This is a genomic window from Lelliottia sp. JS-SCA-14 (assembly GCF_035593345.1).
GTDB lineage: Bacteria > Pseudomonadota > Gammaproteobacteria > Enterobacterales > Enterobacteriaceae > Enterobacter > Enterobacter wanjuensis.
Genome location: NZ_CP141606.1, coordinates 4,421,285 through 4,477,420 on the forward strand (window position 1 = coordinate 4,421,285; position 56,136 = coordinate 4,477,420).

At 57.0% G+C, this 56,136-nt stretch carries 59 protein-coding genes (2 of these 59 only partly in view); 19 read left to right on the plus strand and 40 right to left on the minus strand.

Features of this window, described 5'->3' with window-relative positions; genetic code table 11:
- From fusA to fkpA, 8 genes are all read right to left on the minus strand, one after another.
- A protein-coding gene (gene fusA, locus U9O48_RS20705) for an elongation factor G (protein WP_282493482.1) crosses the window boundary here: on the minus strand, window positions 1-1,344 show its 5' portion. Its footprint begins 771 nt before the window's first position; only the first 1,344 of its 2,115 coding nucleotides appear in the window; the start codon lies at window positions 1,342-1,344; its stop codon lies beyond the left edge, outside the window.
- Window positions 1,345-1,439: 95 nt separating this feature from the next.
- Window positions 1,440-1,910: a 30S ribosomal protein S7 gene (gene rpsG / locus U9O48_RS20710; protein WP_004106370.1), complete on the minus strand. Its 471-nt coding sequence runs from the start codon at window positions 1,908-1,910 to the stop codon at window positions 1,440-1,442.
- A 96-nt stretch (window positions 1,911-2,006) separates the two neighbouring features.
- A complete protein-coding gene (gene rpsL, locus U9O48_RS20715; RefSeq protein ID WP_000246815.1) occupies window positions 2,007-2,381 on the minus strand; it encodes a 30S ribosomal protein S12 in 375 nt (124 codons plus the stop codon).
- Window positions 2,382-2,504: 123 nt separating this feature from the next.
- On the minus strand, window positions 2,505-2,792 hold the full coding sequence (tusB, locus tag U9O48_RS20720; RefSeq protein WP_324723113.1) for a sulfurtransferase complex subunit TusB: 288 nt from the start codon (window positions 2,790-2,792) through the stop codon (window positions 2,505-2,507).
- Between the two features lie 7 nt (window positions 2,793-2,799).
- The gene (gene tusC / locus U9O48_RS20725; protein ID WP_324723114.1) at window positions 2,800-3,159 is read right to left on the minus strand and encodes a sulfurtransferase complex subunit TusC; all 360 of its coding nucleotides are present in this window, start codon (window positions 3,157-3,159) and stop codon (window positions 2,800-2,802) included.
- Window positions 3,159-3,545 carry a sulfurtransferase complex subunit TusD gene (tusD, locus tag U9O48_RS20730; RefSeq protein WP_285157850.1) on the minus strand — a complete coding sequence of 129 codons (387 nt, stop codon included), beginning with the start codon at window positions 3,543-3,545 and terminating at the stop codon, window positions 3,159-3,161. Before tusD ends, tusC begins: the two co-directional genes overlap by 1 nt.
- Window positions 3,545-4,267 (minus strand): helix-turn-helix transcriptional regulator, encoded by a 723-nt coding sequence (locus tag U9O48_RS20735; protein ID WP_095283676.1) that lies wholly within the window; start codon window positions 4,265-4,267, stop codon window positions 3,545-3,547. The genes tusD and U9O48_RS20735 overlap by 1 nt, the downstream gene beginning before the upstream one ends.
- A 164-nt stretch (window positions 4,268-4,431) precedes the next feature.
- Window positions 4,432-5,253, minus strand: a complete 822-nt coding sequence (fkpA, locus tag U9O48_RS20740; protein WP_282493486.1) for an FKBP-type peptidyl-prolyl cis-trans isomerase — start codon at window positions 5,251-5,253, stop codon at window positions 4,432-4,434.
- 236 nt (window positions 5,254-5,489) lie between these two features.
- Here fkpA and U9O48_RS20745 point away from each other — a divergent pair, with 236 nt between their 5' ends.
- On the plus strand, window positions 5,490-5,708 hold the full coding sequence (locus tag U9O48_RS20745) for a protein SlyX (RefSeq protein WP_095283678.1): 219 nt from the start codon (window positions 5,490-5,492) through the stop codon (window positions 5,706-5,708).
- 57 nt (window positions 5,709-5,765) lie between these two features.
- Here the strand turns inward: U9O48_RS20745 and slyD are convergent, their stop codons facing one another.
- The 4 genes from slyD to kefG form a co-directional block, all read right to left on the minus strand.
- Window positions 5,766-6,359: a peptidylprolyl isomerase gene (gene slyD, locus U9O48_RS20750; protein WP_285146181.1), complete on the minus strand. Its 594-nt coding sequence runs from the start codon at window positions 6,357-6,359 to the stop codon at window positions 5,766-5,768.
- A gap of 94 nt (window positions 6,360-6,453) precedes the next feature.
- Window positions 6,454-6,654: a YheV family putative zinc ribbon protein gene (locus U9O48_RS20755; protein ID WP_100778640.1), complete on the minus strand. Its 201-nt coding sequence runs from the start codon at window positions 6,652-6,654 to the stop codon at window positions 6,454-6,456.
- Between the two features lie 10 nt (window positions 6,655-6,664).
- Window positions 6,665-8,470 carry a glutathione-regulated potassium-efflux system protein KefB gene (kefB, locus tag U9O48_RS20760; protein ID WP_282493488.1) on the minus strand — a complete coding sequence of 602 codons (1,806 nt, stop codon included), beginning with the start codon at window positions 8,468-8,470 and terminating at the stop codon, window positions 6,665-6,667.
- The gene (kefG, locus tag U9O48_RS20765; RefSeq protein ID WP_282493489.1) at window positions 8,470-9,024 is read right to left on the minus strand and encodes a glutathione-regulated potassium-efflux system ancillary protein KefG; all 555 of its coding nucleotides are present in this window, start codon (window positions 9,022-9,024) and stop codon (window positions 8,470-8,472) included. The genes kefB and kefG overlap by 1 nt, the downstream gene beginning before the upstream one ends.
- Window positions 9,025-9,145: 121 nt before the next feature.
- Here kefG and U9O48_RS20770 point away from each other — a divergent pair, with 121 nt between their 5' ends.
- Window positions 9,146-11,050 (plus strand): ABC transporter ATP-binding protein, encoded by a 1,905-nt coding sequence (locus tag U9O48_RS20770; RefSeq protein WP_285157848.1) that lies wholly within the window; start codon window positions 9,146-9,148, stop codon window positions 11,048-11,050.
- A gap of 14 nt (window positions 11,051-11,064) precedes the next feature.
- Window positions 11,065-11,997 (plus strand): LysR family transcriptional regulator, encoded by a 933-nt coding sequence (locus U9O48_RS20775; RefSeq protein ID WP_282493491.1) that lies wholly within the window; start codon window positions 11,065-11,067, stop codon window positions 11,995-11,997.
- 238 nt (window positions 11,998-12,235) lie between these two features.
- Here U9O48_RS20775 and mdcH read toward each other — a convergent pair whose 3' ends face one another.
- The 8 genes from mdcH to mdcA all read right to left on the minus strand — a co-directional run bounded on the left by mdcH (window position 12,236) and on the right by mdcA (window position 19,291).
- On the minus strand, window positions 12,236-13,132 hold the full coding sequence (mdcH, locus tag U9O48_RS20780; protein WP_324723115.1) for a malonate decarboxylase subunit epsilon: 897 nt from the start codon (window positions 13,130-13,132) through the stop codon (window positions 12,236-12,238).
- Window positions 13,132-13,749: a malonate decarboxylase holo-ACP synthase gene (locus tag U9O48_RS20785; RefSeq protein ID WP_324723116.1), complete on the minus strand. Its 618-nt coding sequence runs from the start codon at window positions 13,747-13,749 to the stop codon at window positions 13,132-13,134. Before U9O48_RS20785 ends, mdcH begins: the two co-directional genes overlap by 1 nt.
- Before the next feature lie 2 nt (window positions 13,750-13,751).
- Window positions 13,752-14,711: an AEC family transporter gene (locus U9O48_RS20790; protein ID WP_282493494.1), complete on the minus strand. Its 960-nt coding sequence runs from the start codon at window positions 14,709-14,711 to the stop codon at window positions 13,752-13,754.
- A 132-nt stretch (window positions 14,712-14,843) separates the two neighbouring features.
- On the minus strand, window positions 14,844-15,644 hold the full coding sequence (gene mdcE / locus U9O48_RS20795; protein ID WP_285148697.1) for a biotin-independent malonate decarboxylase subunit gamma: 801 nt from the start codon (window positions 15,642-15,644) through the stop codon (window positions 14,844-14,846).
- Window positions 15,644-16,477, minus strand: a complete 834-nt coding sequence (locus U9O48_RS20800; RefSeq protein ID WP_324723118.1) for a biotin-independent malonate decarboxylase subunit beta — start codon at window positions 16,475-16,477, stop codon at window positions 15,644-15,646. Before U9O48_RS20800 ends, mdcE begins: the two co-directional genes overlap by 1 nt.
- Window positions 16,470-16,769 carry a malonate decarboxylase acyl carrier protein gene (mdcC, locus tag U9O48_RS20805; protein WP_282493496.1) on the minus strand — a complete coding sequence of 100 codons (300 nt, stop codon included), beginning with the start codon at window positions 16,767-16,769 and terminating at the stop codon, window positions 16,470-16,472. Before mdcC ends, U9O48_RS20800 begins: the two co-directional genes overlap by 8 nt.
- Window positions 16,770-16,778: 9 nt before the next feature.
- Window positions 16,779-17,636, minus strand: coding sequence for a triphosphoribosyl-dephospho-CoA synthase (locus tag U9O48_RS20810; protein ID WP_324723119.1), 858 nt, complete (start codon window positions 17,634-17,636; stop codon window positions 16,779-16,781).
- Entirely contained in the window at window positions 17,636-19,291 is a 1,656-nt protein-coding gene (mdcA, locus tag U9O48_RS20815) for a malonate decarboxylase subunit alpha (RefSeq protein WP_282493498.1), read from the minus strand. Before mdcA ends, U9O48_RS20810 begins: the two co-directional genes overlap by 1 nt.
- A 278-nt stretch (window positions 19,292-19,569) precedes the next feature.
- On the opposite strand from mdcA, the gene U9O48_RS20820 reads away from it, so the two are divergent.
- Genes U9O48_RS20820 through U9O48_RS20830 form a run of 3 tightly spaced genes read left to right on the plus strand, consistent with a single transcriptional unit; the run spans window position 19,570 to window position 21,707 of the window.
- A complete protein-coding gene (locus U9O48_RS20820) occupies window positions 19,570-20,592 on the plus strand; it encodes a hydrolase (protein ID WP_282493499.1) in 1,023 nt (340 codons plus the stop codon).
- On the plus strand, window positions 20,589-20,807 hold the full coding sequence (locus tag U9O48_RS20825; RefSeq protein ID WP_095283693.1) for a YheU family protein: 219 nt from the start codon (window positions 20,589-20,591) through the stop codon (window positions 20,805-20,807). Before U9O48_RS20820 ends, U9O48_RS20825 begins: the two co-directional genes overlap by 4 nt.
- 30 nt (window positions 20,808-20,837) lie before the next feature.
- Window positions 20,838-21,707: a phosphoribulokinase gene (locus tag U9O48_RS20830; protein WP_282493500.1), complete on the plus strand. Its 870-nt coding sequence runs from the start codon at window positions 20,838-20,840 to the stop codon at window positions 21,705-21,707.
- Window positions 21,708-21,793: 86 nt separating this feature from the next.
- Here the strand turns inward: U9O48_RS20830 and U9O48_RS20835 are convergent, their stop codons facing one another.
- Window positions 21,794-22,198, minus strand: a complete 405-nt coding sequence (locus U9O48_RS20835; RefSeq protein ID WP_202674966.1) for an OsmC family protein — start codon at window positions 22,196-22,198, stop codon at window positions 21,794-21,796.
- 306 nt (window positions 22,199-22,504) lie between these two features.
- On the opposite strand from U9O48_RS20835, the gene crp reads away from it, so the two are divergent.
- On the plus strand, window positions 22,505-23,137 hold the full coding sequence (gene crp, locus U9O48_RS20840; RefSeq protein WP_000242758.1) for a cAMP-activated global transcriptional regulator CRP: 633 nt from the start codon (window positions 22,505-22,507) through the stop codon (window positions 23,135-23,137).
- Between the two features lie 58 nt (window positions 23,138-23,195).
- On the plus strand, window positions 23,196-25,283 hold the full coding sequence (locus U9O48_RS20845) for a YccS/YhfK family putative transporter (protein WP_282493616.1): 2,088 nt from the start codon (window positions 23,196-23,198) through the stop codon (window positions 25,281-25,283).
- A 33-nt stretch (window positions 25,284-25,316) separates the two neighbouring features.
- Here U9O48_RS20845 and argD read toward each other — a convergent pair whose 3' ends face one another.
- From argD to ppiA, 5 genes are all read right to left on the minus strand, one after another.
- A complete protein-coding gene (gene argD / locus U9O48_RS20850; protein WP_285154737.1) occupies window positions 25,317-26,540 on the minus strand; it encodes a bifunctional acetylornithine/succinyldiaminopimelate transaminase in 1,224 nt (407 codons plus the stop codon).
- An 86-nt stretch (window positions 26,541-26,626) separates the two neighbouring features.
- Entirely contained in the window at window positions 26,627-27,190 is a 564-nt protein-coding gene (pabA, locus tag U9O48_RS20855; protein ID WP_324723122.1) for an aminodeoxychorismate synthase component 2, read from the minus strand.
- A gap of 32 nt (window positions 27,191-27,222) precedes the next feature.
- Window positions 27,223-27,825 carry a putative adenosine monophosphate-protein transferase Fic gene (locus tag U9O48_RS20860; RefSeq protein ID WP_324723123.1) on the minus strand — a complete coding sequence of 201 codons (603 nt, stop codon included), beginning with the start codon at window positions 27,823-27,825 and terminating at the stop codon, window positions 27,223-27,225.
- Window positions 27,815-27,982 carry a YhfG family protein gene (locus U9O48_RS20865; RefSeq protein ID WP_095283698.1) on the minus strand — a complete coding sequence of 56 codons (168 nt, stop codon included), beginning with the start codon at window positions 27,980-27,982 and terminating at the stop codon, window positions 27,815-27,817. The genes U9O48_RS20860 and U9O48_RS20865 overlap by 11 nt, the downstream gene beginning before the upstream one ends.
- A 106-nt stretch (window positions 27,983-28,088) precedes the next feature.
- The gene (ppiA, locus tag U9O48_RS20870) at window positions 28,089-28,661 is read right to left on the minus strand and encodes a peptidylprolyl isomerase A (RefSeq protein WP_095283699.1); all 573 of its coding nucleotides are present in this window, start codon (window positions 28,659-28,661) and stop codon (window positions 28,089-28,091) included.
- Window positions 28,662-28,938: 277 nt separating this feature from the next.
- Here ppiA and tsgA point away from each other — a divergent pair, with 277 nt between their 5' ends.
- A complete protein-coding gene (gene tsgA, locus U9O48_RS20875; protein WP_324723124.1) occupies window positions 28,939-30,123 on the plus strand; it encodes an MFS transporter TsgA in 1,185 nt (394 codons plus the stop codon).
- 4 nt (window positions 30,124-30,127) lie between these two features.
- Here tsgA and U9O48_RS20880 read toward each other — a convergent pair whose 3' ends face one another.
- Window positions 30,128-31,444, minus strand: coding sequence for a cytosine deaminase (locus U9O48_RS20880; RefSeq protein WP_285146168.1), 1,317 nt, complete (start codon window positions 31,442-31,444; stop codon window positions 30,128-30,130).
- 240 nt (window positions 31,445-31,684) lie between these two features.
- Here U9O48_RS20880 and nirB point away from each other — a divergent pair, with 240 nt between their 5' ends.
- The 4 genes from nirB to U9O48_RS20900 all read left to right on the plus strand — a co-directional run bounded on the left by nirB (window position 31,685) and on the right by U9O48_RS20900 (window position 36,387).
- Complete coding sequence (gene nirB / locus U9O48_RS20885; protein ID WP_324723125.1) at window positions 31,685-34,228, plus strand: nitrite reductase large subunit NirB; 2,544 nt, start codon at window positions 31,685-31,687, stop codon at window positions 34,226-34,228.
- Window positions 34,225-34,551 (plus strand): nitrite reductase small subunit NirD, encoded by a 327-nt coding sequence (nirD, locus tag U9O48_RS20890; RefSeq protein WP_282493507.1) that lies wholly within the window; start codon window positions 34,225-34,227, stop codon window positions 34,549-34,551. The genes nirB and nirD overlap by 4 nt, the downstream gene beginning before the upstream one ends.
- Window positions 34,552-34,690: 139 nt before the next feature.
- Window positions 34,691-36,064 (plus strand): siroheme synthase CysG, encoded by a 1,374-nt coding sequence (cysG, locus tag U9O48_RS20895; protein ID WP_324723126.1) that lies wholly within the window; start codon window positions 34,691-34,693, stop codon window positions 36,062-36,064.
- Between the two features lie 149 nt (window positions 36,065-36,213).
- Window positions 36,214-36,387, plus strand: coding sequence for a YhfL family protein (locus tag U9O48_RS20900; protein WP_282493509.1), 174 nt, complete (start codon window positions 36,214-36,216; stop codon window positions 36,385-36,387).
- A gap of 148 nt (window positions 36,388-36,535) precedes the next feature.
- On the opposite strand, the gene trpS is transcribed toward U9O48_RS20900, so the two are convergent.
- From trpS to U9O48_RS20960, 12 genes are all read right to left on the minus strand, one after another.
- On the minus strand, window positions 36,536-37,540 hold the full coding sequence (gene trpS / locus U9O48_RS20905) for a tryptophan--tRNA ligase (RefSeq protein WP_282493510.1): 1,005 nt from the start codon (window positions 37,538-37,540) through the stop codon (window positions 36,536-36,538).
- The gene (gene gph, locus U9O48_RS20910) at window positions 37,533-38,294 is read right to left on the minus strand and encodes a phosphoglycolate phosphatase (RefSeq protein WP_324723127.1); all 762 of its coding nucleotides are present in this window, start codon (window positions 38,292-38,294) and stop codon (window positions 37,533-37,535) included. The genes trpS and gph overlap by 8 nt, the downstream gene beginning before the upstream one ends.
- A complete protein-coding gene (gene rpe, locus U9O48_RS20915) occupies window positions 38,287-38,964 on the minus strand; it encodes a ribulose-phosphate 3-epimerase (protein WP_324723128.1) in 678 nt (225 codons plus the stop codon). The genes gph and rpe overlap by 8 nt, the downstream gene beginning before the upstream one ends.
- Window positions 38,965-39,005: 41 nt before the next feature.
- Window positions 39,006-39,821 carry an adenine-specific DNA-methyltransferase gene (gene dam, locus U9O48_RS20920; RefSeq protein ID WP_285146163.1) on the minus strand — a complete coding sequence of 272 codons (816 nt, stop codon included), beginning with the start codon at window positions 39,819-39,821 and terminating at the stop codon, window positions 39,006-39,008.
- Between the two features lie 67 nt (window positions 39,822-39,888).
- The gene (gene damX, locus U9O48_RS20925) at window positions 39,889-41,181 is read right to left on the minus strand and encodes a cell division protein DamX (protein ID WP_285146162.1); all 1,293 of its coding nucleotides are present in this window, start codon (window positions 41,179-41,181) and stop codon (window positions 39,889-39,891) included.
- Window positions 41,182-41,273: 92 nt separating this feature from the next.
- Window positions 41,274-42,362: a 3-dehydroquinate synthase gene (aroB, locus tag U9O48_RS20930; protein WP_324723129.1), complete on the minus strand. Its 1,089-nt coding sequence runs from the start codon at window positions 42,360-42,362 to the stop codon at window positions 41,274-41,276.
- A gap of 57 nt (window positions 42,363-42,419) precedes the next feature.
- Complete coding sequence (gene aroK / locus U9O48_RS20935; protein ID WP_010436374.1) at window positions 42,420-42,941, minus strand: shikimate kinase AroK; 522 nt, start codon at window positions 42,939-42,941, stop codon at window positions 42,420-42,422.
- Between the two features lie 297 nt (window positions 42,942-43,238).
- Window positions 43,239-44,438 (minus strand): DNA uptake porin HofQ, encoded by a 1,200-nt coding sequence (gene hofQ, locus U9O48_RS20940; protein WP_416382111.1) that lies wholly within the window; start codon window positions 44,436-44,438, stop codon window positions 43,239-43,241.
- Complete coding sequence (locus U9O48_RS20945; RefSeq protein ID WP_324723132.1) at window positions 44,389-44,793, minus strand: HofP DNA utilization family protein; 405 nt, start codon at window positions 44,791-44,793, stop codon at window positions 44,389-44,391. The genes hofQ and U9O48_RS20945 overlap by 50 nt, the downstream gene beginning before the upstream one ends.
- Window positions 44,783-45,244: a HofO gene (locus U9O48_RS20950; protein WP_324723133.1), complete on the minus strand. Its 462-nt coding sequence runs from the start codon at window positions 45,242-45,244 to the stop codon at window positions 44,783-44,785. Before U9O48_RS20950 ends, U9O48_RS20945 begins: the two co-directional genes overlap by 11 nt.
- A 3-nt stretch (window positions 45,245-45,247) precedes the next feature.
- Window positions 45,248-45,745, minus strand: a complete 498-nt coding sequence (locus U9O48_RS20955; RefSeq protein WP_324723134.1) for a PilN domain-containing protein — start codon at window positions 45,743-45,745, stop codon at window positions 45,248-45,250.
- 2 nt (window positions 45,746-45,747) lie between these two features.
- Window positions 45,748-46,530 (minus strand): DNA utilization protein HofM, encoded by a 783-nt coding sequence (locus tag U9O48_RS20960; protein ID WP_324723135.1) that lies wholly within the window; start codon window positions 46,528-46,530, stop codon window positions 45,748-45,750.
- A gap of 119 nt (window positions 46,531-46,649) precedes the next feature.
- Here U9O48_RS20960 and mrcA point away from each other — a divergent pair, with 119 nt between their 5' ends.
- Entirely contained in the window at window positions 46,650-49,202 is a 2,553-nt protein-coding gene (gene mrcA / locus U9O48_RS20965; RefSeq protein ID WP_324723137.1) for a peptidoglycan glycosyltransferase/peptidoglycan DD-transpeptidase MrcA, read from the plus strand.
- A 95-nt stretch (window positions 49,203-49,297) separates the two neighbouring features.
- On the opposite strand, the gene nudE is transcribed toward mrcA, so the two are convergent.
- Window positions 49,298-49,858 carry an ADP compounds hydrolase NudE gene (nudE, locus tag U9O48_RS20970; protein ID WP_285146155.1) on the minus strand — a complete coding sequence of 187 codons (561 nt, stop codon included), beginning with the start codon at window positions 49,856-49,858 and terminating at the stop codon, window positions 49,298-49,300.
- A 321-nt stretch (window positions 49,859-50,179) separates the two neighbouring features.
- On the opposite strand from nudE, the gene U9O48_RS20975 reads away from it, so the two are divergent.
- The 5 genes from U9O48_RS20975 to pckA all read left to right on the plus strand — a co-directional run.
- Window positions 50,180-52,318, plus strand: a complete 2,139-nt coding sequence (locus U9O48_RS20975) for an intracellular growth attenuator family protein (protein WP_285146154.1) — start codon at window positions 50,180-50,182, stop codon at window positions 52,316-52,318.
- Between the two features lie 62 nt (window positions 52,319-52,380).
- The gene (gene yrfG / locus U9O48_RS20980) at window positions 52,381-53,064 is read left to right on the plus strand and encodes a GMP/IMP nucleotidase (RefSeq protein ID WP_324723138.1); all 684 of its coding nucleotides are present in this window, start codon (window positions 52,381-52,383) and stop codon (window positions 53,062-53,064) included.
- Window positions 53,061-53,462, plus strand: coding sequence for a ribosome-associated heat shock protein Hsp15 (gene hslR, locus U9O48_RS20985; RefSeq protein WP_324723139.1), 402 nt, complete (start codon window positions 53,061-53,063; stop codon window positions 53,460-53,462). The genes yrfG and hslR overlap by 4 nt, the downstream gene beginning before the upstream one ends.
- A gap of 23 nt (window positions 53,463-53,485) precedes the next feature.
- Entirely contained in the window at window positions 53,486-54,364 is an 879-nt protein-coding gene (gene hslO / locus U9O48_RS20990; RefSeq protein WP_324723140.1) for an Hsp33 family molecular chaperone HslO, read from the plus strand.
- A 330-nt stretch (window positions 54,365-54,694) separates the two neighbouring features.
- Window positions 54,695-56,136 carry the 5' portion of a phosphoenolpyruvate carboxykinase (ATP) gene (gene pckA / locus U9O48_RS20995; RefSeq protein WP_324723141.1) on the plus strand. The gene runs 178 nt beyond the window's last position, so 1,442 of the gene's 1,620 nt are visible here — the first part of the coding sequence; its start codon is at window positions 54,695-54,697; its stop codon lies off the right edge, out of view.

Genomic DNA, 56,136 nt, shown 5'->3' on the forward strand with positions numbered 1-56,136 from the left:
CCATACGCGGAATGATGGGTCTTCTTTAGCCAGACGGCCCAGAGCCAGACCCATTTTTTCCTGGTCAGCTTTGGTTTTCGGTTCAACGGCGATAGAGATTACCGGCTCTGGGAACTCCATACGCTCCAGAATGATCGGGTGATCTGGGTTACACAGGGTGTCACCAGTAGTCACGTCTTTCAGACCGATTGCAGCAGCGATGTCGCCCGCACGAACTTCTTTGATCTCTTCACGTTTGTTTGCGTGCATCTGTACGATACGACCGAAACGCTCACGTGCCGCTTTCACGGAGTTCAGGATGGTGTCACCGGAGTTAACCACGCCAGAGTACACGCGGAAGAACGTCAGGTTACCCACGAACGGGTCGGTAGCGATTTTGAACGCCAGTGCAGCAAACGGCTCTTCATCACTTGCGTGACGTTCAGCCGGAGTGTCTTTACCGTCGTCCAGGATACCGTTGATCGCAGGAACATCTACTGGGGATGGCAGGTAATCAATTACCGCATCCAGCATTGCCTGAACACCTTTGTTCTTGAACGCAGAACCACAGGTTACCAGGATGATTTCGTTGTTCAGAACGCGCTGACGCAGAGCTTTCTTGATCTCTTCTTCAGTCAGTTCTTCACCACCCAGGTATTTCTCCATCAGCTCTTCTGAAGCTTCTGCAGCGGACTCGATCAGGTTCTGGTGCCATTCTTCGGCCAGTGCCTGCATGTCTGCTGGGATATCTTCATAAACGAAGGTGACGCCTGCATCTTCTTCGTTCCAGTTGATGGCTTTCATTTTCACCAGGTCAACAACACCGGTGAAACCTTCTTCAGCACCAATTGCCAGCTGCAGCGGAACCGGAGTCGCGCCCAGACGGGTTTTGATCTGACCAACAACTTTCAGGAAGTTAGCACCCATACGGTCCATTTTGTTAACGAACGCGATGCGTGGAACTTTGTATTTATTAGCCTGACGCCATACGGTTTCAGACTGTGGCTGAACACCACCAACTGCGCAGTAAACCATTACTGCACCATCAAGAACACGCATGGAACGTTCAACTTCGATAGTGAAGTCAACGTGGCCCGGGGTGTCGATGATGTTTACGCGATGCGGTTCATACTGCTTAGCCATACCTGACCAGAATGCAGTAGTCGCTGCGGAGGTGATGGTAATACCACGCTCCTGCTCCTGTTCCATCCAGTCCATGGTGGCTGCGCCGTCATGAACTTCACCGATTTTATGGTTTACACCGGTGTAGAACAGAATACGTTCGGTAGTAGTGGTTTTACCGGCGTCGATGTGCGCACTGATACCGATGTTACGGTAGCGTGCGATGGGTGTTGTACGAGCCATTTGATTCCTCGTTTGATTCTTTGGCGTTCAGTTAAGTAACCCAGAGCGGGCGGCTTCTCTGAAGCGCCCGCCTGGTGACTATGACTCCGAAGGGATTACCAACGGTAGTGTGCGAACGCCTTGTTGGCTTCTGCCATACGGTGAACGTCTTCACGTTTCTTAACTGCAGTACCTTTGTTGTCTGCAGCATCAGAAAGTTCGTTCGCCAGACGCAGAGCCATGGATTTATCACCGCGTTTACGAGCAGCTTCAACGATCCAACGCATTGCCAGAGCATTACGACGAACCGGACGAACTTCAACTGGAACCTGATAAGTAGAACCACCAACGCGGCGGGACTTAACTTCTACAGTTGGGCGAACGTTGTCGAGAGCGACTTCGAAAGCTTCCAGTTCATTTTTACCAGAACGCTGAGCCAGGGTCTCCAGCGCGCTGTATACGATTGCTTCTGCAGTAGATTTTTTACCATCTACCATCAGGATATTTACAAATTTTGCCAGCAGTTCTGATCCGAACTTAGGATCTGGAAGGATTTTACGCTGACCAATGACGCGACGACGTGGCATGGGAATACTCCGTTGTTAATTCAGGATTGTCCAAAACTCAAAGAGTTTAGTTTGACATTAAGATAAATCAGTTTGGCCTTACTTAACGGAGAACCATTAAGCCTTAGGACGCTTCACGCCATACTTGGAGCGAGCTTGCTTACGGTCTTTAACGCCGGAGCAGTCGAGCGCACCACGAACGGTGTGATAACGAACACCCGGAAGGTCTTTTACACGACCGCCACGGATCAGGATCACGGAGTGTTCCTGCAGGTTGTGACCTTCACCACCGATGTAGGAAGTCACTTCAAAACCGTTGGTCAAACGCACACGACATACTTTACGCAGTGCGGAGTTTGGTTTCTTAGGAGTGGTGGTATATACACGAGTACATACGCCACGTTTCTGCGGGCAGGCTTCCAGCGCAGGCACGTTGCTTTTTGCAACTTTGCGAGCGCGTGGTTTGCGTACCAGCTGGTTAACTGTTGCCATTAAATAGCTCCTGGTTTTAGCTTTTGCTTCGTAAACACGTAATAAATCGCCTCATACAATATGAGGACGCGAAATTTTAGGGCCACGCCGAAAAGGTGTCAAGAAATATACAGCGATCTCGCCTCACCAACTCATTTGAGTGGCGTGTTTCACCGTCAGATTGACGAAATCAGTATAGCTAACCGCGCCGATTTTGGCTGAAATTTGACCAACAAGGCCACGGGCAGCAATGTCTTCCTTTAGCGCAGAGACAGTAATGGGGGCATTGTTGAGAATTTCAACAAAGCGGCTGCCCTCAATTGCGGCCAGAACACCGTCCTGGATCAGCAACAGATCGTCGCCTTCACCCAGCATTCTCAGCAACCCTTCGATGTCGCACTGCCACGGGGAGTGGCGCAAGGTATGGAGCATGACGGCCTCAGAAAGTCAGAACAGTTTGATAATGGGAGAGTTGTTCGCGTAACGCTTGTGGGGAAATGACGGTGGCGTCCAGCACCATGGCGCTGTTTTCATCCAGCCCGCGCTCTTTTAAAGAGGCCGCACAAACCCAGAATGTCTCGATGTCGTAAAGCGGTAAAACTTTAAAGGTCGCAATATAGTCTCGTGCCAGAATCTGCTGCGGGTGTTGCCCGGCCAGAATCTGGAAGACGCCATCACCGATAAAGAACACGCCGATATCTTCCGTCAGCGACGAGGTTGCCAAAAGCGCATCCAGCCCTTCCCTGCCCGCCGCGCTGCCGTGAGGGGCGGAGGTAAATACAAATGCAATGCGGTTCATCAGAATTGCACCATCCGATCGCAGGTCAGTGCCGCTTGCGCCAGCGCGCCTAACCCACTCAGAGAAAATCCAGGCTGGAGGTTCGCCGCCGCAAGACCGAGACGCTCAGCTTCAGCGTTATCCGTCACGCCGCGACGCAAGGCCGCCGCTACGCAGATGTGCAGTTCGACGCCCTGCTGCTCGTTAAGATTCTGCCAAGCGCGCACCAGATCAAACTCATCCGATGCCGGTGAAGTCAACTGATTCGCGTTGTAGACCCCTTCGCGATAGAAAAAAACGCTCTCCAGCTGATGCCCGGCAGCCAACAACGCCTCAGCGAATTGCAAAGCGCTACTGGCCTGCTGAGTACCGTAAGCCGGCCCCGTCACCATGATGGCAAAACGCATTACTTCTCTTGTCCCAGAAAATCACCGCTTTTGAACTGGCGGATGTAGAGATAAACCGTGTGCTTGGAGATGTTCAGGCGATCGGCTACCTGGTTAATCGCATCCTTAATATCGAAAATACCTTTCTCATAGAGGTTCAGCACGATCTGGCGGTTCTTGGCGTTGTTCGATACGTTGCGATCGGCATTCACCTCTTCGATGGTGAACTCCAGCGTCTGAGTGACGAGGTCTTCCACCGAGGAAGCAAAGTTCACCGACGAGTTCACTTCCGGCGTTTCAGGCGGAACAAAGGTGCTCATGATTTGAGAGAAGGGCACATCAAGGTTGATGTTGATACACAGCAGCCCGATGACGCGGTGATCGCGGTTACGGATGGCGATCGTTTCTGACTTCATCAGAACGCCGCTTTTGGCACGAGTAAAATAGCATTTGGAGACGCTGCTGTCCGCGCCGGTCATGTCGTGCAGCATACGCAGTGCAAGGTCGGTAATTGGCGATCCAATTTTACGGCCAGTGTGCTCACCATTAGCAATGCGGATGGCGGAACATTTCAGATCTTGCAGGGAGTGCAATACGATTTCGCAGTGGGAGCCAATGAGCATCGCTAACCCGTCCACCACCGCTTCGTAGGATTTGAGAATATCGAAGTCGGTCTGGTCGAAAGGACGTTGATCCAGCAAATCGAGTTCACTGGTTTCGTTGGTTAAAAGCGACCTGGACATGAAAAAAACACTCCTTTTCAGGAGCCTGTCATTAGGTTGTCAGGGCAGGCTCATATTTACACGGACAACTAAATTAATACAGCGTAGGTAACGCTTTCCAGTGTTAATTATATCTGCCCCACAATAAAAAAACCGCCGCCTTAAAGGCGGCGGTTTTCAGCGTTTTACTTCTTCGCTGCGTCTGCAGCTTTATCATCTGCTGCAGCATCCGGTTTGGCATCTGCCTTCGGAGCCGGTTTGATGTCCAGCAGTTCAACGTTGAAGACCAGCGTGGAGTTAGCCGGAATACCCGGAACGCCCGTTTTGCCGTAAGCCAGATCCGGTGGGATCACCAGCTGAATTTTGCCGCCTTTCTTGATGTTTTTCAGGCCTTCGGTCCAGCCTGGGATAACACCGTCGAGACGGAAGGAGAGCGGCTCACCGCGGGTGTAAGAGTTATCGAACTCTTTACCGTCGATCAGAGTACCTTTGTAGTTCACCACTACGGTATCGCTGTCTTTCGGTGCATCGCCCGTACCGGCTTTCTCTACTTTATACAGCAGACCGGTAGACGAGGTTTTCACACCCTTCTCTTTAGCAAAAGTATCGCGGTAGGCTTTGCCCTTCGCTTCGTTGTCTTTTGCGTCTTGTTCCATCTTGCCCTGAGCAGCACCCTTCACGCGCGCTTCAAAAGCCTGCAGGGTCTGTTCGATTTCCTGGTCAGACAGTTTGCTCTTGTCTGCAAACGCATCCTGAACCCCGGCGATCAACTGGTCTTTATCCAGTTTGATGCCCAGTTTCTCTTGCTCTTTGAGAGAGTTTTCCATGTAACGACCCAGAGACGCGCCCAGCGCATAGGCTGATTTCTGGTCGTCATTTTTGAACGCAGCTTTGCTGTCTGCGCTTGCAGCAGGTTTCGCAGCGGTATCAGCAGCGAAAGAGAGCGGCGCATTCAGTGCGACGGCCATCGTGGTCGCCAGCAGCGTTACTTTAAACAGTGATTTCATCCATTTCTCCAGGTCCGGGGCCTCTCACCCCAGCATTAAACGTATATGAGAAGCGTACTATAGAACGTTGCAGAAGAAATCTACAGACAGACTCTCCCTAAACTCGCCTCTTTTCAGACTATTTTTGTTTAAATAAGTTTCTTGCCTTAAGGCGGGATGCTGTACACAGGAGTAAACTCGGGTAAAATTCGCCGCCGCCAACGCCTGAGGCGTGCGAAACTTAAGAGAGGTCAATCATGCAAGAAACTACGATGGAAGCGCGGCTGGCCGAGCTGGAAAGCCGTCTGGCTTTTCAGGAAGTTACCATAGATGAGCTGAACCAGACCGTGACGGCTCACGAACTGGAAATGGCCAAACTGCGCGATCTTCTGCGTCTGCTGACGGAAAAAGTGAAAGCGAGTCAATCGTCACACATCGCCTCACAGGCCGAAGAGACGCCACCACCTCATTATTGAGGCGTAAAAAAAGCGGGATTTAATCCCGCTTTTTTGTGCACGCTGCTTAGCCAAAAATCAATGGCAGCCGCAACCGCCGTTACCGCCACAACCACCTTTGCCGTGCTCATGACCGTGGTCATGGTCGTGGCCGTGACCACCGCAGCAACCATCGTGGCCGTGGTCGTGATCGTGGTCGTGACCGTTCGCGCCATGAACGTGGCCGTGAGCCAGTTCTTCAGCGGTCGCTTCACGAATCGCGATAACTTCTACGTTGAATTTCAGGTTCTGACCAGCCAGCATGTGGTTACCGTCAACCACAACGTGCTCGTCTTCCACTTCAGTGATTTCAACCGGTACTGGACCCTGGTCGGTTTCAGCCAGGAAGCGCATGCCAACCTGCAGCTCATCAACGCCCATGAACACGTCTTTAGGAACGCGCTGAACCAGATTATCGTCGTACTGACCGTAAGCGTCGTTCGCGCCTACAGCAACATCAAATTTGTCGCCAACTACGTGACCTTCCAGCGCGTTTTCCAGGCCGGAAATCAGGGAACCGTGACCATGCAGGTAGTCCAGCGGCGCACTCACCGGAGACTCATCAACCAACACACCGTCTTCTGTACGTACCTGATAGGCCAGGCTGACCACCAGGTCTTTTGCTACTTTCATGATATCTCCTGAGCGTGGGAAAATTGCTGGCGCAGATTGTAGCGGAAATCTGCACCCGTGTACCCTTTAGCTTAAAAAATCTGAGGGCATATCGCTAGTCCGGATGAAAAATCCCGATCACTTGCTCTTCTTTGCGAACGTGCTCGCGAACCTCTTTGTCCGCCTCGCGCATCTGATGTCCGCACTTAACACACTCAACAATATCAATATTATTCTCACGCCACATGGCTAGCGTATCTTGCGCCTGGCAGGACGGGCATTTTGCACCTGCAATAAAACGTTTACGAACTGCCATACTTTTTCCTCTATTCGAATTCATCCCAGCCGTCCAGCTGACGTCGTTCCTTCTGCATTTCCCGCTGGAAGATCTCTTCCAGCTCGCGACGCGCTTCCCGCACGCGGGAGATCTGCGCCGTATCGCTATGGACCGGCATCAGCTCGCGCAGCATGCGCATATCGAGGCGACGGAAATGCAGCTGGGCGCGCTGCGCCTGATGCGGATGCATCCCCAGCGACACCAGGGTTTTACGGCCCAGTTCCAGCGCGCTGGAGAAGGTCTCGCGCGAGAAGTTTTTCACCCCAGCCTGCAGCAGCTCGTGCGCCTCAACGCGTCCCCGCGCTCGCGCCAGAATATGCAGATGCGGGAAATGCTGCTGGCATAGTTCCACCAGCTTCATCGTATCTTCCGGCTCGTTACAGGTGATAACGATCGACTCCGCCGCCTGTGCGCCCGCCGAGCGCAGGAGTTCAAGCTGTGTGGCATCGCCGTAATAGACTTTGTAGCCATATTTACGCATCAGGTTGACCGCGCTGATATCGCGCTCCAGCACCGTAATACGCATTTTGTTCGCCATCAACAAGCGGCCTATCACCTGCCCAAAGCGGCCAAAGCCCACCACAATCACCTGCGGCTTATCGTCCTCCACCCACGGCGTTTCGCCCTCTTCTTCCGGCGGATTAAAGCGTCGCGAGAGGGATTTATCAATCAGCTTCATCAGTAGCGGCGTGGTCATCATGGAGAGCGTCACCGTCACCAGCAGGAGCGCCATCTGATCATCCTGGAACAAACGCTGTGAAGATGCTGTGGAGAAGAGCACAAAGGCGAACTCTCCGCCCTGGCTTAGCACGCCCGCAAACTGCATGCGCTCTGAGCTCCTGAGACGATAAATGCGCGCCAGCACGTACAGTACGCCGGTTTTCACCGCCACCAGCACCGCCACACTCAGCACCACCCACAGCAAATGGGTGTACAGCACCCCAAGGTTGAGCGCCATTCCCACGGAGATAAAGAACAGCCCTAACAGCAGCCCTTTAAACGGGTCGATGGCCGTTTCCAGTTCGTGGCGGTATTCACTTTCCGCCAGAAGCACACCGGCGATAAAAGTCCCGAGCGCCATCGACAGCCCCAGCGCATCCATAAACAGCGCCGAACCCAGCACCAGCAGCAAGGTCGCCGCGGTAAATACTTCGCGCACGCCCGACGCCGCAATAAAGCGAAACACCGGGCGGAGCAGATAGCGCCCGCCAATCAGCATCCCCGCGAACGCCAGCACTTTCATGCCGACCTTCATCCAGTCAAAATGATCGTCCCCGGAACCGGCGAGCAGCGGCACCAGCGCTAACGCCGGAATCACCGCTAAATCCTGAAACAGCAAAACCGAAAACCCGAGCTGGCCCGATTCGTTGCGATTCATCCCCTTATCGCGCATCAGCTGCAGCGCCATCGCCGTCGAAGACATCGCAAGCCCTATCCCGCCGATCACCGCCGCCTGCCACTTAAACTCGGTCAACATCAGCAACCCGCCGAGGATCACCGCGCTAAACAGCACCTGCGCGGCACCCACGCCAAATATCGATCGCCGCAGCTGCCAGAGTTTCGCCGGGTTCAGCTCCAGCCCGATGATAAACATCAGGAAGACGACGCCCAGCTCGGAGAAGTGAAGGATTTCATCGACGTCGCTGATAAACCCCAGCCCCCACGGGCCAATCGCGATGCCCGCCAGCAGATAGCCCAGCACCGCGCCGATTCCCAGCCGGGATGCCAGCGGCACGGCGACTACCGCCGCGAAGAGGAACAACACGCCTGCCAGTAACAGATCGGAACCTTCCATCAGCGGCCTCCTGTCAAAATCGGTGAGGCCAGCCAGTCGCCGTAGGCTTTAGCGTGACTTGCCAGCTCCTGTGCAGGCTGGCGGCGCGCCCAGTAGACCACAATCGGGCTCATCCACTGCATGCGGCACATGGCCGCCGTTAACTCAAAAGGGCGCAGAATATCGCTCATGGGATAGCGGTTTAACCCGTCGTGGCGGTAGGCGCTCTCGGGTTCACCGGTGGTGATGACACTCCGCCAGTACTTTCCCGCCAGCTGGTTTCCCCCTGGTCCACTGGAAAAGCCGCGGGTCAACACCCGGTCCAGCCACTCTTTGAGCAGTGCCGGGCAGCTGTAGGTATAAAGCGGATGCTGGAACACAATCACGTCATGCTGACGCAACAGCTCCTGCTCGTGCGGGATATCAATAAAAAAATCGGGATAGTGCGCGTACAGGTCGTGCACCGTCACATTGCTGAGTTGTCGAGCCGGTTTGAGCAAAACCCGGTTGGCGACCGAGTCCTGAGATTCCGGATGGGCATACAGCAGCAGCACTTTTGCTGTCTGGGACATCATTCCCCTCCCGGGTCGTCATCATGGCCATTTTCGGCTAACATGGCACGCCTGCGCTAAGCGCGGTATTACATTTAACCTCATTATAATGACAACTTAACATAGTCGGAACACACGGCGCTCTATGATTGTTTTCTCCTCGTTACAAATTCGTCGCGGCGTACGCGTCCTGCTGGACAACGCTACCGCCACCATTAATCCAGGGCAAAAAGTGGGTCTGGTGGGCAAAAACGGCTGCGGCAAATCCACTCTGCTGTCGCTTCTGAAAAACGAGATGAGCGCCGATGCAGGGAGCTTCACCTATCCGGGAAACTGGCAGCTGGCCTGGGTTAACCAGGAAACCCCAGCCCTGAGCGTTCCGGCCCTCGACTATGTGATTGACGGCGACCGCGAATACCGCAAGCTGGAAGCCGAACTCAACGCCGCTAACGAGCGCAACGACGGCCACGCCATCGCTACGGTTCACGGTAAGCTCGACGCCATCGACGCGTGGACCATCCGCTCGCGCGCCTCCAGCCTGCTGCACGGTCTGGGCTTCAGCAACGAACAGCTCGAACGCCCGGTGAGCGATTTCTCCGGCGGCTGGCGTATGCGTCTGAACCTCGCGCAAGCCCTGGTCTGCCGCTCGGATCTGCTGCTCCTCGATGAACCGACCAACCACCTCGATCTCGACGCGGTGATCTGGCTGGAAAAATGGCTGAAAAGCTATCAGGGCACGCTGATCCTGATCTCCCATGACCGCGACTTCCTCGACCCGGTGGTGGATAAGATTATTCATATCGAACAAGAATCGATGTTCGAATACACCGGCAACTACAGTTCGTTCGAGCGTCAGCGCGCCACGCGCCTGTCACAGCAGCAGGCGATGTACGAAAGCCAGCAGCAGCGCGTGGCCCATCTGCAAAGCTTCGTCGATCGCTTCAAGGCCAAAGCCTCGAAAGCGAAACAGGCCCAGAGCCGCATCAAAATGCTCGAACGCATGGAGATGATCGCCCCGGCGCACGTGGACAACCCGTTCCACTTCAGCTTCCGCGCGCCGGAGAGCCTGCCGAACCCGCTGCTGAAAATGGAAAAGGTCAGCGCGGGCTACGGCGAGCGCATTATTCTCGACTCCATCAAACTCAACCTGGTACCGGGTTCGCGCATCGGTCTGCTCGGGCGTAACGGCGCGGGTAAATCCACGCTCATCAAACTGCTGGCGGGAGAACTTGATCCGGTCAGCGGCGATATCGGCCTGGCAAAAGGCATCAAGCTCGGCTACTTCGCCCAGCATCAGCTGGAATTTTTACGCGCCGATGAATCGCCGATCCAGCACATGGCGCGCCTCGCCCCGCAGGAGATGGAGCAGAAACTGCGCGACTACCTCGGCGGCTTTGGCTTCCAGGGCGATAAGGTCAGCGAAAACACCGAACGCTTCTCCGGCGGCGAAAAAGCCCGTCTGGTGCTGGCGCTGATCGTCTGGCAGCGTCCAAACCTGCTGCTGCTCGATGAACCGACCAACCACCTGGATCTCGACATGCGTCAGGCGTTGACCGAAGCGCTGATCGAGTTCGAAGGCGCGCTGGTTGTCGTCTCGCACGACCGACATCTGATCCGCTCCACCACCGACGACCTCTATCTGGTTCACGACGGGAAAGTCGAACCTTTCGACGGCGATCTGGAAGATTACCAGCAGTGGCTGACGGACGTGCAGAAGCAGGAAAACCAGCCTGCCGATGACGCGAAAGAGAACGCCAACAGCGCGCAGGCGCGCAAAGACCAGAAACGTCGCGAGGCCGAGCTGCGCACCCAAACCCAGCCGCTGCGTAAAGAGATCACCCGTCTGGAAAAAGAGATGGAGAAACTCCACGCCGCGCTTGCCACGGTGGAAGAGAAGCTCGGCGACAGCGAATTGTACGATCAGGCGCGCAAAGCCGAACTGACCGAGTGCTTACAGATTCAGGCTAAAACCAAATCTGGCCTCGAAGAGTGCGAATTGGCGTGGCTGGACGCCCAGGAACAGCTGGAAGCGATGCTGCAAAGCGATTAACAATCTGGAGGGTTATGACTATCGACATCACGAGCGACATTACATTTCGCAAGCTGAGTATTTTCATGACCTTCATGGAAAAGGGCAATATCGCCCGCACCGCCGAGGCGCTTGGCCTGAGCGGTGTGAGCGTCCATCGCGCCCTGCACACCCTGGAAGAGAACGTTCGCTGCCCGCTGTTCACCCATAAAGGCCGTAATCTGATTGCCCTGCCCTCCGCCTGGACGCTGCTGGAGTATTGTCAGGAAGTGATGCAGGTGATGGAGCGCGGGCTGGAAGAGTCGCGCAAAATCGCCGGGATTGGTCAGGGGCGCCTGCGCGTCGGCACGCTTTATTCGTTGACGATGGAAACCGTGCCGCGTCTGATAATGGGAATGAAGCTGCGCCGTCCGGACCTGGAAATGGATCTGACGATGGGCTCGAACGACACCCTGCTTCATCTGCTCGACGAAGGTTCGCTGGACGCGATTCTGATTTCCATCTCCGAAAGCGATATTGACCGTAATACCCTCGAAGTGCTGCCTCTGTTCCATGACGACATTTTTCTCGCCGCCCCCGCCTCCGCCAAACTGAACAGCAGCGGGCTGGCGGATCTGCGTGATTACAAAGATCAGAAATTCGTCTCGCTGGCGGAAGGGTTTGCGACCTACGCCGGTTTCCAGGACGCGTTCCAGATTGCCGGGTTTGAGCCGGAAATCGTCACCCGGGTGAATGATATCTTTTCGATGTTAAGTCTGGTGCAGGCGGGGGTGGGCTTTACGCTGATGCCGGGCAGGATGAAAAAGGTGTACGAGAATTCGGTGCAACTGCTGAAGCTGGCGCAGCCGTACCAGATGCAGCAGCTGATTGCGATTGTCTTTGCCCGCAACCGCGAGCAAGACCCGAGCCTGCGGGCGTTAGCCGCCGAAGGGCGAATGTATGCGCGCAGTTTGCAGGAGAGTGCCTGATGGTTTTGCCGGGTGGCGGCTACGCCTTACCCGGCCTGGTTGTTCGGTGCGGTCTTTTTGCCGGGTGGCGGCTGCGCCTTACCCGGCCTACATGTTCGGTGCGGTCTTTATGCCGGGTGGCGGCTGCGCCTTACCCGGCCTGATTGTTCGGTGCGGTCTATTTGCCGGGTGGCGGCTACGCCTTACCCGGCCTACGGTTTTGTAGGCCCGATAAGCGCAGCGCCATCGGGCAAAAAGGCTACCCGCGCAGCCGCTTCGCCAGATGCACCGCCACGTCTACGCCGCTGCGCTCCAGCGAAATCGCTTCACCGTCCCACGCCGCCTGCCGTGTCAGGCAGGTCAATACGCCGCCGGGCGGCATCTCAATCGCCAGCCGCGCTTCGCGCTCGTTGGCGGAAATCACCGCCTCCTGCCAGCGCACCGTGCGCGCCATGTTCATCGCTAAATCGTCGGCAATCTTTTCCGGCTGCCACAATACCCGTCCGGTACTGCCGCTGAGATACGCACAGCGCGGACGCGAAAGCGTCACCCGGCTAAACGCCTCCGCCAGTTTCTGCGCCGGTTCCGCGAGGAGCTCACAATGCGATGGCACGCTCACCGCCAGACGATGGGCTTTATTCGCCCCCTTCTCCAGCGCGCGTTTTGCCACGATCGCCATCCCCTCATCGGAGCCCGCAATCACAATCTGCGTTTCCGCATTGAGATTGGCGATGTAACAGCCCGAGCCTGCGATCAGACTCTCTACCTGAGACAAAGTCAGCCCCATGATCGCCGTCAGCCCGTAGCCGTGCGGATACGCCTGTTCCATCAAATCACCGCGCAGCGCCACCAGCCTTAATGCGTCGGTGAATTCCAGCGCACCGGCGATCACCGCCGCAGGATAGGCACCAATCGACAGACCGCTGACGATATCCGGCGTCACGCCGCGTCGTTCCAGCTCGCGCGCCCAGGCAACGCCAGCAATCAGCAGACAAAGCTGCACCGCGCGGGTATGTTCCAGGGCCCCGGAGGAATCCAGCAGATCCGCTTCTGCGCCCAGCACTTCGCGCGCTGTCGCCAGCTCCGTTCCCGGAAGGTCCTGCAGCATGCCCGCACGCTGCGTCCCCTGCCCCGGAAAGGTAAACAAAATTTTCATCACGCCTCCCTGTTCCACGGGTCGGCCACCAGGCGCGGCCCTGTGTGCGTTTTCAGTAGCGCTTTACCGTCGCGCAGCCACTCGTTCAGGGCAAAACCGCCGAGAGGGGTTTCCACCTGCGTGTCCACGCGGCACAGCGCATTGCCGAGCTGAACCGCCCAGCGCTCAAACTCCGCCGCCGGTAAAGACTCTGGCGCGCGGATCAGCAGATCGAGATCGCTCTGTGCATGAATCACCGGCACGCCCGTTGCCAGCGCGTATCCGGCACTTCCCGTGATGCCCCACGTCCACGGCCACGCCTGCTGCGCCAGCTGGCACGCCACCTGAACCGGGGGCTGAGTGATAAACGGCGAGCGCAGCAGGTCGGTTGCCGCGCTCAAATCTTCAGGCGACACCACGCGCGTCACGCACTCGGGCTTCACCCATCCGGCGGCACGCTGGTCGCGTTTCAGACCACGCACACCGACAGGTATGCGCCCGTTGCCGTCAACATCACGCCGCACCACCACAGGCAAACCGGTATGCCACACGCCATCCACCCAGGATTCGGTGATACCTTCCAGCGCGTCGCGCGCGGTAAGCCAGATAAGATCGTGGGGGCGTAATGTTGTGGTCATGATTACATTCCTGAAGTCAGCGAGATAAACAGCGGTAGCGACAGGATACACAGGACCGAGCTCAACAGCAGCACCGCTTCTGCATCAGGAGATTGCACGCCAAAGCGGTTGCCGAAGACCACGCCGAAGAAACCGGCGGACAGAGCAATCATCAGGATCGCGGTGATCGCCACGCTGCCGTGCAGGCCGAAAATCAGCACCAGACCCCAGGCAATCGCCGGCTGAATCAGCAGTTTGGCAATGGTAGAGGTGATGACCATGGTGTTGATCTGCAGTTTACGCGCAGAGAGGATCACCCCGGTCAGGAACAGCGCCGCCGCGGTTGCCGCCAGGCCCAGCGGTTTGATGGCCGCAAGAACCAGTTCCGGCATTTTGATGCCGATAGCCGACAGGATCACCCCCAGCAGCGGGCCCATCACGATCGGTTTTTTGATGGAGCGCCACATCAGCACCGGCAGCATCGCCAGCGTCGAACCGCTGGTATTCCCTTCGGCACGCGCTTTTTCACGCTCCAGAATCAGCAGGCAGAACGGGGTCATCAGCACGGAACCACAGGCGATGGAGACCGCCACAGAGAGCGACGTCGCCGAACCTTCACCCAACACGCTGCCCAAAATGGGCAGACCGAGCGCCGCATAGTTCGGCAGCGCCACCGTCAGGGTCAGCACGGCGGCATCCTGCGGGGATTTTTTAAAGACGTTAGTGGCAAGGAAGTAGATCGCCGCATAGGTGATCCACATCGCCAGAGTCAGCACCAGAATCAGCGGTGACTGGGCGAGAATGCCGGTCCACGGCGTTTGTACGGTCGCGCTGAACAGCGCGGCGGGCAGCGCAAAATCCATCACGAAGATATTCAGCAGGGAGACATTTTTGTTGTCGACCATTTTGGCCTTACCGGCCCAGAATCCCAGCAGCATGATGACAAAAATCGGAGCAAGAGCATGAACAATTACATAAGTCATAAATCACCTGTAAACCTGTCATTTAAAAAGAAATAGCACTGGCGCGATGATTATTATTTTCAGGATGCAGGTTCCCGCGCAGGCGCAGCGAGTGCGCCCACGGGGCCTGCATCTGGCAGGACTTTTTTCTGATTACCAGCTTGCTCGCATTCGTTCGCGTACCAGAGCAGAGCTGCGACGGTTGTCAGCACCCAAACGGCTTTTCAGCGTGGTGTCCTGACGCGCGTCGTTGATGGCCTGTTGCAGGGTAGATTTCACCTGCGCCAGATCGGTGTCGGAAGGGGCGTCCGGGTTGCTGATATCCAGCAGGTCGGCCAGCAGCCCCAGGGTGGCGTAGTTACTGATGTCATACGCCATTGGCGGGATGGTCGCCGCCAGTTTTTCCAGCGCCTCGACGGTACGCAGGGTGATACGCGCGGCGGACTCTTTGCCCATCGCATGAATCAACACGCCCTTGTCGTTGAAAGCGATCAGGCGGTTCGCCTGGTAGCCGTGAGCGAGGAACGCGCCGGACATCGCTTTACCGACGATCAGGCCAATCACCGGATGACCGGCCAGACGCGCATTGGCATAGGCCGCAGCGGCACCGGCCAGCGCCTGGTGGATCCCGAACGCCTCTTCGCGACGGCCATACGCCTGGCTCGGCACGTCAATCACCGCCACAATCGGGCGTTTGACGGCTTTATCGGCATCCGCCGCGATGGTTTCGCTGACCACTTTCGCCAGCGTCCAGCCCTCCAGCAGGCCCACTTCGCCCTGCGCAGCGCGCGGGAAGTGGTTGTTCGCATCCGGGACCACGGCGACAAAACGCACGCTTTCACCGTTCAGTTCGCCATCTGCCGCCTGCACGGACGGGCATAAGCCTGGCAAGCGCTGAGCATTCGGGGCGAGGGTTTGCAGCCAAAGTTCGCCGCGGCTGATTGAGTTAGTCATCATTTCACCTCCCGGGCAAAAAGAGCGTGGATCTGTTCAGTATCCGCCTGTTTGCGGGTATCGAAGTGGCTCAGACGGGCCAGATAGTCGTCGTAGTTATCGGTGCGATGTTTTGCCGGAACGCCTTTAGCCAGCGCGTCGTTCATCGCCTTTTTCACTGCGTTGACGCCATCGCCCACCAGCGCATCCACCAGACCACTTTCGTAGCGGATTTCGCCGCCGGTCATGCTCCAGATAAACGGACGGTCGCGGGAGTCGTACTCGTCAATCCCGGCTTCCTGCTCGATCACCTGCGGGCCGTTCAGGCCGAGACGCGCTTCGCGGGTGACAATCAGATAGCTACACAGCGCGGCGGCGATCGACATCCCGCCGAAGCAGCCGACGGTCCCGGCGACAATCCCAACGACTGGGGTATAGCGACGTAAATCGACAATCGCCGCGTGAATATCGGCAATCGCCGCCAGACCAAGGTTGGCTTCCTGCAGGCGCACGCCGCCGGTTTCGAGGCACAGGACGGCCTGCGTCGGAATGCCGTTGCGGTTATCTTCTGCCGCCAGCTCCAGCGCCGCCGCCATTTTGGCCCCTGAGACTTCGCCCATGCTGCCGCCCTGGAACGCGCCTTCAATCGCCACCACCACCGCAGGCTGGCCGTTGATAGTCCCTTTCGCGACCACCATGCCGTCGTCTGCCTGAGGAACAATCCCCTGTGCGCCAAGCCACGGGGAGGTGATGCCCTCAAACGGATCCAGCAGTTCGCGGTAGCTGCCGTCGTCCAGCAGAGCGTGAGCACGCTGGCGCGCTTTCAATTCGATAAAACTGCGATCGTCACGCATGGCTCACCTCTTCAAATACCTGTTCGATACGAATACGGGCCACGCCCGGGGTTGCGCCAAAGTCGTGAATGGTCAGCGTACCGGCAGGCAGGCTGCTCACGGTTTGCAGACGGTTGAACAGCGCTTCCCAGCGACCACGGCTGTTGTCGACGGACGTGGTGATATTGATGGTTAAGGTCTGGCTCGGGTCGGCGGTGAAAAGCACCTCCATATCCCCGGAACCGACAACCCCTGCCAGCGCCCTGCCGCTCAATACGCGGCTGGCTGGCACGGTTAATGTGATTTTTTCCATAACATCCTCTTAATGCTTTGAATAAGGCGTCTCGACGCGGTCGAGGAACAGCGTGGCAGCGAGCAGATCGGCGGCACCACCCGGTGAGGCATTGAGCGCTAGCATCTGGCGGTCGAGCAGCGCTAGGGCACGCTGGCCTTCTGGCGCAGCGGTTCCACCCGCGTTCAGCACGGCGCGCGCCCCGTCCTGCATGGTCTCCAGCCCTTCCATTCCGGCGCGGGACAGCACGCAGGTGTCGGTGAGCGAGGTCATGATCGCCATCAGCGCATCGAGCCTTGAGTGCGTTTCGCTGCTGCCGTTCAGGCGACTGAGACGAAGCTGGGGCAGCGCCCGCTGCAAAATATGCGGGAACGCCTGCTGCGCCTCTTCACGCGCCCCCGGCACGCGATAGCGGTGCGTGGCGCGAAGCCCTTTGCTGAACACTTTCGGTGCTGCGTCATCCGGCAGCTTTGCCAGCTCCGCAGCCCGCATGGCGACGGTCTGCGGTTTGGCGTCGCCGCCGAGCATCGCTACCGCGCTGACCAGCAGTCCGAGCGCCCAGATCGCGCCACGATGGGTATTGACTCCGCCGGTGGCGGCCATCATCTGCTGCTCGCCTTCGCGACCCAGTCGCCCGATGGTTTGTCTGAGCGCAATGTCCGCCGGACGCTGCCAGCTTTGCTGCGCCAGCGTCTGAAACGTAGGGGTCAGGCTGTGCGCGGACCGCTCCATTAATGCAAGCGTGAGGTCCAGGTGTGCGCCGTTCCCCCGACTGTCCACCAGACCGGGTTTCGGGCTTAATCGTGCTTCGTCAATCAGACACTGCGTGGCGGTTCGCGCCAGCCATTCGGCACCGCCTTCAACCTGAATCTGGGGCAGAAGTTTCATTACCAGCTCCGGAATTTCGCAGGTGGGTTGTAGAGACCGCCGGACCATTCCACGAGATCAGCCACACTGCCGGCTGCCAGCAGAGAGCGGGTCGCGTCGGTACGGCGAATGCCCATATCTTCCGGGTAGACCACTTTGCCACTCTGGCGCAGTGCGGCGACGCGTTTGGCGTCCACGCCCAGGCCGATGTCGGTGATCCCGGCGACGGCGGCGACCATCGCGCGGCGCTCTTCGAGATTTTCGGCGCGATAGAGGTAGGCAATCCCCTCTTCGGTCAGAACGTGGGTGACGTCATCCCCGTAGATCATCACCGGTGCCAGCGGCATGCCGGAGGATTTCGCCACTTCAACGGCGTCGAGTTTTTCCACGAAGGTCGGTTTCACGCCCGCCTGGAAGGTTTCGACCATCTGCACCACCAGCTTTTTACCGCGCTGCATCGGGTCCGGTTCGGTAATCATGTTCAGCCACGCAGGCGTAGCATGACGACGACCGTGCGGATCGTGGCCCATATTTGGCGCACCGCCGAAGCCCGACAGACGACCGCGGGTCACGGTAGAGGAGTTGGCGTAGCCATCCACCTGCAGCGTCGAACCGATAAACATATCCACCGCGTACTGGCCTGCCAGCTGGCAGAAGGCGCGGTTAGAGCGCATCGAGCCGTCGGCACCGGTAAAGAACACATCCGGGCGGGCGCGGATGTACTCTTCCATCCCCAGTTCGCCGCCGAAGCAGTGCACGCTCTCCACCCAGCCGCTTTCAATCGCCGGGATCAGCGTCGGGTGTGGGTTCAGGGTCCAGTGTTTACAGATTTTGCCTTTCAGGCCGAGCTGTTCGCCGTAGGTCGGCAACAGCAGCTCAATCGCCGCGGTGTTAAAGCCGATGCCGTGGTTCAGGGACTGCACCTGGTGTTCCGCGTAGATACCTTTGATCGCCATCATCGCCATCAGGATGTGTTCTTGCTTGATGAGGCGCGGGTCGCGGGTAAAGAGGGGTTCGATGAAGAACGGCTTGTCGGCAACGACCACGTAATCAATCCACGAGCCCGGAATATCCACGCGCGGCAGATCGCATTCGTCGTCCACCAGCTCATTCACCTGGGCGATGACGATCCCGTCGTGGAACGCCGCGGCTTCGACCAGCGCCGGGGTGTCTTCGGTGCTCGCGCCGGTGTAAAGGTTGCCTTTGCGGTCGGCTTTAAACCCGGCAATCAGCGCCACGTTCGGCGAGAGATCGACGTACAGACGGGAGTAAAGCTCGATGTAGGTGTGGATGGCGCCGATTTCGAGCTGGCCGTCTTCCAGCAGCTGCGAAATACGCAGGCTCTGGGTGCCGGAGAAAGAGAAATCGAGCTTGCGGGCGATGCCCTTTTCAAAGATATCAAGATGTTCGCTGCGACCGACGCTGGGCATGATCATATGCAGGTCGTGCACGATTTGCGGGTTCACTTCAGCGAGCGAGCGGGACAGAAAATCGGCCTGCTTTTGGTTGTTGCCTTCAAGGACGACTTTGTCGCCCGGAGCAATCAGTTTTTCCAGCATGGCGACGAGATCGTCGGTCGGCAGAACCTTGCCTTGCACCGGGACGGAAGCCAGGCGGCGCGCTTTTTCGGTGCGTCGCGTGTTCCAGACCCGGGCGGGTGTTTGCCCAGATAACATTATTAACCTCCTGATTCAGCACATCATTCTGATTTGCTTAACGCTGAACAAAGTGTGCGCCCTGGTGAGAAAGGCATCAATTAAGCGTAGAGCGGAATCATTAGCCTGAGAGTAATAATCGAGGTAAAGATTTGTGATCGAGATCAGTTCGCGAAGGGTGAAAAAATGGCAGAGGTGGCAGAAATGGCTGAATCGGAGGTAAACGCCCCTCGTTTTTATAAACAGGGTACAATTCGGAAGGTATAGTAATGACTGACAAGAATTAATATCGCATCGTTATGACCCAAATTATTCCATCAGATTTCGAGATCGCTGGCGCTGAGAGCGCAGACTTCGTGCCCATGCGGGGTGTGGCAAACCCGCACCTGCAGACCATGCTGCCGAGGATCTTGCGTCGAAAACTGCAGTTTACGCCGCACTGGCAGCGCCTAGACCTGCCGGACGGTGATTTCGTGGATTTAGCCTGGAGCGAAGATCCCGAGCAGGCCAGGCACAAACCGCGCCTGGTGGTATTTCATGGTCTGGAAGGGAGCCTGCACAGCCCCTATGCCCACGGCCTGATCCATGCGGCGAAAGAACGCGGCTGGCTCGGCGTGGTGATGCATTTTCGCGGCTGTAGCGGCGAGCCGAACCGTCGGGAGCGTATTTATCACTCCGGCGAAACCGAAGATGGCACCTGGTTTTTACACTGGCTGAAGAACAGCTACGGCAGCGTGCCGACCGCCGCCGTCGGCTATTCCCTCGGCGGAAACATGCTCGCCTGCCTGCTGGCCAAAGAGAGCGACACGGTTCCACTGGATGCGGCGGTGATCGTCTCCGCGCCCTTTATGCTCGAGCAGTGCAGCTATCATATGGAAAAAGGCTTTTCGCGGGTCTATCAGCGCTATCTGCTGAACCTGCTCAAAGCCAACGCCGCGCGTAAGCTGAAGGCCTATCCGGATACCCTGCCGATCAGCCTGCAACAGCTGAAGCGAATGCGTCGCCTGCGCGAGTTTGACGATATGATCACCTCGAAGATCCACGGCTTTGCCGACGCGATCGACTACTATCGTCAGTGTAGCGCCATGCCGCTGCTAAACCAGATCACCAAACCGACGCTGATCATCCATGCGAAGGACGATCCCTTTATGGATCATCACTCCATTCCAGCGCCGGAACATCTGCCGGCGAACGTGCAGTATCAACTGACGGAACACGGCGGCCACGTCGGCTTTATCACCGGCACCTTGCGCCGCCCGAAAATGTGGCTGGAATCGCGCATCCCTGACTGGTTAACCCCATTTCTGGAGAGAGTAAAATGATGATTCCCTGGCAGGATCTGGCTCCCGAAACGCTGGATAGCCTGATTGAAAGCTTTGTATTACGCGAAGGCACCGATTATGGTGAACATGAGCGTTCGCTCGAACAAAAGGTCGCCGATGTCAAACGGCAGCTACAAAGCGGCGAGGTGTTGCTGGTGTGGTCTGAACTGCACGAAACGGTCAACATCATGCCGCGCAATCAGTTTCGCGGTTGATTGTTCCATCTTTCCATTCAGGGAGTTGCTATGTCCGCCAGACATCCGGTTATTGCCGTTACGGGTTCGAGTGGTGCGGGAACCACCACCACCAGCCTCGCTTTTCGCAAGATCTTCGCGCAGCTCAACCTGCGCGCGGCCGAGGTGGAGGGCGATAGCTTTCATCGCTTCACCCGTCCTGAAATGGACATGGCTATCCGCAAGGCCCGCGATTTAGGCAAGCACATCAGTTACTTCGGGCCAGACGCCAACGACTTTGGCCTGCTGGAACAAACCTTTCAGGACTACGGCCACACGGGCAAAGGCCAGTCGCGCAAATACCTGCACACCTACGATGAAGCGGTACCCTGGAATCAGGTGCCAGGCACATTCACTCCGTGGCAGCCCCTGCCGGAGCCGACTGACGTGCTGTTTTACGAAGGATTGCACGGCGGCGTGGTGACGCCGCAGCATGACGTGGCGCGCCACGTGGATCTGCTGGTCGGCGTGGTGCCGATTGTCAATCTGGAGTGGATTCAAAAGCTGACCCGCGACATGAGCGAGCGCGGCCATTCGCGCGAAGCGGTGATGGATTCGGTGGTGCGTTCGATGGAGGATTACATTAACTTCCTGACGCCGCAGTTTTCCCGCACCCACATCAACTTCCAGCGCGTTCCAACAGTCGACACCTCTAACCCGTTTGCAGCGAAAACCATTCCTTCACTGGATGAAAGCTTTGTGGTGATCCATTTCCGTAACCTGGAAGGCATTGATTACCCGTGGCTGCTGGCGATGCTGCAGGGCTCATTCATTTCGCATATCAATACGCTGGTGGTACCGGGCGGGAAGATGGGGCTGGCGATGGAGTTGATCATGATGCCGTTGGTGCAGCGGTTGATGGAAGGCAAGAAGATCGCCTGAGGTTTGTTGCCGGATGGCGCTGCGCTTATCCGGCCTACGTTCATGCTTTTGTAGGCCCGGTAAGCGTAGCGCCACCGGGCTTTGTTTTAAGCGTCAATCACTTCATACGAATGCGTAATCTTCACCGCTTTTTCCAGCATCAGCGCCACAGAGCAGTACTTCTCCGCAGACAGATCCACCGCGCGGGACACGGCGGCATCTTTCAGCTCTTTTCCGGTGACGATAAAATGCAGATTGATATGCGTAAACAGACGCGGCGCTTCTTCGCGACGCTCTGAGGTCAGCTTCACTTCGCAGTCGGTCACATCGTGACGGCCTTTTTGCAGAATCGACACCACGTCAATCGCGCTGCACCCGCCAGCCGCCATCAGCACCACTTCCATCGGGCTTGGCGCTTTATCTCCGGAGTTACCGTCCATCAAAATCTGGTGCCCTGAAGCGGATTCGCCAAGGAACGTTAAACCTTCAACCCATTTCACACGCGCTTGCATTTTTATTAACTCCGAAGTTGCATTTTTATGAACAGATTACGCGTGCGTTACAATTCTCGCAACGGAAGGCGACCTGCATCATGCTGAAGCGAGACACCAGGAGACACGCGGCTAAAGCTATGCTAAAACAGTCTCGATGCTACAGTAATACATTGACGTTACACATGTATGCAGAGGACATCAAACTTTACTGGCTGCGAACAGTGCGACAGCCACTTCCCAGGTACGGGTAAGAATTCGATTGCAACCCCAGAGTCAGGATGCGATTTTGACTCTGAGACAGCTTATAACAGAGGATAACAGCGCATGGTGCTTGGCAAACCGCAAACAGACCCGACTCTCGAATGGTTCTTGTCTCATTGCCACATTCATAAGTACCCATCGAAGAGCACGCTGATTCACCAGGGTGAAAAAGCGGAAACGTTGTATTACATCGTCAAAGGCTCGGTGGCAGTGCTGATCAAAGATGAAGAAGGGAAAGAGATGATCCTTTCTTATCTGAACCAGGGCGATTTCATCGGTGAACTGGGCCTGTTTGAAGAAGGCCAGGAACGTAGCGCCTGGGTGCGTGCGAAAACCGCGTGTGAAGTCGCTGAGATCTCCTACAAGAAATTCCGTCAGCTGATCCAGGTGAACCCGGACATCCTGATGCGCCTTTCTTCGCAGATGGCTCGCCGCCTGCAGGTCACTTCCGAGAAAGTGGGCAACCTCGCTTTCCTGGACGTCACCGGTCGCATCGCGCAGACGCTGCTGAACCTGGCGAAACAACCTGACGCCATGACCCACCCGGACGGTATGCAAATTAAAATTACCCGTCAGGAAATTGGTCAGATCGTGGGCTGTTCTCGCGAAACCGTAGGTCGTATCCTGAAAATGCTGGAAGATCAAAACCTGATCTCCGCTCACGGTAAAACTATCGTGGTCTACGGGACCCGTTAATTCCGCAAAATTCGGCGTGCCATCGCAAGATGTCACGCCGTTTTTGTCTCTGACGACTATGTGGCGCAGGCTGATTTATCACCCGGAAGTTAACTACGCACTACGTCAAACTCTGGTGTTATGTCTTCCCGTGGCCGTTGGTTTGATCCTCGGTCATCTGCAACAGGGGCTGCTGTTCTCTCTCGTCCCCGCCTGCTGCAACATTGCCGGTCTCGATACTCCCCACAAACGCTTTTTCAAACGTCTGATTATCGGCGGCTGCCTGTTTGCCGGATGCAGCCTCGCCGTGCAGCTGCTGCTGGCGCGCGATATCCCGCTGCCGCTCATTCTGACCGTGCTGGCGATGACGCTGGGCGTCACGGCGGAGATCAGCGCGCTTCACGCCCGCCTGCTGCCCGCATCGCTCATTGCCGCCATTTTCACGCTGAGTCTCGCCGGAAATATGCCCGTCTGGGAGCCGCTGCTGATCTATGCCGCCGGCACGCTGTGGTACGGGCTGTTTAACTGGTTCTGGTTCTGGATGTGGCGAGAGCAGCCGCTGCGCGAATCCCTGAGCCTGCTCTACGTCCAGCTCGCCGAATATTGCGAAGCTAAATACACCCTGCTGACGCAGCACACTGACCCCGAAAAGTCCCTGCCACCGCTGCTGTCGCGCCAGCAAAAAGTGGTCGATCTCATCAGCCAGTGTTATCAGCAGCTGCACATGCTGGCGGCCAATAAAAATCATGAATACAAACGCCTGCTGCGCGTCTTCCAGGTCGGGCTGGATCTGCAGGAGCATATCTCCGTCAGCCTGCATCACCCGCAGGAGGTGCAAAAGCTGGTGGAACGCAGCCACGCCGAGGCGGTGATCCGCTGGAATGCCCAGACGGTCGCGACTCGCCTGCGCGTGCTGGCGGACGATATTCTGTATCACCGCTACCCGACGCGCTTTACCATGGATAAGCAGCTGGGAGCGCTGGAGAAAATCGCGCGCCAGCACCCGGATAACCCGGTCGGACAGTTCTGCGCATGGCACTTTAGCCGCATCGCGCGCGTGCTGCGCACCCAGCGTCCGCTCTACTCCCGCGACCTGATGGCCGATAAGCAAAAACGTCTGCCGCTGCTGCCCGCGCTGAAAAGCTATCTGTCGCTGAAATCCTCCGCCCTGCGCAACGCCGCGCGCATCAGCGTCATGCTCAGCGTGGCGAGCCTGATGGGCGTCGCGCTGCACTTACCGAAGCCCTACTGGATCCTCATGACCGTGCTGTTTGTCACCCAGAACGGCTATGGCGCCACGCGAGTGCGCATTCTTCACAGGGCGCTCGGGACTTTTGCCGGGTTAGTGATTGCCGGGGTGACGCTGCACTTCCACGTTCCCGACGGCTACACCCTCGCGGGAATGCTGGTGATTACGCTCGTGGGCTATCTGATCATCCGTAAAAACTATGGCTGGGCGATGGTCGGGTTTACGGTGACGGCGGTATATACCCTGCAACTCCTGACCCTGAACGGCGAGCAGTACATTGTCGCGCGGCTGGTGGATACGCTTATTGGCTGTTTGATCGCCTTCGGCGGCATGGTCTGGCTGTGGCCGCAATGGCAAAGCGGCTTGTTACGCCAGAACGCCCACGATGCGCTCGAAGCCGATCAGCAGGCGATTCGTTTGATACTGAGCGACGACCCGAAAGCCTCGCCGCTGGCCTATCAGCGCATGAAGGTCAACCAGGCGCACAACGCCCTGTTTAACTCGCTAAACCAGGCGATGCAGGAGCCGGGCTTTAACTCGCACTATCTGGCGGATATGAAACTGTGGGTGACGCACAGCCAGTTTATCGTCGAGCATATCAACGCCATGACCACGCTGGCGCGCGAGCACACGATGCTGACGCCGGATCTGGCGCAGCGGTATTTGCAGTCGTGTGAAATTGCGTTGCAGCGCTGTCAGCAGCGTCTGGAGTACGACGCGCCGGGAGAATCGGGGGATTCGAACATTCTGGAAGCGCCAGAGACGCTGACCCATGGGCCGATGAGCACCCTCGAGCAGCATTTGCAGCGGGTATTAGGGCATTTGAACACCATGCACACCATTTCGTCGGTGGCATGGCGTCAGCGTCCGCATCACGGGATTTGGTTGACGCGGATTTTGCGGCGCAAAGAGTCGTGAGTTTTGCCGGGTGGCGGCTTCGCCTTACCCGGCCTACAAAACCTGAACGATCTTCTTCACTGCACTCGCAAAGCGATTCATGCCGTCGTCGATATCCTGGCTCTCCACCACCAGCGACGGCGCAAAGCGCATCACGTCTGGCCCCGCATTGAGCACCATCACCCCTTCGTGCGCGGCGGCGTGGAGGAAATCACGCGCGCGGCCTTTGTACTGCGGTTTCAGCTCCGCGCCAACCAGCAGCCCCATGCCACGAATATCGCTGAACACATCATACTGAGCGTCGATCTGCTGAAGATGCTGCACAAACTGCTCGCGCTTCGCGCTCACACCGTTCAGCACTTCAGGGGTATTGATAATATCAAACGCCGCCCCAGCGATAGCGCACGCCAGGGGGTTGCCGCCGTAGGTGGAGCCATGCGAACCGACGTGGAAGGCCGATGCGATCTCCTGCGTGGTCAACACTGCGCTGACAGGGAAACCGCCGCCAAGCGCTTTGGCGCTGGTGAGAATGTCCGGCGTCACGCCGTAGTGCATATAGGCGAACAGATCGCCGGTACGCCCCATGCCGCTCTGCACTTCATCAAACACCAGCAGCGCCTGATGCTCGTCGCACAGCTCGCGCAGGCCTTTCAGGAACTCCGGCGTCGCGGCCATTACGCCGCCCTCGCCCTGGATTGGCTCAACCACCACCGCGCAGGTGTGATCGTCCATCACCGCTTTCACGGCATGCAGATCGTTAAACGGCACGTGGATGATATCAGCCGGTTTTGGGCCAAAGCCGTCGGAATACTTCGGCTGCCCGCCCACGGAAACGGTGAAAAGCGAACGACCGTGGAAGGCGTTATGGAAGGCGATGATTTTGGTTTTGTACGGACTGTGACGCGTGGAGGCGTAGTAGCGCGCCAGTTTGAAAGCCGTTTCATTGGCTTCGGTGCCGGAGTTCATGAACAGCACGCGCTCGGCAAAGGTGGCATCAATGATCTTACGGCCCAGGCGGAGAGCCGGTTCGTTAGTGAACACGTTGCTGGTGTGCCACAGGGTTTCACCCTGGGTTTTCAGGGCTTCCACCAGCGCCGGATGACAGTGCCCCAGCGCCGTCACCGCAATCCCGCCCGCGAAATCAACGTACTCTTTGCCCTGTTGATCCCAAACCCGACTGCCTCTCCCTTTCACCGGGATAAACTCCGCCGGTGCATAAATCGGCAGAATCACTTCATCGAATGTTGCGCGCGTAATTGCAGGTTGTTCAGTTGCCATGTCATGCCCGTCCGTTTTATGTCACAGTTCGCGTGAAAATATAATCACAAAATATGCATAAAAAATCACAGCAAGGCAATAAAAATTCAGCGATGGAGGAAATTGGCCAGAAGTTCGTGGCCCTGCTCGCTCAGAATGCTCTCCGGGTGGAACTGCACCCCTTCGAGATCCCACTCGCGGTGGCGAATGCCCATGATCTGTTGGGTGTCGCTCCAGGCGGTGACTTCAAAACAGTCGGGAAGCGTAGGCGGGTCGATGACCAGCGAGTGATAGCGGGTGACCGTCAGCGGATTATTCAGCCCGCGAAACACGCCGGTTCCGGTGTGGGTCACCGGCGAGGTTTTGCCGTGCATCACCCGTTCGGCACGGACGATGGTCGCCCCGAACACCTGAGCGATCGCCTGATGCCCCAGACAGACGCCGAGGATCGGCAGTTTGCCGGCGTAGTGGCGGATGACATCCAGCGAAATGCCCGACTCGTCGGGCGTGCAGGGTCCCGGTGAAATGACGATTTTCTGCGGGGCCAGCGCGTCGATATCAGCCAGCGTAATGTCGTCGTTGCGCCGGACGATCACCTCTGCCCCCAGTTCACAAAAGTACTGGTAAAGGTTCCAGGTAAAGGAATCGTAGTTATCAATCAGCAGGATCATGGCGGCTCCGGGACAAAAATAGCCGCCCTATTCTACTCAGTTTCCCGCGCTTCGCTCACTACTTTGGCAAAGATGGCGGTGAGCGCGGTCAAATCGCCCATCGCCCCGCTCTGGTTAGCCGCCGCCCATTCGTCCGGGTCGATGCCTCGCCAGCTCAGCTGATAGCCCGCGTGGATCGCCAGTTGCTCAAAGAAGACGCGCTGGGCGATGCCGTTGCCAATCCGGAACGGGTGCAGGACGTTGATCTCACAGTAGTAGTGGCTGAGGCGGGCAATGAACTCCTCACGATCGAGACCCACCAGGTAGCCTTCTTCTTCCAGATCCTGCATCAGGGCGTTGCCCTCTTTTTCGATGTAGCCGAAGTGGCAAAAACGGGTGTCGCCCTGGTAAATATCGACCTCACGAATTGCTCCGGCCCAGCTGAAAATATCCTGATACAGGTGGCGGTGAATGGCGCAGAGATGCGGCAAACCGCGCGCCGGAGGGCCGAGAGGCAGCGTGGCGGCACGTAGCGCCGTCAGTTCGTAAGAGGCCTGCGCCAGTCGCTCCGCCTGGCGGATACTGAGCGCATTGCGCATCACATTCAGGCCGGTATAGAGGTACGGGTCGCGGTCATCGCCAATTTTATCGCTCATAGTGCCTCCTGAGTTCCTCAAGACGCACTTCAGCTTCCTGCGCGCTGAGCGTGACTAACGGGCTGTCGACCCCTTCGAGGCGTCGGCTGGCCTGGAAATTGGCATTTCGCTGTTGCTCCCAGAGACGGGACTTTTGTTTATCGGTGAGTTTTTTCACTTAACGCCTCCCTGAATGTGTCCGTTTGCCACAAGTATAAGCAGCAAACTGCGCTTTCGCAGGGAGGAGCAAGCAATGCGGGCGAGGAGACCCGCAGAGGAGAAACTTACGGCAGCACTTTTGCGGAGAGGATAACGACCGGTTTTGTCGGAACATTTTGGTATGGACCGACGTCATGGGTCTGCACCTGAGAGATCTTGTCAGCCACGTCCATCCCTTTCACAACTTTACCGAATACCGCATAACCAAAATCACGCTGGCCGTGATCGAGGAAGGCGTTGTCGGCCACGTTCAGGAAGAACTGGCTGGTCGCGCTGTCTTTATCCGCGGTGCGCGCCATAGAGATGGTGCCGCGGGTATTGCGCAGGCCGTTGTCGGCTTCGTTTTTGATCGGCGCGTTAGGCTGTTTCTGCTGCATCTGTTCGTTGAAGCCGCCGCCCTGGAGCATAAAGCCCGGGATCACGCGGTGGAATGTGGTGTTGTTATAGAAACCACTGTTCACGTAGTCGAGGAAGTTCTTCACAGAAACAGGAGCTTTCTGGCTGTTCAGTTCCAGCTCAATATTCCCGGCAGAGGTTGTCAGCAAAACATGGGGATCACCTTTCGCTGCCAGAACAGCAGGAGAGACAGCAGAAAGTGCAAACACAGCTGCGACAGCCGCCAGAGTTGATTTGAGCATGAGAATTCCTTAAGAAAGCGCAGTAAATAAGGCAAGTGCCTTGATTCTAAAGAGCAGTATGGACGGAGGCCAGCCTTTTACCTAATTTTACGAATTTGAAACAGTTGTAACCGGCCAATCAGTTGAATCCAGGGGGTAAAAAGGTGATTTACCTCATAAGAAAAACTGCAACGAGGATCATAATTTTCAGAAAAGATTTAAATAGATCACTTTAATGACTAAAATCTGCCCGCACTCGGCGCGGTCAACGCGCTTTACGTACCTAAATAAGGCAGACATGACTAACAGCAACCGCATCAAGCTCACATGGATCAGCTTCTTCTCCTACGCCCTCACCGGCGCACTGGTGATCGTCACCGGGATGGTAATGGGCAATATTGCCGATTATTTCCAGTTACCGGTTTCCAGCATGAGCAACACCTTTACCTTCCTGAACGCCGGGATCCTGATCTCTATCTTCTTAAACGCCTGGCTGATGGAAATCGTGCCGCTGAAAACACAGCTGCGTTTCGGCTTTGTGCTGATGGTCGCCGCCGTGGCGGGCCTGATGGTCAGCCACAGCATCGCCCTGTTTTCGGCGTCGATGTTCGTACTCGGCCTGGTCAGCGGGATCACCATGTCCATCGGGACCTTCCTGATTACCCATATGTATGAAGGCCGCCAGCGCGGCGCGCGTCTGCTGTTCACCGACTCGTTCTTCAGCATGGCGGGGATGATCTTCCCGATGGTCGCCGCCGTTCTGCTGGCGCGCAGCATCGAGTGGTACTGGGTATATGCCTGTATCGGCCTGGTGTACGTGGCGATCTTTATTCTGACCTTCGGCTGTGACTTCCCGGTGCTGGGCAAAAAAGCCGAGCAGAGTGCCGAGCCGGTGGTGAAAGAGAAATGGGGGATCGGCGTGCTGTTCCTCTCCGTGGCCGCCCTGTGCTACATCCTTGGCCAGTTGGGCTTTATCTCCTGGGTGCCGGAATACGCCAAAAGTCTGGGCATGAGCCTGAACGACGCGGGCAAACTGGTGAGCGATTTCTGGATGTCGTACATGTTCGGCATGTGGGCATTTAGCTTCATCCTGCGCTTCTTCGACTTGCAACGCATCCTGACCGTGCTGGCCGGTCTGGCGACCGTGCTGATGTATCTGTTCATCAACGGATCACCGGAGCATATGCCGTGGTTCATCCTGACCCTCGGCTTCTTCTCCAGCGCGATTTACACCTCGATCATTACGCTCGGCTCCCTGCAAACCAAAGTGGCCTCGCCGAAGCTGGTCAACTTCGTGCTGACCTGCGGCACCATCGGCACCATGCTGACCTTCGTGGTGACCGGCCCGATCGTCGCCCACAGCGGTCCGCTGGCGGCCCTGCACACGGCGAACGGCCTGTACGCGGTGGTGTTCGTGATGTGTCTGATTCTGGGCTTTGTGACCCGCCACCGTCAGCACAACACGGCAGCGGCTTCTCACTAAGTCCCTACGCCCCTTTGCTACCGGCGAAGGGGCTGTTTCGGGTAAAGTTCACTTCCTCTCCTCCGCTATCCGTCTGGATCCACGTCTGCGCCAGCTGCGTGGTGGCAATCACCCTTCCCTGACGAATCGACCAGCGCACCGGCACCTGGCAGCGCACCGCTTCAAACCCACTCTCCGCAGGCAAAATAATCAGGTTCGCCGGATTGCCCGTTTCGATGCCGTAATCCGTCAGGCCAAAGGTTCTGGCGCTGTTGTGGGTAATCAGATTTAGACCGCTATCGATCTGCCCATAGCCCATCATCTGACAGACGTGCAGCCCCATGTGCAGCACCTGCAGCATATTGCCCGTACCCAGCGGATACCACGGGTCAAAGACGTCATCATGGCCGAAACAGACGTTGATGCCTGCCTCCTGCAGCTCCTTCACACGGGTGATACCGCGACGCTTCGGATAGTCGTCAAAACGTCCCTGCAGATGAATATTCACCAGCGGGTTAGCGACAAAGTTGATGTTGGACATCTTCAGCAGGCGGAACAGGCGCGAGGTGTACGCCCCGTTGTAGGAGTGCATCGCCGTGGTATGGCTGGCGGTCACGCGATGGCCGATGCCCGCCTCGTACGCCAGAGTGGCGACGGTTTCAACGAAGCGCGACTGCTCGTCGTCGATCTCATCGCAGTGAATATCCAGCGGACGGTCGTATTTTTTCGCCAGCTCGAAAGCGATGTGCAGGGACTGGACGCCATACTCGCGGGTGAATTCAAAGTGCGGGATCGCCCCAACCACATCCGCGCCCAGTTTTAATGCCTCTTCGAGCAGCGCCGCGCCGTTGGGATAAGAGAGAATTCCCTCCTGCGGGAAGGCCACGATTTGCAGCGTCACCCAGGGCGCGACTTCCTGTTTCACCTCCAGCATCGCTTTCAGGGCGGTGAGCGTCGGGTCGGAGACATCCACGTGGGTGCGCACGAACTGGATGCCGTTGGCAATTTGCCATTTTAGCGTTTTCCACGCGCGGGCTTTGACGTCTTCGTGACTCAGGAGCGCCTTACGCTCCGCCCAGCGCTCGATGCCTTCAAACAGCGTGCCAGACTGGTTCCAGCTCGGTTCGCCCGCAGTCTGTGTCGTATCGAGATGAATATGCGGCTCGATAAACGGCGGGATCGCCAGCCCGCCGCGGGCGTTGAGCACCTCGTAGCTTTCGTCGTGCGCGTCGCTCATCGGGGTGATCTCAGCAAAACGGCCATTCTCAATGCCAATCTGCCATAACCCTTCCCGGCCCGGTAACCGAACATTCTGAACGAGCCAAAGCGGTGTTGTCGTCATACCTTTCTCCCGAAAAACGCGGCTGAAATTAAGGGGTACGTCATCTTAATCATTAGGCCCCTAATTTGTATAGAAAATAGACGCTCGCGAAAAGCGTGCTATTTCCGAGACTTATAAAAATCCTGACAAATCAGCGATATACCCACTAAGGGGTAGTTAAAGGCGTATTTGATTTGTATCAATAAGCGCCCCTGCTGAATCGTTAAGGTAGGCAGTAATAGAAAAGAAATCGAGGCAAAAATGAGCAAAGTCAGACTCGCTATTATTGGTAACGGCATGGTCGGCCACCGCTTTATTGAGGATCTTCTCGATAAAGCTGACGCTGCCCAGTTCGATATTACCGTCTTCTGTGAAGAACCCCGTCAAGCATACGATCGTGTCCACCTCTCTTCCTACTTCTCCCATCACACTGCTGAAGAACTTTCTCTGGTGCGTGAAGGTTTCTACGAGAAGCATGGCGTCAAAGTGCTGGTGGGCGAACGCGCCATCACCATCAACCGCCAGGAAAAGGTGATCCACTCCAGTGCCGGACGTACCGTTTTTTACGATAAGTTGATCATGGCGACTGGCTCTTACCCGTGGATCCCGCCTATCAAGGGCTCAGAAACACAGGATTGCTTCGTTTATCGTACCATTGAAGACCTCAAAGCGATCGAATCCTGCGCGCGTCGCAGTAAACGCGGCGCGGTCGTCGGCGGCGGTCTGCTCGGCCTCGAAGCGGCAGGCGCGCTGAAAAACTTAGGCGTCGAAACCCACGTCATCGAATTTGCCCCGATGCTGATGGCCGAACAGCTCGACCATATGGGCGGCGATCAGTTGCGCCGTAAGATCGAGAGCATGGGTGTGAAAGTTCACACCAGCAAAAACACCAAAGAGATCGTTCAGGAAGGCACCGAAGCGCGTAAAACCATGCGCTTCGCCGACGGCAGCGAGCTGGAAGTGGACTTCATCGTCTTCTCTACCGGCATCCGTCCACGCGACAAAATGGCGACCCAGTGCGGTCTGGCCGTGGCGCAGCGCGGCGGGATCATGATCAATGATTCTTGCCAGACCTCCGACCCGGACATCTACGCCATCGGCGAATGCGCCAGCTGGAGCAACCGCGTGTACGGACTCGTGGCACCGGGCTACAAAATGGCGCAGGTCGCCGTGGACCACATCCTCGGTAACGAAAATGCCTTCACCGGCGCGGACATGAGCGCCAAGCTGAAACTGCTCGGCGTAGACGTCGGCGGGATCGGCGATGCGCACGGCCGCACGCCGGGCTGTCGCAGCTACGTGTACCTCGACGAAAGCAAAGAGGTCTACAAACGTCTGATTGTCAGCCAGGACAACAAAACCCTGCTGGGTGCGGTGCTGGTGGGCGATACCACGGATTTCGGCAACCTGCTGCAGCTGGTCCTGAACGCCATCGAGCTGCCGGAAAACCCGGACGCGCTTATCCTGCCTGCTCATGCCTCCAGTGGCAAACCGTCTATCGGCGTGGATAAACTGCCGGACAGCGCGCAGATCTGCTCCTGCTTCGACGTGACCAAAGGCATGCTGATCTCCGCGATCAACAAAGGCTGCCACACGGTTGCGGCGCTGAAAGCCGAAACCAAAGCCGGGACCGGCTGCGGCGGCTGTATTCCTCTGGTCACTCAGGTGCTGAACGCCGAACTGGCGAAACAGGGCATCGAAGTGAACAACAACCTGTGTGAGCACTTCTCTTACTCACGCCAGGAGATTTACCACCTGATCCGCGTGGAAGGCATCAAAACCTTCGACGAGTTGCTGGAAAAACACGGCCAGGGCTACGGGTGCGAAGTGTGTAAACCGACCGTAGGTTCCCTGCTCGCCTCCTGCTGGAACGACTACATCCTGAAGCCAGAGCACACGCCGCTGCAGGACACCAACGACAACTTCCTCGCCAACATCCAGAAAGACGGCACCTACTCCGTGATCCCACGCTCTGCCGGTGGCGAAATCACCCCGGAAGGTCTGGTGGCCGTCGGACGCGTGGCGCGCGAATTTAACCTGTACACCAAAATCACCGGTTCCCAGCGTATCGGTCTGTTTGGTGCGCAGAAAGATGACCTGCCGGAAATCTGGCGTCAGCTGATCGAAGCGGGCTTCGAAACCGGCCACGCGTATACCAAAGCGCTGCGTATGGCGAAAACCTGCGTGGGCAGCACCTGGTGCCGTTACGGCGTGGGCGACAGCGTGGGCTTCGGCGTTGAGCTGGAAAACCGCTACAAAGGCATTCGTACCCCGCACAAAATGAAGTTCGGCGTCTCCGGCTGTACTCGTGAATGTGCGGAAGCGCAGGGCAAAGACGTGGGGATTATCGCCACCGAAAAAGGCTGGAACCTGTACGTCTGCGGTAACGGCGGGATGAAACCGCGTCACGCCGACCTGCTGGCCGCCGATCTCGACCGCGAAACGCTGCTGAAATATCTCGACCGCTTCATGATGTTCTACATCCGTACCGCCGACAAACTGACCCGTACGGCCTCCTGGCTGGATAACCTGGAAGGCGGCATCGAATACCTGAAATCGGTGATCATCGACGACAAACTCGGTCTGAACGAGCATCTGGAAGAAGAGATTGCCCGCCTGCGCGAGGCGGTGATTTGCGAGTGGACGGAAACCGTCAACACGCCAGCCGCACAGGTGCGCTTCAAACACTTTATCAACAGCACCCAGCGCGATCCGAACGTCCAGGTGGTGCCTGAGCGCGAACAGCATCGTCCGGCCACGCCGTACGAGCGCATTCCGGTGACTCTGGTGGAGGAAAACGTATGAGCCAGTGGGTAAACATCTGCAAAATCGACGACATCATTCCGGCAACCGGCGTTTGTGCGCTGCTGGGCAACGAGCACGTGGCAATCTTCCGCCCGCGCCACGACGAACAGGTTTTCGCTATCAGCAACATCGACCCGTTCTTTGAGGCCAGCGTGTTGTCTCGCGGCCTGATCGCTGAACATCAGGGCGAACTGTGGGTTGCCAGCCCGCTGAAAAAGCAGCGTTTCCGTCTCACCGACGGGCACTGCATGGAAGATGAAAGTCATTCCGTGAAGCACTACGACGTCCGCGTCAAAGACGGCCAGGTGCAGCTGAAAGGCTAAACCATCACGGGAGGCGCAACGCCTCCCGTGAGCGTCACCAATTTCTGTATGACTTTTGTCGTTACGGGTATGCTACTCAAAAAGCGGAGCGTCCGACTCCGGTAATCATCGCAACTGTTCACCCCTGAGAGGTAATGTCGTGGATCACCTGCCGATTTTCTGTCAATTACGCAACCGCGACTGCCTGCTGGTGGGCGGTGGCGATGTCGCTGAACGCAAAGCGCGCCTGCTGTTAGAGGCCGGAGCCCGACTGACGGTGAACGCCCTCGCCTTCGACCCGCAGTTTACCGTCTGGGCGCAGGAAGGAATGCTGACGCTGGTACAGGGCGAGTTCGACGAATCACTGCTCGACACCTGCTGGCTGACCATCGCCGCGACGGATAATGACGCAGTGAACCAGCGCGTCAGCGATGCCTGCGAAACCCGCCGTATATTCTGCAACGTGGTCGATGCGCCGAAAGAAGCCAGCTTTATCATGCCGTCGATTATCGACCGCTCGCCGCTGATGGTGGCCGTGTCGTCCGGCGGGACCTCCCCGGTGCTGGCCCGTTTGCTGCGCGAAAAACTGGAAGCGATTTTGCCTCAGCATCTTGGACAGGTCGCTCACTACGCGGGGCAGCTGCGTTCACGAGTGAAGAAAACTTTCGCCACCATGGGAGAACGCCGCCGTTTCTGGGAAAAATTCTTCGTCAACGATCGCCTGGCGCAGTCGCTGGCGAATCAGGATCAGAAAGCCATTGAAGAGAGCACCGAGCGTCTGCTGACCGAGCCGCTGGACCATCGCGGTGAAGTGGTGCTGGTCGGCGCAGGGCCTGGAGATGCGGGGCTGTTGACCCTGAAGGGGCTGCAGCAGATCCAGCAGGCGGATATCGTGGTCTACGATCGCCTGGTCTCCGATGACATTATGAATCTGGTGCGCCGCGACGCCGATCGCGTCTTCGTCGGCAAACGCGCCGGATATCACTGCGTACCGCAGGAGGAGATCAACCAGATCCTGCTGCGCGAAGCGCAAAAAGGGAAACGTGTGGTGCGCCTCAAGGGCGGCGATCCCTTTATCTTTGGACGCGGCGGCGAAGAGCTGGAAACCCTGTGTAACGCGGGCATTCCTTTCTCCGTCGTTCCCGGTATTACGGCTGCATCTGGCTGCTCGGCCTACTCCGGTATTCCGCTGACACATCGTGATTACGCCCAGAGCGTACGCCTGGTGACGGGCCACCTGAAAACCGGCAGCGAGCTGGACTGGCATAACCTGGCCGCTGAAAAACAGACGCTGGTGTTCTACATGGGGCTGAACCAGGCGGCGACCATTCAGGAAAAACTGCTAGAACACGGGATGCAAAGCGATATGCCGGTGGCGCTGGTGGAAAACGGCACCGCCATCAAACAGCGTGTCGTAAGCGGCGTGCTAACAGAATTGGGCGAACTGGCGCAGCAGGTCGAGAGCCCGGCGCTGATTATTGTCGGCCGCGTGGTCGAACTGCGCGAGAAGCTGAACTGGTTCTCAAACCATTAATTTCTCTGCATAATCTCTCTTCAAAGAGTAGTCCTTAACTGGACTACTCCCGTCTTACGCCTGCCGATAACATACCGCCTGCGCAATGGATTTTTCCATTATTCCCTCGTTGTACATCCAAAAGAAATGCTCCATTACAAGGAAAGTGTATGTTTAAACTGGCAAAGGCCGCGGTTTTAGTGGGCCTGTTATCGACTTTGACGGCTTGCACCGGTCACGTTCAAAATACCAAAAACACCTGTAGCTACGACTACTTCCTGCACCCGGCAATTTCGATCTCTAAAATGATCGGCGGTTGCGGCCCGGCGGCGGAACAGCCGTAAGTCTTTTGCAGGTAGAAAAAAACCGGGAAATTCCCGGTTTTTTTTATGGACGCTGTGCGGTTTTTTCGCCGGGTGGCGGCTACGCCTTACCCGGCCTACATATGTGTTTCGTAGGCCGGGTAAGCGCTAGCGCCACCCGGCAATAGCATTAAGGCTTACCCACAAACCCAATCGCCTGATACACCGCTTTCAGGGTTTCAGACGCACGTGCACTCGCTTTGTCCGCGCCGTCACGCATCACCTGGTTCAGGAAGGCTTCGTCATTACGGAAACGGTGATAGCGCTCCTGCAGGTCGGTCAGCATGCCGGAAACGGCGTCAGCCACTTCCCCCTTCAGATGACCATACATTTTGCCTTCGAAGTGCTGCTCGAGCTCAGGAATGCTCTGCCCGGTGACGCCGGAGAGGATATCCAGCAGGTTGGAGACACCCGCTTTGTTCTGCACGTCGTAGCGCACGACAGGCGGCTCGTCGGAGTCGGTCACCGCACGCTTGAGCTTTTTAACCACCGCTTTCGGATCTTCCAGCAGGCCGATCACGTTGTTGCGGTTATCGTCAGACTTAGACATCTTCTTGGTCGGCTCAAGCAGGGACATCACGCGCGCGCCGGATTTCGGAATGAACGGCTCAGGCACTTTGAAGATATCGCCATAAATGGCGTTGAAGCGCTGGGCGATATCGCGGCTCAGCTCAAGGTGCTGTTTCTGGTCTTCACCCACCGGCACCTGGTTGGTCTGATACAGCAGAATGTCAGCCGCCATCAGCACCGGGTAGTCAAACAGACCGGCGTTGATGTTTTCGGAGTAGCGTGCGGATTTGTCTTTGAACTGAGTCATACGGCTCAGCTCACCGAAATAGGTGTAGCAGTTCAGCGCCCAGCCCAGCTGAGCATGTTCCGGCACATGAGACTGTACGAAGATGGTGCTTTTCTCAGGATCGATACCGCAGGCCAGGTACAGCGCCAGCGTATCCAGCGTCGCTTTGCGCAGTTTCTCAGGATCCTGACGCGCAGTAATCGCGTGTAAATCCACGATGCAGTAGATGCAGTGATAATCATCCTGCATGTTGACCCACTGACGTAACGCACCCATGTAGTTACCAATGGTCAATTCACCTGAAGGCTGTGCGCCACTAAATACGATGGGCTTAGTCATTTTTCGATTCCTGATGTTCACTGTGCGAAAGCCCGAGTGCGGGCAGTAAATCTTTGAAGTGATCGAACACCACGTCCGGCTCACTCAGCGTGATGGCTTCCCCGTAGTTGTAGCCGTAGGTTAGGCCGACGGAAGGAGACCCTGCCGCTTTGGCCGCCAGAATATCATTACGCGAATCGCCGACAAAGAGCAGCTGTTCAGGCGTTAATGACAGTTTTCCGGCCACCAGTAAGATCGGTTCCGGGTGCGGCTTTTTGTTCTGGACGTCATCGCCACCGACGATCACGGAGAAGTACTTCGCGATGTCGAGCGCTTCAAGCAGCGGGGCGACAAACGGCGTTGGTTTGTTGGTCACCAGCGCCAGCGGCATACCGCTGGAATGCAAGGCGCTAAGGGTTTCGACCACGTCCGGGAACAGGAAACTGCCCTCTTCCACCGTCTCTTCATAGTAACGGTTGAACAACTTACGCAGGACGCGCAGCTGTTCATCCTGCGGGATATCCGCATGATCAACGCCGGGTTTGCCCTGCGCAGAGCGCAAAATCGCCCGCTCCTGACGCGCCCAGGTCAGGGCACGTTCCATCAGCACGTCTGCGCCGTTACCGATCCAGGTCACCACGCGTTCTTCACCAGCGACCGGCAGTTCCAGCGCATACAGCGCCTGATCCACGGCGCTGGTTAAACCTGGCGCGCTGTCTACCAGCGTACCATCGAGGTCAAACGCCACACCCCGAATTGCCTGCAACTTATTCATGACTTACCTTTGCCAGTTCACCGCGCATTTCATCGATGACTTTTTTGTAATCGGGTTGGCCGAAAATCGCTGAGCCGGCCACGAACATATCCGCGCCCGCTGCCGCGATTTCGCCGATATTGTCCACCTTCACGCCGCCATCCACTTCCAGGCGAATGTCATACCCAGACACATCAATACGACGGCGCACTTCGCGCAGTTTCTCCAGCGTCTGAGGAATGAAGGACTGGCCGCCGAAGCCTGGGTTCACGGACATCAGCAGGATCACATCGAGCTTATCCATTACGTAATCGAGATAGCTGAGCGGGGTCGCCGGGTTAAACACCAGGCCCGCTTTACAGCCGCTTTCTTTAATCAGCTGCAGCGTGCGATCGACGTGCTCGGAGGCTTCGGGATGGAAGGTAATGATGCTGGCACCGGCTGAGGCAAAATCCGGGACGATGCGATCGACCGGCTTCACCATCAGGTGAACGTCAATCGGAGCGGTGATGCCATAGTTACGTAGCGCTTTCAGGACCATCGGGCCGATGGTCAGGTTAGGCACGTAGTGGTTGTCCATCACGTCGAAGTGGACCACATCCGCGCCCGCGGCTAACGCTTTGGCCGTGTCTTCACCCAGGCGGGCAAAATCGGCCGACAGAATTGAGGGAGCAATCAAAAACTGTTTCATCCGCATCTCCTTGAAATGTAGTTACCGGCGGGCGAAACGGCTCAGGGGCGATAAAGCGCCAGCAGTTCGTCCACCTTTTTACGCGTGCCGCCGTTGCTGCTGATGCTGCGCCGCACTTTAAGCTGAATACGATCGTTCGCCGCTTTGTACCACTCGCGGGTATCCGGCGTGTCGTGGTTCGAAATTAACACCGTGATTTGCTTACTGACCAGCTTTTCCGCCATTTCTGCCAGATGCGCCTGCTCTTTCGGGCTGAAGCTGTTGGTGTGATAGGCGGTGAAGTTCGCGGTCGCCGAGAGCGGGGCGTACGGCGGATCGCAATAGACCACGGAGTCCGCGTTGGCCATTTCCATGCACTTCTCATAAGAGATGCAGTGGAATTCCGCTTTCTGCGCTTTTTCGGCGAAGTGCTGCAACTCGGCCAGCGGGAAGTATGGGCGCTTGTAGCGACCAAACGGCACGTTGAACTCACCCTTCAGGTTGTACCGGCACAGGCCATTGTAGCCATGACGATTCAGATACAGGAACAACTGCGCCCGGCGGAAAGTATCCGTGCTCTGGTTAAACTCGGCGCGATACTGATAGTAAGCGTCCGGGTTGTTGTTCTCTGGGGTAAAGAGTTCACGCGCCGCATCGATGTACTCATCGGTCTGAGTCTTGACGATATTGTAGAGGGTAATGAGATCGCTGTTGATATCCGCGAGGATATAGCGAGAAAAGTCGGTGTTCAGGAACACCGACCCAGCGCCCACGAAGGGCTCGATAAGACACTCGCCTTTCGGCAGGTGTTTATTAATGTCGTCGAGCAGGGGGTATTTCCCCCCTGCCCATTTTAGAAAAGCGCGATTTTTTTTCATGCTGACTAACTGATTACACCTTCTCCGGCTGTGGAAAAAGCTCCGACAGCATCCTGCGCTTTAACCATTACTTCAAATCAGCCTGAACCTGATGAATCGGTTTCGCCCACGGGTTTTTTGCCTGAACATCCGCAGGTAACGTCGCTACTGCGCGCTTCGCTTCGTCTTTAGAGGCGTACACGCCGCTTACCAGCACATACCAGGGTTGTCCGTTACGGGTCGTCTGATAAACCACATAGTTTTTCAGATTAGATTTCTTCGCCCAGCCGTTCAAGTTGTCGTAGCTCGACGAGCTGCTCAACTGAAGCGTGTAGTTGCTGGATGGCGCAGATTTCAGTGAACCGACGTTGCCCGCCGTTTTACCGGCTGTCGCCGCGCTGGCCGTTGCCGTCGCCGCTGGTGCGGTGGTCGCTGCTGGCGCGGTTGTCGTGGCTTTCGGAGCCGTCGTGGTCGCAGCAGGCGCTTTCACGGCTGCGGTTTCGGTCTGCTTAGGCTGAGCAACAGGTTTGGTTTCTGGTGCTTTCGCGACCGCCTGCGGTTTGGTTTCACGCTTCGGCTCAATCACAGCCTGTTTGCGTTCCTGACGCGGCGCGGTTTGGGTCTGAGTCTGACGCGGTTTGGTTTCCGTTGCTGCGGTTTGCGGTTGTGCCGCACCGCCGCGAATCGGAGCCACGGTTGCAGGCTCGGTTGGCAGCGTGGAGCTAGCCACCACGTTGTTCACCTGATCCTGGCTCTGAGGCTGAGTCAATGCGTTGTTCAGATCGCCCTGAACTTCAACACGCTGCTGGCCTTCAGGCGCGGCAGGAGCCTGGCCCTGAGTTGGCGTCGAGGAAACCGGCGGCAAGGAGACATCCTGCGGCGCATTAGCGGTCTGACCCGCAGTCTGCTCAGCAGAAGTCGTACCCGGCGCAGGCTGCGCGCCATTGGCCTGATCGGCAGCATCATTCCCCGAAAGACTAATGCTCTTTTCGGCGGAAGGTGTCTGCTCAGTGGAATTTGTTGACGGTGCTTTAAGCGCGGAACCGATGCCGATGATCAACAGCAGCAGAACAAACACGCCAAGGCCCATCATGATGTACTGACGGGAAGCCGGTTTTTTGGCTACCGCTTTACGTTTGCGCGGGCGACGCTCTACAGGCTCTTCGTCCATTGAATCTTCTTCGGACTCATAACCCTCTTCTTCTTCTCGCTCATCACGCGCATTGCGGCTACGTGACGGACGACGATCGTCTGCATCCAGGTCAACATCGTCAAAGTTGATCTGCGGCTCGTTATCACGTTCTGAAGATTGACGAGAACGACCAGTACGACGATCGCTGGGATCGGGTTTCAGCTCGTCTTCTGGTTTGAATTCATCCATTTAACACCCCACTCAAAGGCTCATGCTTACGACGTTGCATTGCACCTGAATCTAAATAGCTACCTTTGACAGTAGCCAGACCTTTCTAGTTGTTACGCCTGCTGGCAATCAGCAATCGCGCCAAGAACCACTTCGTGCGACACTCCGCCGCGCATTTCACTCTTCCCTATTGCCAGCGGGAGAATCAACCGCATCTCGCCAGCCAATACTTTTTTATCACGCATCATGTGGGGTAAATACGCCTGCGAAGACATTTCGCGTGGTCCCGTCACCGGTAAACCCGCGCGCTCCAGCAGCGTGATGATACGTTGAGTCTCTTCTTTGGTGAACTGACCCAAACGTTCGGAGGTGCGAGCAGCCATCACCATGCCTGCAGCGACCGCTTCGCCGTGAAGCCAGTTGCCGTAGCCCATTTCGGCTTCAATCGCGTGCCCGAACGTATGCCCCAGATTCAGTAAAGCACGTAAGCCGGTTTCCCGCTCGTCTGCTGCGACGACTTCTGCTTTCAGATCACAACAACGGCGGATGCAGTACGCCAGTGCCTGACCGTCGAGGTTCAGCAGCGCATCCATATTCTTTTCCAGCCAGGCGAAGAACTCACCGTCCAGAATAATGCCGTATTTGATCACTTCTGCCAGCCCGGAGGCCAGCTCGCGTTTTGGCAGGGTTTTCAGACAGTCGAGATCCACCACCACCGAAGCCGGCTGGTAGAACGCGCCAATCATGTTTTTGCCAAGCGGGTGATTGACGGCCGTTTTGCCGCCAACAGAGGAATCGACTTGCGATAATAGCGTGGTAGGAATTTGAATAAAACGAACACCACGCTGATAACTTGCCGCGGCAAAACCCGTTAGATCGCCAACAACACCACCGCCTAAGGCAAGGAGTGTCGTATCGCGACCATGCGGTTTTTGCAGTAATGCGGTAAAGACGGTATCGAGTACCGCCAGGCTTTTATACTGCTCGCCATCAGGCAGAATCACACTGTCGACCTTCACACCTGCCTGTTCCAGCAGATGACGAATCTTGTCGAGATAAAGCGGAGCCAAAGTCTCGTTGGTGACAAGCATAGCCTGATCACCCGCTTTCAGTGGTAAGAAGGAAGCTGGATCGTTAAACAAGCCAGCCGCGATGGTGATAGGGTAACTACGTTCCCCGAGAGTAACTGTAATCCTCTCCATGACGCGACATCCACCTTAAATGCTTATACCCGTGGGCGAGTGTATATAAAGCCAGAATCAGTTGCTTTCCAGCATATGAATAATCTGGTTTGCAACCACTTTAGCGCTCTGATCGTCGGTACGAATGGTCACATCCGCAATCTCTTCGTACAGTGGATTGCGTTCACCGGCTAATGCTTCCAGAACTTCACGTGGAGGCGTTTCAACTTGCAGTAACGGGCGCTTTTTATCGCGCTGCGTACGTGCCAGCTGTTTTTCGATGGTCGTCTCAAGATAGACCACAACGCCGCGGGCGGAGAGACGGTTACGAGTTTCGCGAGATTTTACAGAACCGCCGCCCGTTGCCAGTACGATGCCCTGTTTTTCCGTAAGTTCATTGATAACTTTTTCTTCACGGTCACGGAAACCTTCTTCGCCTTCTACATCGAAGACCCAGCCCACATCAGCTCCGGTTCGTTTCTCAATCTCTTGATCAGAATCGTAAAATTCCATATTGAGTTGTTGAGCCAACTGGCGCCCAATAGTGCTTTTGCCGGCACCCATAGGCCCAACCAGAAAGATATTGCGTTTCTCTGCCATTTTTTCGGTACTACTAAGACTATTCGTTAATGGTAATCCCCGCTGCGCAGACACTCAGCGTAGCAGGACATGAACTGAAACCTCATATGCGATAGTGCGAGAGTCAGACTAAAAATTATCTCAGTAGTCCTGCTTGTTTGGCAACTGATTAAATCACCACGCCAGATGCTTAAAGCAACAAGAGGTAAGATTAGGAGAAGCTGAAACTCAAATCGGTACTCCTTGTATGCTAATTCATGCCTCACGTCAAACATCTGCAACAAACTGGATGCAAAATCCTCGCGGGGATCGTTTCCATTATTGAATGCTAATCAGACGCGGCGTGATGAATACCACCAGCTCGCGCCGCTCATTATCCTTGCCATCGTGGCGAAAGAGTTGCCCCACCCAGGGAATTCGCCCAAGTCCCGGAATCGCGTCACTGCCCGTTTTATTCTTTTGCGAGAAAATTCCGCCCAGCGCCAGCGTTTCACCGCTTTTGACTTCCACCTGCGTTTCAATTTCTTGTTTATCTATCGCCAGCGTTTCGCCATCTGCCTGCTGTAAAACCTGGCCCGGCATGTTTTCGCTGATGTGCAGTTTGAGTCGCACCCGGCCATTTGGCAGAACCACGGGCGTCACTTCCATTCCCAGAACCGCCTCTTTGAACTCCACGGAGGTCGCCCCGCTTTCGCCGCTGGACACCTGATACGGAATTTCACTGCCCTGCTTGATGCTGGCGGGCTGCATATGCGACGCCAACAGCCGCGGGCTGGCGATGATCTCAAGCTGCTGCTTTTGCTCAAGCGCCGAGAGCTCCAGATCTAACAGTCGCCCGTTGATCCGCCCGATGTTGAACCCGACGTGGCTGGTGGCATCCGCAACGGAAACATCCGCCCCCAGCGTGGTGATCTGCCCGGGCGAGCCCGCGCTGCTCGCCTCGGCCAGATTCCATTTCACCCCCAGCTCTCGCAGACTTTTTTCATTAATCGTCACGATATGCGCCGCCAGCTCCACCTGCGCCACAGGGAGATCCATCTGCTCGGCCCAGTGCTGCAGACTGTCCAGCACGCCGGGGATATCACACACCAGCAGGCGGTTAGTGCGTTTATCGACGGAGAGACTCCCCTTAGGACTGAGCTGTTTTTCTGCGGCTTTTTGTAGCTCGGTCGCATCGGCATAGGCGAAAGAGAGCGCACGTGAGGCCAGCGGCACATTCAGTTTCTGCCGGGTTTGCTCTTCTTCTTTTTGCGACTGCTGCTCCCGCGCCCACGTGGCCGTATTGATATAGAAAATGCCACCCTCTTCCCGCAGCACCAGCCCGGCGCTGTTGGTAACGATTTGCAGCGCCTGCCGCCATGGAACACGCGTCAGATGCAGAGACAGCGAGCCGGTGACATCGGGTGAGACAATCAGATTTCGATTCTCAAGCTCCACCAGGGACTGCAAAATTTGAACAACGGGTACGTCATCCACCGCCAGGGTGACGGGTTTTGGCGCGACGGCCCATGTCGGCATGCTGAGTATCATCAACAGGACGATTCGACTGACTATTTTCATGCTTCGTTCCCTCTCGTGGCCATCGCCACTCTTTCGGCTCGCATCCTTCGCCGAGCCCGATAACCATTTCCGTTTCATTAACAGCCAGCACCTGCCAGCCCGCTGGCAGCCGCTCTTCCAGCCGGACACGATGCCAGCGCTGCTGTTCATCTTTGACCATGCCTACGGCGCTGCCGCCCTTGAGCATTCCCTGATACCGCCACTGGCCGAGCGCGCCTGTTGCGCAGCGGTCGTCCGGAGGGCGAAAGGGATCGCGCATTCCTGTGATGAGGAGCAGTGAACACACCAGCAATACGCGCAGTTCAGTTCGCATTTTGGCTCTCCACCTGCACAATCAGCTGGAGCCGCGCCCCCTCTGGCATCACGGAAAAACCGCTGATGCCCATTCCGCAGCGCGTAAGCCGCGCGAACAGCGGCGGGATCTGCATCCAGTCGGCATTCAGGGTTAACTCTCCGCCCTTCTCGCCGGGCAGCCAGTGAACCAGCCGCACGCCACCGGTCTGAAAATCCAGCGGCGAAAATGGCAACGTGACAGGCACAACAGATTCCGCCGGAACCAGATGGGGGTGCGCTTCGCTCACCCAGAGCGCGGCACGGGCCGACGCCGATTGGCTGCGCGAAGATTCAAGCAGTAACCGCTGTTGGATTACCGGGTGCGCCAGCGTCAGATATGCTCCCAGCAGCACTACGCATGAACCCAGACCCCAGCAAAGAACCCGAGTGCGTAAGCGAAACGCATGCCAGCGTTCAGAGAAGATACGCACGCTTCACCCCTGACTCGTGAGGGTAAAACTGAACGTCCAGCGCCCCTGAGCGTCCTGCTGCATTTCCCCCGCAGGCCCAATCATAAAACCGGGCAGCAGTTTGAGTGATTCCGCCAGCGCCGAGAGCGCCGACGGTGTCGCAGCAAACCCCGTTACTGTCAGGCGCGGCGGCTGGTAGCGAAGCTGCGTCAGCCACGCCTGCTCCGGCATGGCCGACGCGAGCGAAACCAGCGCCGGTTGCCAGTCGCGCAGTACCCTCTGCGGGTTTTGCAAAGGCACAGCCTGCCGCGCTTGCCACCGGGCGCGGTGGGCGTTCAGCTGCTGTTGTATCGCGGTGTCACTGGCCAGAAGCGTCTCAAGCGCACGCGCCTTTAGCCCATAGCCGGAACGCAGGATGTACGTTGCCATTAGAGCGATCAGCACCGAGCCGACAAAGAGCAACATCCAGAGTCGCCAGCAGGATTGCTGTCGCAGGTGTCGCCACGGCAGAAAGTTAGTCATGTTCACTCGAACAGTTCCCCCATCGCGAGGGCCAAAGCGACCGTGAAATCCGCGCTGTACTGGGGAAGCGGCGGCTGACAGCGCGCAAGCAAGCTAAAAGGATCGTGCTCCCCGACCGCAAAGAGCGCGATGTCATCCGGGCTCAGCGCTAACAGAGCTGCCAGCTCAGCCACATTCTTCGCTTCATCGGCGCGTTTTCGCCCCCACTGGTGGCGCATCGCCCATAGCCAGTGCTGCCCGTCGCGCCAGGCCATGCAGTGAGCGGGAGGGTCAAGAAGCGGCAGGAAGTTCGCCAGCGCCGCGGCATCCGGCGTAATGGCCGCCACGTGCAGGCGCAGCGTTTCCGCGAGCGTTAACAGCGCCGCCACCTCTTTGTTTTGCGCCGCCGTCACGTGAAACGAGCGGCTAAAGGTGTCCTGCACGTAATCAAAGCAGAGCGCATCCGGAGCCATTTCGAGCTCGCGGGACATCGCCGACGCAATCCACGACGCCTGCTCGCTGTCGCGCAACGTCAGCGCCGGAGCGGGCAGCGTCTTTTGCAACGTGCGAGCAGCCGGAAACGCCATAAAGATGCGGTGGTAATGGGGCAGCGTCTGGCTCCACTCGCTGAGCGCGGCAACCAGTTGTTGTGGATGGATTATTTGCCCGTCGCGGATGATTCCCGCTGCCAGCGGGATCTGCCACCAGCGGCGCAGATACCACCCGGTGCGCTCCTGGGTTATTGAGACGGCCAGAACACTATCTTGTTGAATGTGAACGCCTGTTCGCCATGTTTTAAAAGCCATGCTTTACGATCTCCTTATCGCCCGTCAGGTGACGGCTCTATCAATGCTTCAGGCTTGCCTTTATACTACCGCGCGATTGTTTAGAAACTGCCCAAGTGAAACTAAATGGGAAATCTCCAGTGAAGTTCGTAAAGTATTTATTGATCCTTGCAGTCTGTTGCATTCTGCTGGGAGCAGGCTCGATTTATGGTTTGTACAAATACATTGAGCCGCAACTACCCGATGTCGCCACACTGCGTGATGTGCGACTCCAGATCCCAATGCAGGTCTATAGCGCCGATGGCGAGTTGATCGCCCAGTACGGCGAAAAACGACGTATCCCGCTGACCCTTAACCAGATTCCGCCGGTGATGGTGAAAGCCTTTATCGCCACGGAAGACAGCCGTTTCTATGAGCACCACGGGGTCGATCCTGTGGGGATTTTCCGTGCCGCCAGCGTCGCGCTGTTCTCAGGTCACGCTTCTCAGGGTGCGAGTACCATCACTCAGCAGCTGGCGCGTAACTTCTTCCTGAGCCCGGAAAAAACCCTGACCCGTAAGATCAAAGAGGTGTTCCTTGCCATTCGCATCGAACAGCTCCTGAGCAAAGACGAGATCCTCGAGCTTTACCTCAACAAGATCTATCTGGGCTATCGCGCGTACGGCGTGGGCGCCGCGGCGCAGGTCTACTTCGGTAAACCTGTTGAACAGCTGAGCTTAAGCGAGATGGCGACTATCGCCGGTCTGCCGAAAGCCCCGTCAACGTTCAACCCGCTCTACTCTCTCGACCGGGCGACTGCGCGTCGTAACGTGGTGCTGTCGCGCATGCTGAGCGAAGGCTATATCACTCAGACCCAGTTCGATCAGGCGCGTAACGAAGCGATCGACGCTAACTATCACGCGCCGGAAATCGCCTTCTCGGCCCCGTATCTGACGGAAATGGTCCGCCAGGAGATGGTGAGCCGCTACGGCGAGAACGCGTATGAAGATGGATATCGCATCACCACCACCATCACCCGCAAAGTGCAGCAGGCGGCACAGCAGGCGGTGCGTAACAACGTGATGGATTACGACATGCGCCACGGCTACCGCGGCCCGTCGAACGTGCTGTGGAAAGTGGGCGAAAGCGCATGGGATAGCAAAAAAATCATCGACTCCCTGAAAACGCTGCCGACCTACGGGCCGCTGTTGCCTGCGGTGGTGACCAGCGCTGATCCGCAGGAAGCGACGGCGATGATGGGCGACGGCACCTCCGTGTCGCTGCGGATGGACGGCATGCGCTGGGCGCGACCGTATCGCTCCGATACGGCGCAAGGCCCGACGCCGCGTAAAGTCACCGACGTCGTCCAGGCTGGACAACAAATCTGGGTCCGTCAGGTGAACGACGCCTGGTGGCTGGCGCAGGTTCCGGATGTGAACTCCGCGCTGGTCTCCATCAATCCGCAGAACGGGGCCGTGATGGCGCTGGTCGGTGGTTTTGATTTCAACCAGAGCAAATTCAACCGCGCCACTCAGGCGCTGCGTCAGGTCGGGTCGAACATCAAACCGTTCCTGTACACCGCGGCGATGGATAAAGGGCTGACGCTGGCGAGCATCCTCAACGATGTGCCGATTTCACGCTGGGATGCGGGTGCCGGTTCTGACTGGCAGCCGAAAAACTCCCCGCCGGAGTATTCCGGTCCAATCCGTTTACGTCAGGGTCTGGGACAGTCGAAAAACGTGGTGATGGTCCGCGCGATGCGCGCGATGGGCGTCGATTACGCGGCAGAGTACCTGCAGCGCTTCGGCTTCCCGGCGCAGAACATTGTGCATACGGAATCCCTGGCCCTCGGCTCGGCATCCTTCACACCGCTGCAGGTAGCGCGTGGTTATTCCGTGATGGCCAACGGCGGTTTCCTGGTCGATCCGTACTTCATCAGCAAGATTGAAAACGATCAGGGCGGCGTGCTGTTTGAGGCGAAACCGAAAATCGCCTGTCCGGAATGCGATATTCCAGTGATTTACGGCGATACGCCAAAATCAAACGTGCTGGAAAACAAAGACATGGAAGATGTGGCTCAGTCCCAGGAGCAGCAGAACACCGCCGTTCCGCAGCCGCAGCTGGAGCAGGCCAACCAGGCGCTGGTCGCTCAAAGCGGTGCGCAGGAATATGCGCCGCACGTGATCAACACCCCGCTGTCGTTCCTGATTAAGAGCGCCCTGAACACCAACATCTTTGGTGAGCCGGGCTGGCAGGGTACGGGCTGGCGTGCGGGCCGCGATCTGCAGCGCCACGATATCGGCGGCAAAACCGGGACTACCAACAGCTCGAAAGACGCCTGGTTCTCCGGCTACGGCCCTGGCGTGGTGACGTCTGTGTGGATTGGCTTCGACGATCACCGTCGTGATTTAGGCCGTACGACGGCATCCGGGGCGATTAAAGATCAGATTTCCGGCTACGAAGGCGGCGCGAAGAGTGCTCAGCCAGCCTGGGACGCTTACATGAAAGCGGTTCTCGAGGGCGTACCGGAGCAGCCGCTCACCCCGCCGCCAGGCGTGGTAACGGTGAATATCGATCGCAGCACCGGTCAGTTAGCCAACGGTGGCAACAGCCGCGCGGAATTCTTCATTGAGGGCACGCAGCCTACGACGCAGGCGGTGCATGAGGTGGGAACCGAGTTGATTGATAACGGCGAGACGCACGAGTTGTTCTGACGGTCCTGACGCCCGGCGGCGCGTTGCTTGCCGGGCCTACAAAACCTGATCGTAGGCCGGGTAAGGCGAAGCCGCCACCCGGCTTTTTTTATGGGCTACAAACGCCCCAGCCCTTTCAACCACTCCCGCACCAGGAACAGCGCACTCACGTTACGCGCTTCGTTAAAATCGGGCTCTTCCAGCAGATCCATCAGATGCGCCAGCGGCCAGCGCACCTGCGGCAGCGGCTCAGGCTCATCCCCTTCCAGCTTTTCCGGGTAGAGATCTTCTGCCAGCACGATATTCATTTTGCTGGAGAAATAGGACGGGGCCATGCTCAGTTTTTTCAGGAAAGTCAGGTCATGAGCGCCGAAGCCAACCTCTTCTTTCAGCTCGCGATTCGCGGCTTCGAAAACAGATTCACCCGGATCGATAAGCCCCTTAGAGAAACCCAATTCATAAGATTCGGTACCCACCGCATATTCACGGATCAGGATCAGGTGATCGTCCACAATGGGGATGATCATCACCGCTTCGCGCGTGGACGGGCGCATACGTTCATAGACGCGACGCACGCCGTTGCTGAACTCCAGATCGACACTTTCCACGGTAAACAGACGTGATTTGGCGACGGTTTCAACATTCAGAATGGTGGGCTTTTGTAAGGGTTTGCTCATCTTGACGGGTCTTTGCTGTGTGAACTGAGTGCATTGTGCGATATGCCGCACGGTTTCGGCAATGTCAATCGCTGTTTATTTACATTTTTGCAACGTATCGTGAGTTAATCCTCATTTCCAGTCAAAAGTCAAGAGCTTGAAATAACTCCAGGAATTTGCTGATATCCCGCCTTCGTTGCCTTTGCTATTATCTCCGGTCACTGGGATGCGCTTCAAAACGCTCAAGTTCGACTCCATACTTGCCGATAGCCAACCACAGAGACTCATTCACGGTAAAAGGTGCAACTGACAACACCTGAAGATAAGTAAGATGGGGAAAGCATGAGCACCATTTTGATAATTTTCGCTGCTATGCTGGCCTGCGTATTGATCGCAGGGTGGTTATACAGGCGTCGGGCGCAACAGCGATATCGACTGCCTTTTTTAAACGCCTTTGCCGGTGCGACCACGCGCAAACTCGCGCCTGAAGAACGCAATGCGATCGAAAATTACCTCGAGACGTTGAACCGTGTCCAGCAGACGCCTGGCCCGACCGGCGCGACCGCCGCCCCTGTTTTCCTGAAGCTCAACGCCCAAAGCGATACCGTGCTGTGCGTCACGCGCTCGATTACCCGCTATGGCATTACCACCGACGATCCCAACAAGTGGCGCTACTATCTCGACTCGGTCGAGGTGCATCTCCCGCCGTTCTGGGAACAATACATTAATGACGAAAATAGCGTTGAGCTGATCCATACGGATTCCATCCCGCTGGTCATCACCCTGAATGGTCATACCCTGAGCGAATATGTTCAGGAAGCGCCGCGCTTTGCGCTGGAACGCACCAGTTCCACACAGGCGTCGATCCGCGGTGAAGAGACCGAGCAGATTGAGCTGCTTAACATTCGCCAGGAGACGCACGAAGAGTATGCCCTGAGCCGCCCGGACGGGATCCGCGAAGCGGTGCTGATCGTCGCCGCCTTCCTGCTCTTTTTCTTCTGCCTGATGACGCCAGACGTCTTTGCCCCGTGGCTCGCTGGCGGTGCCGTTCTGCTGCTGGCCGCTGGCCTGTGGGGATTGTTCGCCAAACCGGCCAAAACCACGCTGCGTGAAATCCACTGCCTGCGCGGCACGCCAAAGCGCTGGGGTCTGTTCGGTGAGAACGATCAGGAGCATATCAACAACATCTCCCTCGGGATTATCGATCTCATCTATCCGCGCCACTGGCAGCCGTGGATTGCCCAGGATTTAGGGCAAAAAACCGATATTGATATCTATCTCGACCGCCACGTGGTGCGGCAGGGGCGTTTCCTGTCCCTGCACGATGAAGTCAAAAACTTCCCGCTCCAGCACTGGTTGCGCAGTACCGTCATCGCCGGTGGCGCTGCCCTGGTGCTGGCGATGCTGATTCTGCTGGTGCCGCTCGATATGCCGATCAAATTCACCCTGTCGTGGATCAAAGGCGCGCAAACCGTTGAAGCCACCAGCGTTAACCAGCTGGAAGAGGCCGGCGTGCGCGTGGGCGATACCCTGAAGCTGAAAGGTACGGGCATGTGTAACATCCATGCGCCGGGCACCTGGAACACGCGTCAGAACTCGCCGTTTACGCCGTTTGATTGCTCGCAAATCATCTGGAACGACGCCCCGCCTCTGCCGCTGCCGGAGTCCGATACGGTCAGTAAAGCCACGGCCCTGACCCAGGCGCTGAACCGCCAGCTGCACCCCAAACCGGAAGACAACGCCCGCGTGAGCCAGTCTCTGCGCGCGGCGATTCAGAAATCGGGCATGGTGCTGCTGGATGATTTTGGCGACATCGTGATGAAAACCCAGGATTTGTGTTCCGCCGAAGATGAGTGTGTGCGGCTCAAAAATGCGCTGGTGAATCTCGGGAACAGCAAAGACTGGGAGGCGCTGGTGAAACGCGCCGACGCGGGTCGACTCGACGGGGTGAACGTCCTGCTGCGCCCGGTCAGCGCCGAGTCGCTGGAGAACCTGGTCGCCACCTCAACTGCGCCTTTCGTGCAGCGTGAAACCACTCGCGCGGCCCAGGCGTTAAACAGCCCGGCTCCCGGCGGGTTTGTGATTGTCAGCGACGAGGGCAGCGATCTGGTCGATCAGCCTTATCCGCCGGTGGCGCTGTATGATTACCCGGCCCAGGAGCAATGGGGCGAGTTCCAGCGTCTGGCGCAAATGCTGATGCAGACGCCGTTCAGCGCCGAAGGGATTGTGACGGGGATCTTTACGGATGCCAACGGCACCCGCCACGTCGACCTGCACCGTATGCCGGACAGCGCCGGACTGTGGCGTTACATCGGCACCACCCTGCTGATGCTGGCGATGCTGGTGTGCATTGTCTGGAACGGTATCGCCGCCCTGCGCCGCTATCAGCGCTCGCGTACGCGTCTGGCCGACATCCAGCAGTACTACGACAACTGCCTCAATCCTAAACTCATCTCCGCACCGGAGAGCCTGATCGGATAATACCGCTGCGCGACAGTTATGCTACCCTGTCGCGCACGTTTTCTGGCTGGAGAGTTCCCCTCATGCATCTTGATATCGCCTGGCAGGACGTTGATACCGTCCTGCTGGATATGGACGGCACGCTGCTCGATCTCGCGTTTGATAATCACTTCTGGCAAAAGCTGGTGCCTGAGACCTATGGCGCGCAGCAGGGCATCACTCCGGCAGAAGCGCAGGATTATATTCGCCAGCAGTATCACGCCGTGCAGCATACGCTAAACTGGTACTGCCTGGATTACTGGAGCGACAAGCTCGGCCTGGATATTTGCGCCATGACCACCGCGCAAGGGCCGAATGCGGTGCTGCGTGAAGATACGGTGCCTTTTCTCAATGCCCTGAAAGCGAGCGGCAAGCGCCGTATTCTGCTGACTAACGCGCATCCGCATAATCTGGCCGTGAAGCTCGAACATACCGGGCTCGCGTCGCACCTTGATTTATTACTTTCCACCCACACATTTGGTTATCCGAAAGAGGATCAGCGATTGTGGCAGGCGGTGGCAGAAGAGACCGGTTTGCAGCCTGAAAGAACCCTGTTCATTGATGACAGTGAACCGATTCTGGATTCGGCGGCAACCTTCGGTATTCGCTATTGCCTGGGCGTGACGAATCCTGATTCCGGCCTGGCGGATAAAAGCTATCTGCGGCATCCGGCGCTGAACGACTATCGCCGAATGATCCCCTCACTCAACGTGAAGGAGACGCCATGAAAGACAAGCCCTCCGATGGGGTAAGACTGGATAAATGGCTGTGGGCCGCCCGTTTTTATAAAACGCGCGCCCTGGCCCGCGAAATGGTCGATGGCGGTAAGGTGCATTACAACGGGCAGCGCAGCAAGCCCAGTAAACTTGTCGAACTCAATGCCACGCTGACCCTGCGTCAGGGTAACGATGAGCGCACGGTGATTATCAAAGCCGTTACCGAACAACGTCGCCCGGCTGCCGAAGCGGTCCTGATGTATGAAGAGACGACCGAGAGCGTTGAAAAGCGCGAGAAAGTGGCGCTGGCACGCAAGATGAATGCTCTGACCATGCCGCATCCGGACAGGCGACCGGATAAAAAAGAACGTCGCGACCTGATGAAATTTAAACACGGCGAACATGATTAATCGCCGTTCGAAGAGAGAAAATTATGTCCCAACACGACCAATTACATCGCTATCTGTTTGAGCAATTTGCCGTTCGCGGCGAGCTGGTGACGGTATCCGAAACCTGGAAACAGATCCTCGAAAACCACAGCTATCCTCAGCCGGTGAAAAATATTCTCGGCGAACTGCTGGTCGCAACCAGCCTGCTGACGGCGACGCTGAAGTTCGCAGGTGACATCACCGTGCAGCTGCAGGGCGATGGCCCGATGACCCTGGCGGTGATCAACGGCAACAACCAGCAGCAGATGCGCGGTGTGGCGCGCGTGCAGGGTGAGGTGCCGGAAGGTGCCGATCTGAAAACCCTGGTCGGCAACGGTTTCCTGGTGATCACCATTACCCCGGAAGAGGGCGAGCGCTATCAGGGCGTGGTGGGTCTGGAGGGCGATACGCTGGCCGCCTGCCTGGAAGATTACTTCCTGCGCTCCGAACAGCTGCCAACCCGCCTGTTTATCCGCACCGGCGAAGTGGACGACCAGCTGGCGGCGGGCGGTATGCTGCTGCAGGTTCTGCCTGCGCAGAATGCCCAGGGCAATGACTTCGAGCACCTGGCGACGCTGACCGAAACCATCAAAGCGGAAGAGCTGTTCACGCTGCCGGCGAACGAAGTGCTGTGGCGTCTGTATCACGAAGAAGAGGTCACGCTGTACGATCCGCAGGACGTCGAGTTCAAATGCACTTGTTCCCGTGAACGCTGTGCGGGCGCGCTGCGCACCCTGCCGGATGAAGAGATCGACAGCATCATGGCTGAAGATGGCGAAATCGATATGAACTGTGATTACTGTGGTTCTCACTACGTGTTCAATTCGATGGATATCGCCGAGATCCGCAACAACGCCTCCCCGGCGGATCCGCAGGTTCATTAATGCCCCTCCCCTCACTTCCGGTGAGGGGAAATTTCCCCGTTTAGCTGAATCGTTTTTCGTAATGTAACCCTTACGTAACTTTCTTACATGTATGCGATTACATTCACATTCTTCCGGTTAAATGCTCCAGGATTTAACCTTTTGAGAACATTTCCCCCCACAAAAAAGCGAATCCTGCGATAATCCGCCCTGCTTCGTGACAGGAGTCACAGCGTTTTCCGTCAGGAAGGGTTTTGTCCAGATACGTAAATCTATGAGCCCCGTCGCGGTTAACATCCTAAGAAAAACCCTACAATTTCAGGCAGTACATATTGGCTAAGGAGCAGTGACATGCGCGTTAAAGATTTAACCCCGCAAGATCTCAAGGCTTATGGTATCAACGACGTCCAGGAAATCGTCTACAACCCCGATTACGCTACGCTGTATCAGGAAGAGCTCAATCCAGCACTGGAAGGATACGAGCGAGGTGTGTTGACGAACACTGGTGCTATCGCCGTGGACACCGGGATTTTCACCGGCCGTTCGCCGAAAGATAAGTATATCGTCCGTGACGACACCACCCGCGACACGCTGTGGTGGGCAGATAAGGGCAAAGGGAAGAACGACAACAAACCGCTCTCCCAGGAGACCTGGCAGCATCTGAAAGGACTCGTCACGCATCAACTCTCCGGCAAGCGTCTGTTCATTATTGATGCCTTCTGTGGCGCCAATGCCGACACCCGTCTCTCCGTTCGTTTTGTGACCGAAGTCGCCTGGCAGGCGCATTTCGTGAAGAACATGTTTATTCGCCCGACCGATGAAGAGTTACAGGATTTCGAGCCTGATTTCATCGTGATGAACGGCGCGAAATGCACCAACCCGCAGTGGAAAGAGCAGGGCCTGAACTCAGAAAACTTCATCGCCTTCAACCTGACCGAGCGCATCCAGCTGATTGGCGGCACCTGGTACGGCGGCGAAATGAAGAAAGGAATGTTCTCGGTGATGAACTACCTGCTGCCGCTGCAGGGCATCGCCTCCATGCACTGCTCCGCCAACGTCGGTGAAGAGGGTGACGTGGCGGTGTTCTTTGGCCTCTCCGGCACCGGCAAAACCACCCTGTCCACCGATCCTAAGCGCCGTCTGATTGGCGACGATGAACACGGCTGGGACGATGACGGCGTGTTTAACTTTGAAGGTGGCTGCTACGCCAAAACGATCCGTCTGTCGGCAGAAGCGGAACCGGACATTTACGGCGCCATCCGTCGCGATGCGCTGCTGGAAAACGTCACCGTGCTCGCCGATGGCACCGTCGATTTTGACGATGCGTCGAAAACCGAAAACACCCGCGTGTCTTATCCGATCTATCACATCGATAACATCGTGAAACCGGTGTCGAAAGCGGGCCACGCGTCGAAAGTGATCTTCCTGACCGCCGATGCCTTTGGCGTGCTGCCTCCGGTCTCTCGCCTGACGGCCAGCCAGACGCAGTATCACTTCCTGTCGGGCTTTACCGCCAAACTGGCCGGTACCGAGCGCGGCGTGACCGAGCCAACCCCAACCTTCTCCGCCTGCTTCGGCGCGGCATTCCTGTCGCTGCACCCGACGCAGTACGCCGAAGTGCTGGTGAAACGCATGCAGGCCGCTGGCGCGCAGGCGTATCTGGTGAACACGGGCTGGAACGGAACGGGCAAACGCATCTCCATCAAAGATACGCGCGCGATTATCGACGCGATCATCGATGGTTCGCTGGACGATGCGGAAACCTTCACCCTGCCGATGTTCGATCTGGCGAT

Coding starts and splice junctions, on each gene's coding strand:
- rpsG (WP_004106370.1), bottom strand. CDS start 1,910: ATGCCACGTCGTCGCGTCATTGGTCAGCGTAAAATCCTTCCAGATCCT.
- rpsL (WP_000246815.1), bottom strand. CDS start 2,381: ATGGCAACAGTTAACCAGCTGGTACGCAAACCACGCGCTCGCAAAGTT.
- tusB (WP_324723113.1), bottom strand. CDS start 2,792: ATGCTCCATACCTTGCGCCACTCCCCGTGGCAGTGCGACATCGAAGGG.
- tusC (WP_324723114.1), bottom strand. CDS start 3,159: ATGAACCGCATTGCATTTGTATTTACCTCCGCCCCTCACGGCAGCGCG.
- tusD (WP_285157850.1), bottom strand. CDS start 3,545: ATGCGTTTTGCCATCATGGTGACGGGGCCGGCTTACGGTACTCAGCAG.
- U9O48_RS20735 (WP_095283676.1), bottom strand. CDS start 4,267: ATGTCCAGGTCGCTTTTAACCAACGAAACCAGTGAACTCGATTTGCTG.
- fkpA (WP_282493486.1), bottom strand. CDS start 5,253: ATGAAATCACTGTTTAAAGTAACGCTGCTGGCGACCACGATGGCCGTC.
- U9O48_RS20745 (WP_095283678.1), top strand. CDS start 5,490: ATGCAAGAAACTACGATGGAAGCGCGGCTGGCCGAGCTGGAAAGCCGT.
- slyD (WP_285146181.1), bottom strand. CDS start 6,359: ATGAAAGTAGCAAAAGACCTGGTGGTCAGCCTGGCCTATCAGGTACGT.
- U9O48_RS20755 (WP_100778640.1), bottom strand. CDS start 6,654: ATGGCAGTTCGTAAACGTTTTATTGCAGGTGCAAAATGCCCGTCCTGC.
- kefB (WP_282493488.1), bottom strand. CDS start 8,470: ATGGAAGGTTCCGATCTGTTACTGGCAGGCGTGTTGTTCCTCTTCGCG.
- kefG (WP_282493489.1), bottom strand. CDS start 9,024: ATGATGTCCCAGACAGCAAAAGTGCTGCTGCTGTATGCCCATCCGGAA.
- U9O48_RS20770 (WP_285157848.1), top strand. CDS start 9,146: ATGATTGTTTTCTCCTCGTTACAAATTCGTCGCGGCGTACGCGTCCTG.
- U9O48_RS20775 (WP_282493491.1), top strand. CDS start 11,065: ATGACTATCGACATCACGAGCGACATTACATTTCGCAAGCTGAGTATT.
- mdcH (WP_324723115.1), bottom strand. CDS start 13,132: ATGAAAATTTTGTTTACCTTTCCGGGGCAGGGGACGCAGCGTGCGGGC.
- U9O48_RS20785 (WP_324723116.1), bottom strand. CDS start 13,749: ATGACCACAACATTACGCCCCCACGATCTTATCTGGCTTACCGCGCGC.
- U9O48_RS20790 (WP_282493494.1), bottom strand. CDS start 14,711: ATGACTTATGTAATTGTTCATGCTCTTGCTCCGATTTTTGTCATCATG.
- mdcE (WP_285148697.1), bottom strand. CDS start 15,644: ATGACTAACTCAATCAGCCGCGGCGAACTTTGGCTGCAAACCCTCGCC.
- U9O48_RS20800 (WP_324723118.1), bottom strand. CDS start 16,477: ATGCGTGACGATCGCAGTTTTATCGAATTGAAAGCGCGCCAGCGTGCT.
- mdcC (WP_282493496.1), bottom strand. CDS start 16,769: ATGGAAAAAATCACATTAACCGTGCCAGCCAGCCGCGTATTGAGCGGC.
- U9O48_RS20810 (WP_324723119.1), bottom strand. CDS start 17,636: ATGAAACTTCTGCCCCAGATTCAGGTTGAAGGCGGTGCCGAATGGCTG.
- mdcA (WP_282493498.1), bottom strand. CDS start 19,291: ATGTTATCTGGGCAAACACCCGCCCGGGTCTGGAACACGCGACGCACC.
- U9O48_RS20820 (WP_282493499.1), top strand. CDS start 19,570: ATGACCCAAATTATTCCATCAGATTTCGAGATCGCTGGCGCTGAGAGC.
- U9O48_RS20825 (WP_095283693.1), top strand. CDS start 20,589: ATGATGATTCCCTGGCAGGATCTGGCTCCCGAAACGCTGGATAGCCTG.
- U9O48_RS20830 (WP_282493500.1), top strand. CDS start 20,838: ATGTCCGCCAGACATCCGGTTATTGCCGTTACGGGTTCGAGTGGTGCG.
- U9O48_RS20835 (WP_202674966.1), bottom strand. CDS start 22,198: ATGCAAGCGCGTGTGAAATGGGTTGAAGGTTTAACGTTCCTTGGCGAA.
- crp (WP_000242758.1), top strand. CDS start 22,505: ATGGTGCTTGGCAAACCGCAAACAGACCCGACTCTCGAATGGTTCTTG.
- U9O48_RS20845 (WP_282493616.1), top strand. CDS start 23,196: ATGTGGCGCAGGCTGATTTATCACCCGGAAGTTAACTACGCACTACGT.
- argD (WP_285154737.1), bottom strand. CDS start 26,540: ATGGCAACTGAACAACCTGCAATTACGCGCGCAACATTCGATGAAGTG.
- pabA (WP_324723122.1), bottom strand. CDS start 27,190: ATGATCCTGCTGATTGATAACTACGATTCCTTTACCTGGAACCTTTAC.
- U9O48_RS20860 (WP_324723123.1), bottom strand. CDS start 27,825: ATGAGCGATAAAATTGGCGATGACCGCGACCCGTACCTCTATACCGGC.
- ppiA (WP_095283699.1), bottom strand. CDS start 28,661: ATGCTCAAATCAACTCTGGCGGCTGTCGCAGCTGTGTTTGCACTTTCT.
- tsgA (WP_324723124.1), top strand. CDS start 28,939: ATGACTAACAGCAACCGCATCAAGCTCACATGGATCAGCTTCTTCTCC.
- U9O48_RS20880 (WP_285146168.1), bottom strand. CDS start 31,444: ATGACGACAACACCGCTTTGGCTCGTTCAGAATGTTCGGTTACCGGGC.
- nirB (WP_324723125.1), top strand. CDS start 31,685: ATGAGCAAAGTCAGACTCGCTATTATTGGTAACGGCATGGTCGGCCAC.
- nirD (WP_282493507.1), top strand. CDS start 34,225: ATGAGCCAGTGGGTAAACATCTGCAAAATCGACGACATCATTCCGGCA.
- U9O48_RS20900 (WP_282493509.1), top strand. CDS start 36,214: ATGTTTAAACTGGCAAAGGCCGCGGTTTTAGTGGGCCTGTTATCGACT.
- trpS (WP_282493510.1), bottom strand. CDS start 37,540: ATGACTAAGCCCATCGTATTTAGTGGCGCACAGCCTTCAGGTGAATTG.
- gph (WP_324723127.1), bottom strand. CDS start 38,294: ATGAATAAGTTGCAGGCAATTCGGGGTGTGGCGTTTGACCTCGATGGT.
- rpe (WP_324723128.1), bottom strand. CDS start 38,964: ATGAAACAGTTTTTGATTGCTCCCTCAATTCTGTCGGCCGATTTTGCC.
- dam (WP_285146163.1), bottom strand. CDS start 39,821: ATGAAAAAAAATCGCGCTTTTCTAAAATGGGCAGGGGGGAAATACCCC.
- damX (WP_285146162.1), bottom strand. CDS start 41,181: ATGGATGAATTCAAACCAGAAGACGAGCTGAAACCCGATCCCAGCGAT.
- aroB (WP_324723129.1), bottom strand. CDS start 42,362: ATGGAGAGGATTACAGTTACTCTCGGGGAACGTAGTTACCCTATCACC.
- aroK (WP_010436374.1), bottom strand. CDS start 42,941: ATGGCAGAGAAACGCAATATCTTTCTGGTTGGGCCTATGGGTGCCGGC.
- hofQ (WP_416382111.1), bottom strand. CDS start 44,438: ATGCCGACATGGGCCGTCGCGCCAAAACCCGTCACCCTGGCGGTGGAT.
- U9O48_RS20945 (WP_324723132.1), bottom strand. CDS start 44,793: ATGCGAACTGAACTGCGCGTATTGCTGGTGTGTTCACTGCTCCTCATC.
- U9O48_RS20955 (WP_324723134.1), bottom strand. CDS start 45,745: ATGACTAACTTTCTGCCGTGGCGACACCTGCGACAGCAATCCTGCTGG.
- U9O48_RS20960 (WP_324723135.1), bottom strand. CDS start 46,530: ATGGCTTTTAAAACATGGCGAACAGGCGTTCACATTCAACAAGATAGT.
- nudE (WP_285146155.1), bottom strand. CDS start 49,858: ATGAGCAAACCCTTACAAAAGCCCACCATTCTGAATGTTGAAACCGTC.
- U9O48_RS20975 (WP_285146154.1), top strand. CDS start 50,180: ATGAGCACCATTTTGATAATTTTCGCTGCTATGCTGGCCTGCGTATTG.
- yrfG (WP_324723138.1), top strand. CDS start 52,381: ATGCATCTTGATATCGCCTGGCAGGACGTTGATACCGTCCTGCTGGAT.
- hslR (WP_324723139.1), top strand. CDS start 53,061: ATGAAAGACAAGCCCTCCGATGGGGTAAGACTGGATAAATGGCTGTGG.
- hslO (WP_324723140.1), top strand. CDS start 53,486: ATGTCCCAACACGACCAATTACATCGCTATCTGTTTGAGCAATTTGCC.